General features: G+C 76.0%; 47 protein-coding genes and 1 pseudogene (2 of these 48 only partly in view). 26 read left to right on the plus strand and 22 right to left on the minus strand.

Annotated features, from left to right (window positions below; genetic code table 11):
- The 3 genes from ACVMYR_RS24185 to ACVMYR_RS24195 all read left to right on the plus strand — a co-directional run.
- Nucleotides 1–1,253: the 3' portion of a prolyl oligopeptidase family serine peptidase gene (locus tag ACVMYR_RS24185; RefSeq protein WP_457122823.1), read on the plus strand. The gene continues 814 nt to the left of window position 1, outside the view; 1,253 of the gene's 2,067 nt are visible here — the last part of the coding sequence; its start codon lies off the left edge, out of view; the stop codon is at nt 1,251–1,253.
- 33 nt (nt 1,254–1,286) lie between these two features.
- Complete coding sequence (locus tag ACVMYR_RS24190) at nt 1,287–2,633, plus strand: MFS transporter (protein ID WP_457122824.1); 1,347 nt, start codon at nt 1,287–1,289, stop codon at nt 2,631–2,633.
- Nucleotides 2,634–2,727: 94 nt separating this feature from the next.
- Nucleotides 2,728–3,675, plus strand: coding sequence for an alpha/beta fold hydrolase (locus ACVMYR_RS24195; protein WP_457122825.1), 948 nt, complete (start codon nt 2,728–2,730; stop codon nt 3,673–3,675).
- Between the two features lie 499 nt (nt 3,676–4,174).
- Here the strand turns inward: ACVMYR_RS24195 and ACVMYR_RS24200 are convergent, their stop codons facing one another.
- Nucleotides 4,175–5,722, minus strand: a complete 1,548-nt coding sequence (locus tag ACVMYR_RS24200) for an MFS transporter (RefSeq protein WP_158229501.1) — start codon at nt 5,720–5,722, stop codon at nt 4,175–4,177.
- Between the two features lie 185 nt (nt 5,723–5,907).
- Between ACVMYR_RS24200 and ACVMYR_RS24205 the strand changes: the two genes are divergently transcribed.
- On the plus strand, nt 5,908–6,879 hold the full coding sequence (locus tag ACVMYR_RS24205) for a LysR family transcriptional regulator (protein ID WP_077939820.1): 972 nt from the start codon (nt 5,908–5,910) through the stop codon (nt 6,877–6,879).
- An 11-nt stretch (nt 6,880–6,890) separates the two neighbouring features.
- Here ACVMYR_RS24205 and ACVMYR_RS24210 read toward each other — a convergent pair whose 3' ends face one another.
- Entirely contained in the window at nt 6,891–8,447 is a 1,557-nt protein-coding gene (locus ACVMYR_RS24210; protein ID WP_396788554.1) for a condensation domain-containing protein, read from the minus strand.
- Between the two features lie 159 nt (nt 8,448–8,606).
- Between ACVMYR_RS24210 and ACVMYR_RS24215 the strand changes: the two genes are divergently transcribed.
- From ACVMYR_RS24215 to ACVMYR_RS24225, 3 genes are read left to right on the plus strand one after another with little or no spacing between them, the layout of a single operon-like run.
- Complete coding sequence (locus tag ACVMYR_RS24215) at nt 8,607–10,028, plus strand: phenylacetate--CoA ligase family protein (protein WP_396788553.1); 1,422 nt, start codon at nt 8,607–8,609, stop codon at nt 10,026–10,028.
- 33 nt (nt 10,029–10,061) lie between these two features.
- Nucleotides 10,062–11,513, plus strand: coding sequence for an anthranilate synthase component I family protein (locus ACVMYR_RS24220; protein WP_077939823.1), 1,452 nt, complete (start codon nt 10,062–10,064; stop codon nt 11,511–11,513).
- Nucleotides 11,510–12,100 (plus strand): anthranilate synthase component II, encoded by a 591-nt coding sequence (locus ACVMYR_RS24225; RefSeq protein ID WP_431894949.1) that lies wholly within the window; start codon nt 11,510–11,512, stop codon nt 12,098–12,100. Before ACVMYR_RS24220 ends, ACVMYR_RS24225 begins: the two co-directional genes overlap by 4 nt.
- A 129-nt stretch (nt 12,101–12,229) precedes the next feature.
- Here ACVMYR_RS24225 and ACVMYR_RS24230 read toward each other — a convergent pair whose 3' ends face one another.
- Nucleotides 12,230–13,348, minus strand: coding sequence for an AMP-binding protein (locus tag ACVMYR_RS24230; protein ID WP_457122826.1), 1,119 nt, complete (start codon nt 13,346–13,348; stop codon nt 12,230–12,232).
- A gap of 298 nt (nt 13,349–13,646) precedes the next feature.
- On the opposite strand from ACVMYR_RS24230, the gene ACVMYR_RS24235 reads away from it, so the two are divergent.
- Both ACVMYR_RS24235 and aroF read left to right on the plus strand, forming a co-directional pair.
- The gene (locus tag ACVMYR_RS24235) at nt 13,647–17,114 is read left to right on the plus strand and encodes a non-ribosomal peptide synthetase (protein ID WP_457122827.1); all 3,468 of its coding nucleotides are present in this window, start codon (nt 13,647–13,649) and stop codon (nt 17,112–17,114) included.
- A 94-nt stretch (nt 17,115–17,208) separates the two neighbouring features.
- Entirely contained in the window at nt 17,209–18,306 is a 1,098-nt protein-coding gene (gene aroF / locus ACVMYR_RS24240) for a 3-deoxy-7-phosphoheptulonate synthase (protein WP_457122828.1), read from the plus strand.
- Nucleotides 18,307–18,367: 61 nt separating this feature from the next.
- Here the strand turns inward: aroF and ACVMYR_RS24245 are convergent, their stop codons facing one another.
- The 3 genes from ACVMYR_RS24245 to ACVMYR_RS24255 are packed head-to-tail and all read right to left on the minus strand — an operon-like array spanning nt 18,368 to nt 21,089.
- Entirely contained in the window at nt 18,368–19,030 is a 663-nt protein-coding gene (locus ACVMYR_RS24245; RefSeq protein WP_396788547.1) for a response regulator, read from the minus strand.
- Entirely contained in the window at nt 19,027–20,112 is a 1,086-nt protein-coding gene (locus ACVMYR_RS24250; RefSeq protein ID WP_396788546.1) for a sensor histidine kinase, read from the minus strand. The genes ACVMYR_RS24245 and ACVMYR_RS24250 overlap by 4 nt, the downstream gene beginning before the upstream one ends.
- A 50-nt stretch (nt 20,113–20,162) precedes the next feature.
- A complete protein-coding gene (locus tag ACVMYR_RS24255; protein ID WP_457122829.1) occupies nt 20,163–21,089 on the minus strand; it encodes a UbiA family prenyltransferase in 927 nt (308 codons plus the stop codon).
- A 228-nt stretch (nt 21,090–21,317) separates the two neighbouring features.
- On the opposite strand from ACVMYR_RS24255, the gene ACVMYR_RS24260 reads away from it, so the two are divergent.
- A complete protein-coding gene (locus ACVMYR_RS24260) occupies nt 21,318–22,172 on the plus strand; it encodes an AfsR/SARP family transcriptional regulator (protein WP_077939830.1) in 855 nt (284 codons plus the stop codon).
- A gap of 101 nt (nt 22,173–22,273) precedes the next feature.
- A pseudogene (locus tag ACVMYR_RS24265) lies at nt 22,274–23,227 on the plus strand (hydroxyacid dehydrogenase); the annotation flags it as partial.
- 77 nt (nt 23,228–23,304) lie between these two features.
- Here ACVMYR_RS24265 and ACVMYR_RS24270 read toward each other — a convergent pair.
- Nucleotides 23,305–24,537, minus strand: a complete 1,233-nt coding sequence (locus ACVMYR_RS24270) for a PucR family transcriptional regulator (protein ID WP_457122830.1) — start codon at nt 24,535–24,537, stop codon at nt 23,305–23,307.
- An 84-nt stretch (nt 24,538–24,621) separates the two neighbouring features.
- Here ACVMYR_RS24270 and ACVMYR_RS24275 point away from each other — a divergent pair, with 84 nt between their 5' ends.
- Nucleotides 24,622–25,713 (plus strand): ferredoxin reductase, encoded by a 1,092-nt coding sequence (locus ACVMYR_RS24275; RefSeq protein WP_457122831.1) that lies wholly within the window; start codon nt 24,622–24,624, stop codon nt 25,711–25,713.
- Nucleotides 25,714–25,727: 14 nt separating this feature from the next.
- The gene (locus tag ACVMYR_RS24280; protein ID WP_077939832.1) at nt 25,728–26,900 is read left to right on the plus strand and encodes a fatty acid desaturase family protein; all 1,173 of its coding nucleotides are present in this window, start codon (nt 25,728–25,730) and stop codon (nt 26,898–26,900) included.
- Nucleotides 26,901–26,955: 55 nt separating this feature from the next.
- On the opposite strand, the gene ACVMYR_RS24285 is transcribed toward ACVMYR_RS24280, so the two are convergent.
- From ACVMYR_RS24285 to ACVMYR_RS24305, 5 genes are all read right to left on the minus strand, one after another.
- A complete protein-coding gene (locus tag ACVMYR_RS24285; RefSeq protein ID WP_431894961.1) occupies nt 26,956–27,804 on the minus strand; it encodes a hypothetical protein in 849 nt (282 codons plus the stop codon).
- A 113-nt stretch (nt 27,805–27,917) separates the two neighbouring features.
- Nucleotides 27,918–28,097: a hypothetical protein gene (locus ACVMYR_RS24290; protein ID WP_077939834.1), complete on the minus strand. Its 180-nt coding sequence runs from the start codon at nt 28,095–28,097 to the stop codon at nt 27,918–27,920.
- 148 nt (nt 28,098–28,245) lie between these two features.
- The gene (locus ACVMYR_RS24295) at nt 28,246–28,953 is read right to left on the minus strand and encodes a spermidine synthase (RefSeq protein ID WP_457122832.1); all 708 of its coding nucleotides are present in this window, start codon (nt 28,951–28,953) and stop codon (nt 28,246–28,248) included.
- 124 nt (nt 28,954–29,077) lie between these two features.
- A complete protein-coding gene (locus ACVMYR_RS24300; protein ID WP_396788541.1) occupies nt 29,078–29,446 on the minus strand; it encodes a DUF4180 domain-containing protein in 369 nt (122 codons plus the stop codon).
- The gene (locus ACVMYR_RS24305; protein ID WP_396788540.1) at nt 29,439–29,900 is read right to left on the minus strand and encodes a helix-turn-helix domain-containing protein; all 462 of its coding nucleotides are present in this window, start codon (nt 29,898–29,900) and stop codon (nt 29,439–29,441) included. Before ACVMYR_RS24305 ends, ACVMYR_RS24300 begins: the two co-directional genes overlap by 8 nt.
- Before the next feature lie 125 nt (nt 29,901–30,025).
- On the opposite strand from ACVMYR_RS24305, the gene ACVMYR_RS24310 reads away from it, so the two are divergent.
- Nucleotides 30,026–30,583 (plus strand): histidine phosphatase family protein, encoded by a 558-nt coding sequence (locus ACVMYR_RS24310; RefSeq protein WP_457122833.1) that lies wholly within the window; start codon nt 30,026–30,028, stop codon nt 30,581–30,583.
- Between the two features lie 36 nt (nt 30,584–30,619).
- Here ACVMYR_RS24310 and ACVMYR_RS24315 read toward each other — a convergent pair whose 3' ends face one another.
- A complete protein-coding gene (locus ACVMYR_RS24315; protein ID WP_043968569.1) occupies nt 30,620–30,889 on the minus strand; it encodes a metal-sensitive transcriptional regulator in 270 nt (89 codons plus the stop codon).
- A 165-nt stretch (nt 30,890–31,054) separates the two neighbouring features.
- Here ACVMYR_RS24315 and eccB point away from each other — a divergent pair, with 165 nt between their 5' ends.
- A complete protein-coding gene (eccB, locus tag ACVMYR_RS24320) occupies nt 31,055–32,443 on the plus strand; it encodes a type VII secretion protein EccB (RefSeq protein WP_457122834.1) in 1,389 nt (462 codons plus the stop codon).
- Between the two features lie 115 nt (nt 32,444–32,558).
- On the opposite strand, the gene ACVMYR_RS24325 is transcribed toward eccB, so the two are convergent.
- Nucleotides 32,559–33,161, minus strand: coding sequence for a class I SAM-dependent methyltransferase (locus ACVMYR_RS24325; RefSeq protein ID WP_457122835.1), 603 nt, complete (start codon nt 33,159–33,161; stop codon nt 32,559–32,561).
- A gap of 249 nt (nt 33,162–33,410) precedes the next feature.
- Between ACVMYR_RS24325 and ACVMYR_RS24330 the strand changes: the two genes are divergently transcribed.
- Together ACVMYR_RS24330 and ACVMYR_RS24335 are read left to right on the plus strand one after the other, a co-directional pair.
- Nucleotides 33,411–34,241 (plus strand): sugar phosphate isomerase/epimerase family protein, encoded by an 831-nt coding sequence (locus ACVMYR_RS24330; protein ID WP_396788536.1) that lies wholly within the window; start codon nt 33,411–33,413, stop codon nt 34,239–34,241.
- On the plus strand, nt 34,238–35,587 hold the full coding sequence (locus ACVMYR_RS24335; RefSeq protein ID WP_457122836.1) for an MGH1-like glycoside hydrolase domain-containing protein: 1,350 nt from the start codon (nt 34,238–34,240) through the stop codon (nt 35,585–35,587). Before ACVMYR_RS24330 ends, ACVMYR_RS24335 begins: the two co-directional genes overlap by 4 nt.
- A 41-nt stretch (nt 35,588–35,628) precedes the next feature.
- Here the strand turns inward: ACVMYR_RS24335 and ACVMYR_RS24340 are convergent, their stop codons facing one another.
- From ACVMYR_RS24340 to ACVMYR_RS24355, 4 genes are all read right to left on the minus strand, one after another.
- Nucleotides 35,629–36,333, minus strand: a complete 705-nt coding sequence (locus ACVMYR_RS24340) for a CBS domain-containing protein (RefSeq protein ID WP_077939843.1) — start codon at nt 36,331–36,333, stop codon at nt 35,629–35,631.
- A gap of 128 nt (nt 36,334–36,461) precedes the next feature.
- The gene (locus ACVMYR_RS24345) at nt 36,462–36,869 is read right to left on the minus strand and encodes an arsenate reductase ArsC (RefSeq protein ID WP_457122837.1); all 408 of its coding nucleotides are present in this window, start codon (nt 36,867–36,869) and stop codon (nt 36,462–36,464) included.
- A 35-nt stretch (nt 36,870–36,904) separates the two neighbouring features.
- On the minus strand, nt 36,905–37,972 hold the full coding sequence (gene arsB, locus ACVMYR_RS24350) for an ACR3 family arsenite efflux transporter (protein WP_457122838.1): 1,068 nt from the start codon (nt 37,970–37,972) through the stop codon (nt 36,905–36,907).
- Entirely contained in the window at nt 37,969–38,370 is a 402-nt protein-coding gene (locus ACVMYR_RS24355) for an ArsR/SmtB family transcription factor (protein WP_457122839.1), read from the minus strand. The genes arsB and ACVMYR_RS24355 overlap by 4 nt, the downstream gene beginning before the upstream one ends.
- Before the next feature lie 88 nt (nt 38,371–38,458).
- Between ACVMYR_RS24355 and ACVMYR_RS24360 the strand changes: the two genes are divergently transcribed.
- Both ACVMYR_RS24360 and ACVMYR_RS24365 read left to right on the plus strand, forming a co-directional pair.
- Entirely contained in the window at nt 38,459–38,932 is a 474-nt protein-coding gene (locus ACVMYR_RS24360; RefSeq protein WP_043968587.1) for a GNAT family N-acetyltransferase, read from the plus strand.
- A gap of 40 nt (nt 38,933–38,972) precedes the next feature.
- The gene (locus ACVMYR_RS24365; RefSeq protein WP_457122840.1) at nt 38,973–40,367 is read left to right on the plus strand and encodes an FAD-dependent oxidoreductase; all 1,395 of its coding nucleotides are present in this window, start codon (nt 38,973–38,975) and stop codon (nt 40,365–40,367) included.
- Nucleotides 40,368–40,440: 73 nt separating this feature from the next.
- Here ACVMYR_RS24365 and ACVMYR_RS24370 read toward each other — a convergent pair whose 3' ends face one another.
- A complete protein-coding gene (locus ACVMYR_RS24370) occupies nt 40,441–41,310 on the minus strand; it encodes a hypothetical protein (RefSeq protein ID WP_457122841.1) in 870 nt (289 codons plus the stop codon).
- 50 nt (nt 41,311–41,360) lie between these two features.
- Nucleotides 41,361–41,837 carry a macro domain-containing protein gene (locus ACVMYR_RS24375; protein ID WP_431894977.1) on the minus strand — a complete coding sequence of 159 codons (477 nt, stop codon included), beginning with the start codon at nt 41,835–41,837 and terminating at the stop codon, nt 41,361–41,363.
- Between the two features lie 77 nt (nt 41,838–41,914).
- Here ACVMYR_RS24375 and ACVMYR_RS24380 point away from each other — a divergent pair, with 77 nt between their 5' ends.
- The gene (locus ACVMYR_RS24380; RefSeq protein ID WP_457122842.1) at nt 41,915–42,331 is read left to right on the plus strand and encodes a GNAT family N-acetyltransferase; all 417 of its coding nucleotides are present in this window, start codon (nt 41,915–41,917) and stop codon (nt 42,329–42,331) included.
- A gap of 77 nt (nt 42,332–42,408) precedes the next feature.
- On the opposite strand, the gene ACVMYR_RS24385 is transcribed toward ACVMYR_RS24380, so the two are convergent.
- Both ACVMYR_RS24385 and ACVMYR_RS24390 read right to left on the minus strand, forming a co-directional pair.
- The gene (locus ACVMYR_RS24385; protein ID WP_074473215.1) at nt 42,409–42,663 is read right to left on the minus strand and encodes a flavin reductase; all 255 of its coding nucleotides are present in this window, start codon (nt 42,661–42,663) and stop codon (nt 42,409–42,411) included.
- Nucleotides 42,663–42,947 carry a hypothetical protein gene (locus tag ACVMYR_RS24390; protein ID WP_228987005.1) on the minus strand — a complete coding sequence of 95 codons (285 nt, stop codon included), beginning with the start codon at nt 42,945–42,947 and terminating at the stop codon, nt 42,663–42,665. Before ACVMYR_RS24390 ends, ACVMYR_RS24385 begins: the two co-directional genes overlap by 1 nt.
- 325 nt (nt 42,948–43,272) lie before the next feature.
- On the opposite strand from ACVMYR_RS24390, the gene ACVMYR_RS24395 reads away from it, so the two are divergent.
- From ACVMYR_RS24395 to ACVMYR_RS24420, 6 genes are all read left to right on the plus strand, one after another.
- Nucleotides 43,273–44,040 carry a DUF5753 domain-containing protein gene (locus ACVMYR_RS24395; protein ID WP_091281519.1) on the plus strand — a complete coding sequence of 256 codons (768 nt, stop codon included), beginning with the start codon at nt 43,273–43,275 and terminating at the stop codon, nt 44,038–44,040.
- Nucleotides 44,037–44,231: a DUF397 domain-containing protein gene (locus tag ACVMYR_RS24400; RefSeq protein WP_457122843.1), complete on the plus strand. Its 195-nt coding sequence runs from the start codon at nt 44,037–44,039 to the stop codon at nt 44,229–44,231. Before ACVMYR_RS24395 ends, ACVMYR_RS24400 begins: the two co-directional genes overlap by 4 nt.
- 852 nt (nt 44,232–45,083) lie before the next feature.
- Nucleotides 45,084–48,908 carry an AMP-binding protein gene (locus tag ACVMYR_RS24405; protein WP_457122844.1) on the plus strand — a complete coding sequence of 1,275 codons (3,825 nt, stop codon included), beginning with the start codon at nt 45,084–45,086 and terminating at the stop codon, nt 48,906–48,908.
- Nucleotides 48,905–52,057: a thioesterase domain-containing protein gene (locus ACVMYR_RS24410; RefSeq protein WP_457122845.1), complete on the plus strand. Its 3,153-nt coding sequence runs from the start codon at nt 48,905–48,907 to the stop codon at nt 52,055–52,057. Before ACVMYR_RS24405 ends, ACVMYR_RS24410 begins: the two co-directional genes overlap by 4 nt.
- Nucleotides 52,039–54,360, plus strand: coding sequence for a lantibiotic dehydratase (locus tag ACVMYR_RS24415; protein ID WP_457122846.1), 2,322 nt, complete (start codon nt 52,039–52,041; stop codon nt 54,358–54,360). The genes ACVMYR_RS24410 and ACVMYR_RS24415 overlap by 19 nt, the downstream gene beginning before the upstream one ends.
- Nucleotides 54,357–57,083, plus strand: partial view of an amino acid adenylation domain-containing protein gene (locus ACVMYR_RS24420; protein ID WP_457122847.1) — the 5' portion only. It continues 828 nt past the right edge of the window; 2,727 of the gene's 3,555 nt are visible here — the first part of the coding sequence; the start codon lies at nt 54,357–54,359; its stop codon lies off the right edge, out of view. The genes ACVMYR_RS24415 and ACVMYR_RS24420 overlap by 4 nt, the downstream gene beginning before the upstream one ends.

Here is a 57,083-nt window from a genome sequence, read left to right on the forward strand (position 1 = left end):
CGGGCACCCTGCTGGCGCTCACCGACCCCGACGGCTGGTGGAACCCGTACGCCATCGGGCTGGACGGCGACCGCCGGCCGCTGTGGCGCGGCGACCGCGAGGCCGGCGGCGCGCTGTGGCGGCCCGGGCAGACGTGGGCCGCGCCGCTGGCCGACGGCCGGATCGCCCTGGCCGTCACCGGCTGGTACGCAGCCGGGGCCCGGCGACCCGACCCGGCCGCCCCGCGACCGGACGGAGACGGGGCGGCCCGGCACGGCACCCGGCTCGCGGTGCTCGACCCGGCCCGGGGCGTCCTCGACGAGCTGGACCTGCCGTACACGGTGTGGGGGCCCGTCAGCGCCGCCGGCACGACGGTGGCCGCGATGGCCGCCTCACCCGACCGGCAGCCCGCCCTGGTCCGCGTCGACACCGCGACCGGGCGGGCCGACGCGGTGACCGGCGACCGCTACCGCACCCCCGGCCCGGGCTGGCTGCCCGCCGGGGAGCACCGCCGGTTCCCGGTGCCCGGCGGTGAGGTGCACGCCGTCGTCTACCCGCCCCGCAACCCCGCCGTCGCCGCCGACCCGGGACACCGGCCGCCGATGCTCGTCGTCGCCCACGGCGGCCCCACCGGGCGGGTCACCGACGCCCTCGACCCCGAGACGCTCCTGTTCACCAGCCGCGGGTACGCGGTCGCGCTGGTCGACTACGGCGGCTCCACCGGCTTCGGGCGGGCCTGGCGGGACCGGCTGCGCGGCGGCTGGGGCGTCGTCGACGTGGCCGACTGCGCGGCCGTCGCCCGAGCGCTCGCCGCGGAGGGGACGGTCGACGGCGACCGGGTCGCCCTGCGCGGCGGCTCGGCCGGCGGCTGGACCACCTGCGCGGCGCTGACCAGCGTCGACACGTTCCGCTGCGGGGCCGCGTACTTCCCCGTGCTGGACCCGCTGGCGTGGGCCGAGGGGGAGACCCACGACCTGGAGTCGCACTACCTGCACGGCCTGATCGGGCCGCTGCCGGCCGCCCGGGCCACCTACGCCGACCGCGCGCCCGTCCACCGCGCCGCCCGCCTCGCCGGGCCGCTGCTGCTGCTCCAGGGAGAGGAGGACACCGTCTGCCCGCTCGCGCCGGCCGAACGGTTCGTCGCCGCGCTGACCGACGCCGGGGCGCCCCACACCTACCTGCGGTTCCCCGGGGAGGGGCACGTGTTCCGGCAGGTCGGCTCGATCACCCGCGCCCTCGACGCCGAGCTGGCCCTGTACGCCTCGGCCCTGTGACCCCGCTGAGCCGACCCATCCGGAGGTACGACCATGACCACTCACGCGGTACCGACCGCCACCACGCCCCGACGGCGGGCGCGCACCGTCGCCACCACCGTCGCCGGGAACTTCATCGAGTACTTCGACTGGCTGATCTTCGGCCTGTACGCGCCGCTGATCGCCCAGCACTTCTTCCCCTCCGCCGACCCGCTCACCGCCCTGCTCGCGGTCTTCGTCGCGTACGCGACGGGCATGCTGTTCCGCCCGCTCGGCGGCATCCTGATGGGCGCGCTGGCCGACCGGCGGGGCCGCCGTCTCGCCCTGCTGCTGTCGATCACGCTGATGGGCGGCGGCAGCCTGGTCATCGGCCTGCTGCCCACGTACGCCGCCATCGGGGTGGCCGCCCCCGTGCTGCTGTTCCTCGCGCGGGCCGCGCAGGGGCTGTCGGCCGGCGGCGAGTGGCCGGCTGCCGTGTCGTACCTGATGGAGTTGGCCCCGCGCAGCCGGCGCTGCCTGTTCGGCAGCATCTTCGCGGTCAGCTCCGCCGCTGGCGGCCTCGCGGCGTCGGCGCTCGGCCTGGCGCTCAGCGCGACCGTCGGGTCGCAGGCCATGGCCGACTGGGCGTGGCGGGTGCCGTTCCTGGCCGGGGCGGCCCTGTCGGCGGTGCTGCTGGTGCTGCGCCGCCAGCTCGGGGAGAGCGAGGCGTTCGTCCGGGCCCGGCGCAGCGGCCCGCCGCCCGGCCTGCGCCGGCTCTGGCGCGACCACAGGGGCGCCGTCGTGGTCGCCGCGCTGTTCGTGGTCGGGGTGACCGTGCAGACGACCACCTGGACCACCGTCGCCCCGGCGCTGGCCCAGAGCCAGGCCGGGATGCCCGCCGACGCCGTCTACGCGGCGGTCACCGCCGCCATCGCCCTGTCCATCGTGGTGCTGATCCCGCTGGGCCTGCTCGCCGACCGGGTGGGCGTGCTGCCGATGCTCGGCGTCAGCGTCCTCGGCTTCGCGGTGGCCGGCCCGCTCGCCCTGAACGCCGCGTCCGGCAGCACCGGGCGGCTGGTGCTCTGCCTGTGCACGGGGCTGTTCTTCATGTCCTGCCTGACCGCGGTCCTGCCGAAGATCATGGCTTCGATGTTCCCCACCCACCTGCGGGCCAGCGGCATCGGGCTGCCGCACGCCGTGGCCAGCTCGCTGGCCGGCGGGCTCACCCCGGCCCTGGCGACCTGGCTGGCCGGGGCCGGCCGGCTCGACTGGTACCTGGGCCTGCTCACCGTGACCGCGCTGCTGGCCGGGGCGGCTGGCGTGCGGGCGGTCCGGCGGGCCCGACCGGACGACGACCTGCCGCAGACCCCGGCGACCCCGGTGTCGCAGGACCGCGTCCTGGTCGGCTCGGCCCGCACCTGAGCGCGGCGCGCGCCGTACGGCGGGAGGTCACCCGATCGGGTGACCTCCCGCCGTACCGGCTCCCCGGCCGCCGCCCGCTGTCAGACTCGGCCGCATGTCCAGCACCGGGGAGATCATCACGCTCAGGGACGGTCGCCGGGCGGTGGTGCACCGCCATGGTGCGGACACCGGCCGGCGGGTGGTGGTGTTCTGCCATCCCGCCCCGGGCTCCGGCGCGTTCGACCCCGACCCGGCGGCCACCCGGCTCGCCGGGGTCACCCTCCTCGCCCTCGACCGGCCCGGCTACGGCGGCTCCGACCCGGCCACCGACTGGGCCGACGTGCCGACGGCCGCCGACGACCTCGCCGAGCTGATCGACCAGCGGCGCCTCGGGCGGGTGGCGGTCGCGGGCTGGTCGGCCGGCGGCCGGGTCGCCCTCGCCCTCGCGGCCCGCCGGCCCGACCTGGTGCGCCGGGTGGCCGTGCTGGCCACCCCCGCCCCGGACGAGGAGGTGCCCTGGCTCGACCCGGGCCAGCGCGACCTGACCGCGGGGCTGCGCGACCGGCCGCCCGCCGACGTCCGCGCCCAGCTGGACGCCGCGCTGGCCGTCCTGGTGCCGCCGGACCCCCGGGACCCGGCGGCGTTGCGGCTGCTCGGCGCGGACCCGGCCGACCGGGCCGCGCCGGCCGACCCCGGTGTCGGGACGCGGATCGGCGACATGCTCGCCGAGGCGTTCGCCCAGGGCGTGCGGGGGATGGCGGACGACGTCGCCGGCTACTCGCTTCGCCCGTGGGGCTTCACCCCCGACCAGGTCGGGGCGGCCACCCTGCTGCTGTACGGCGCCGACGACGCCCTCGCCGGCCCCGAGCACGGCCGGTGGTGGCGCGACGCCCTGCCCGACGCCCGGCTGGAGGTCGTGCCGAACGCCGGCCACCTGCTGGTGGTGCCGTCCTGGCCCCGGGTCCTCGACCACCTGGTCGGCCCGCCGATGCGGGCGACCTCCGCCCGGGAGGCGGTCGCGTTCATCCGCCGCGCGTCGAGCCCGCCGCGCCCCGTGCGCTAGGCGCGGGCCGGGACCGCCCCTGCGCCTGCCCTGGCCCTGGCCCTGGCCCCGCCTGGCCCTGCCCACCGCCCCACCCCGACCCCGCCGCTCACCTGACGTGACGGCCCGTGGGGGCCGGCTGCCCGGGCCGGCCAACGTGACTCTGCGTCGTGCCCGGCCGGCCCCGCCGGAGCTGCCGCGTCCCCTTTGCTCTGCACCCGTATCCGCAACACCCCGCCCGAGCTGCCCGGATGCCCGGCGGCGAGGGGCGGGGGAGCAGGCGGTACGTCACGCGGCGTGGGGTGTTGCGTCCCTGGGTGCAGAGCAAAGGGGGCGGTGGGGGTGGTTGCCGGCGGCCGGGAGGGATTGCGTCGCGTCACCGGCCCGCCGGCGCGGAGCGGGCGTGGGCCGACCGTGCCCGTGCCCCGCGCCCGGTTGCCCTCGGCGGGCCCCCGGAGGGCCGGACACGGCGATGGTCGGGACGGATCGCTCCGCCCCGGCCACCGCGTCGGGCGGCGGGTCAGCCCCGCGCGCCCTGCCCCACCGGACGCCGCCTGTGGTCGGCGTCGGCGAGGTCGTCGAGGTCCTGCTCCGCGCCGTCGTCCACGGCCGCGGCCGCGTCGACCTGCTGCGGGGCGGTCGGCCGCACGCCGCGCAGGATCACCAGCGCGGCGACCGCGCCCACCGCGAGGGCCCCGGCGGCGATGCCGAACGCGTGGTCGTACCCGCGCACGACGGCCAGGTTCTCGGCCACCCCGGCGGCCTGCTGCCCCCGCTGGTGGCTCAACGCCAGGGAGACGAAGACGGTCAGCCCCAGGGCGCTGCCCATCTGCAGCACCGTGGTGACGATCCCGGAGCCCAGGCCGGCGTCGGCCTCGGACACCTCGTGCAGGGCGGCGTTCTGCATGGCCGGGTTCGTCATGCCGAAGCCCAGCGCGGTCACCACCATGGCCGGCAGCAGGTCGGTCAGGTAGGAGCCGTCGACCGAGATCCGGGTGAACAGGGCCACCCCGATCGCTGAGACGGCCAGGCCGGCGGCCAGCGTCGACCGGGGACCCACCTTCATGATCAGCTTGGTGGAGAGGAACAGGCCGGGCATGAACGCCACGCAGAACGGCAGCCAGGCCAGGCCGCTGGCGAGCGGCGAGTAGCCCAGGACGTTCTGGGTGTAGAGGACGATCAGGAAGAACACCGCGGCCGAGCTGCTGGCCACGAACACGGTCGCCACGTTCGCGGTGGCGCGTACCCGGTTGGCGAAGAAGCCCAGCGGCACCAGCGGCTGCGCCACCTTCGTCTCCACCACCACGAACAGGGCCAGGGCGGCGATGCCGACCAGCAGCGGAACGAGCACCGGCGCGGAGTCCCAGCCGTTGCGGGCGGCGTTCAGCACGGCGTTGAGGATCGCGATCAGACCGCCGGTGACCAGCACCGCGCCCAGCCAGTCCGGGCGCCGCCGGCCCTGGGCCGGTGCCCGGCTCTCGTCGGCCAGCTTCGGCAGGAGCAGCATCGGGATCACGGCCAGCGGAATGTTCACCAGGAACACCCACCGCCAGCTCGCCAGGTCGGTCAGCACGCCCGAGAGCAGCACACCGGCGGCGGAGCCCAGCCCTGCCAGGCCGCCCCAGATGCCGAACGCCTTCGCCCGCTCCTTCGGGTCGGTGAAGAGCAGGGCCACCATGGACATCGCGGCCGGCGCGGAGAGCGCCTCGGCGACGCCCTGCAACGACCGGCCGGCCAGCAGCACCTCGCTGTTCTGGGCCAGGCCGGCGGTCGCGGAGGCCACCGCGAACAGGCCGGCGCCGAGGCAGAACACCTTCCGCCGGCCGACCAGGTCGGCGATCCGGCCGCCGAGCAGCAGCAGACCACCGGCGGTGATCAGGTACGCGTTCACCACCCAGGTCAGCGTCGCCTCGGAAAAGCCGAGATCACGCTGGATGGACGGCAGCGCGACATTGACGATGGTGGCGTCCAGGAAAATGATGAACTGGACGAGCGCGAGCAGCGCCAATGCTTTCCAGCGGCGCGGATCGGCCTTCGGGAGATCCTGTTGCGACAGCGTGGCAGCCATTCTGCCGCCTCCTTCCACTTCTTGTTCAGGCGTTCCGCCGGCCCGGTTCCGGTGTCGACGGCGAGGGTTTTCGCATTTACCCACCGGCATGCGCCGGTATGTTCATTCCATAACTTCCGGCGAGCGCGGTCCAACAACCGCCCGGTGCGTTTGACAACGATTGGTTGTCACCACAGGATGGCGTCATGGATCTCGACCTCGCGCTGGTAAGAGCCTTCGTGGTCACCGCCGAGGAGTTGCATTTCGGCCGGGCCGGCGAGCGCCTCGGCCTGTCCCAGCAGGCGCTGTCGAAGCGGATCCAGCGGCTGGAGGAGCTGCTCGACCGGCCCCTGTTCGAACGCTCCACCCGCACCAGCGCGCTCACCGAGGCGGGCAGGCGCTTCCTGGGCCCGGCCCGCGACCTGCTCGCCGCCGGCGACGCGGCGGTGGCCGCGGTGCACCGCCCGGCCACCCCGCTGCGCGTCGACGTCCTGCACGACCGGCTCGGCCCCGCCCGGCTCGTCGCGGCGGTGCTGGCCGGCAACCCCCGGCTGCGCCTGGAGATCAGCGCCCGGCGCGGGCTCTCCCTGGCGTTGCCGGCGTTGCGCCGGGCCGAGATCGACGCCGTCTTCGGCCGGGTCGCCGGTGCCGCGACCGCGACCGCCGTGGCGCACCGGCTGATCCGGCTGGAGCCCCTGGTGGCCGTCGTGGACGCCGGGCACCCGCTGGCCGGGCGGTCGACGGTGCGCCCCGCCGACCTGGTCGACCACGGCGTCTGGGTGCCCAGCCCGGGCAGCGCCGTGGAGTGGGGCACCTACCTGCAGCTCTTCGCCGACCGGTTCGGCATCCCGCTCACCTTCGAGCAGGTCGACAACGTCGGGGCGGACGAGCTGCTGCGCCGGGGCCGGGCCCTGGGGCGGGTCTTCCTCTCCGCCGCCGACGTGGCCAACCCGCAGGCCGATGACCTGGTCACCCTGCCGTTGGTCGAGCCGCGACCGGTGTACCCGTGGTCGCTGCTGTGGCGGCGCAACGACCGGCGGCCCGTCCTGCACGACTTCGTCGACCTGCTGCACGACTACGGCGCGCTGGAGGGGTGGCGGGCCCACGACCTGGCCGACTGCTGGCTGCCCGACGAGGACCGGGAGGTCCTCGCGGCCGGGCCGCCGGCCGGCGACTGACCGGGGCCGGGTCACCGGCTCCACGCCCGGGTCCGCCGGGCCGCGGTCCGGGCCGGGCGCAGCGGGGCCGCGTCGTCGCCGGCGGCGCGGGCCACCGCGGCGAGCCGCCGCCGGCGCGCGCCGGGCACCTCGAGCGCCGACCGGCGGGTCGTCGGGTCGGCGGCGAGCTGCCCGACCACCAGCCGTACGTCGTCGAGCAGGGCGGCGGCCGTGGCCTCGTCGAACAGGTCGGCGTTGTACTCCAGTCGGCCGGTCAGCGCCTGCGGCGTGTGTTCGGCGGTCAGCTCCAGGTCGAGGCGGACCGTCCCGTTCGGACAGCCGGCCACCTCCAGCCGGGTCTGCCCGCCCAGGTCGGCGCGGTCGCTGCCCGGCGGCAGGTTGCCCAGGTTGAACAGCACGTCGAACAGCGGGTTGCGGCGGGCGTCCCGGTCGCCGCGCACCGCGTCGGCGAGCCTGCTGAACGGCACGTCCTGCCCCGACACCGCGTCGAGCATCGCGTCGTTGGCGCGGGTCAGCACCTCGGCCCCGGTTGGGTCGCCGGACAGGTCGACGCGCAGCGGCAGGGTGTTGGAGAACGGGCCGACCACCGCGTCCAGCTCCGGGCGGCCCCGTCCGGCCAGCGGCGCGCCGACCACCGCCGCGTCCGACCCGGCGTACGCGGCCACGACCAGCGCGTACGCGCCCAGCAGCACGGCGAACGGGGTGACCCGCAGCCGGTCGGCGACGGCGGCGACCCCGGCGGCGGCGTCGGCACCGAAGTCGAAGCGGAGCATTCCGCCGCGGAACGTCTGCGCGGCGCCCCGGGGCCGGTCGGTGGGCAGCTCCGCCGGGGCGGGCCCGGCCAGCCGCCGCTGCCAGCGGTCCAGCAGCCGGTCCAGGGTTGGCCCGGTCATCCGTTCCCGCTGCCAGTGCGCGACGTCGCGGAACTGCAGTCGCACCTCGGGCAGGTCCGGTTCCCGCCCCGCGCACCGGGCCCGGTACGCCCCGGCCAGCTCGGTCAGCAGGATGCCGAACGACCAGCCGTCGACCAGGGTGTGGTGGGCGATCCACGCCAGCGCGTGCCGGGTGGGGGAGATGCGCAGCAGCTCCAGCCGCAGCGGCGGCCGGGCGGCCAGGTCGAACGCGGTGCGGGACAGCTCGGCGACGCGCTCCTGCGCGGCCCCCTGCGGGTCGGGCGCGCCGGTCAGGTCGCGCACCGGCACCTGCGGGTCGGCGTCGGTGACCTCCTGGACGAGCCGGCCGTCGGCGAGCACCAGCCGGCTGCGCAGCACGTCGTGCCGGCGGACCACGTCGCGGACCGCCGCCAGCAGCGCGTCGGCGTCGAGCGGCCCGGTCAGGTGGAACGCGAACGACACGTTGTACGCCGGGACGCCCTGCGCGAGCTGGCTGACGAACCAGAGCTGCTCCTGCACGAACGACGCCGGCCCCCGCCCCGCCGGGCAGGCCCCGGGGGTCAGCCGGGGTTCCCCGGTGCCCGCCGCGCCGCCCGCGGCGCCCCGGACCTTCGCCAGCACCCTGGCCCGGTCCTCCTCCGACATGGCGGCCAGTCGGCCCATCAGCGTCCCCATGACTCCTCCTCGCCCGACGGTGCGGCCATCGGTGCGCACCGTACGAGCGGCCGGTTACGCGCCGGTCCCGCCCGCGCGTAACCGGCGGCCAACCGGGGGCGCCTAGCGTCGCCGGCGACCTTGGCGACGTACCAGCGCACACACCGGGAGCGGACAGTCATGACCAACGCGACCACCGGAGAAGACTTCTGGCGCGACTACCCGCTCGTCAGCGAGCGGTACCAGGCCGGCCTGCTCGACGCGGCCGACTGGGCCACCTGGCGGGCCAACCGGCTGCGGGCGGTGCTGCGGCACGTGACGGCCCGGTCGCCGTTCTACGCCCGGCACCTCGCCGGGGTCGACCTCGACGCGGTCACCCCGGACACCCTGGGCCGGCTGCCGTTCACCACGAAGGACGACCTGCGCCGTGAGATGCACGACGTGCTCGCCGGCACCCCCGCCGACGCGCTGATCTACTACGAGACCACCGGCACCACCGGGGCGTCCACGCCCTGCCCCCGCGACGCGAAGGACGTCATGTCCAGCAACGTGCACGTCGAGTGGGCGTGGCGGCGGCTGTTCGACCACTACTTCGACGGCCGCCGCCCGGTGGTCGGGCTGATGGGCCCCTCGGAGCTGTACGCCTTCGGCGACACCTTCGGCGACGTCGCCCAGCGCCTCGGCGCCTGCCACGTCAAGATCTGGCCGGAGTCGCCCCGGGTGGGCTTCCGCAAGGCGCTGCGGCTGATCCGGGAGCTGAACGTGGAGGTCCTCGTGGCCGCACCGGCGCTCTGCCTGAACCTGGCCAAGGCGGCCCTGCAGAACGGGCTCGACCCGGCGCGGGACCTGCCGGTGAAGCTGTTCACCGTGCTGGGGGAGATCTGCACCCCGGCGTTCGGGGCGAACGTGCGCTCGATCTGGGGCGCGGACGTGCGCCCCGCCCTGTACGGGTCGCAGGAGGCCATGGCGATCGGCACCGGCTGCCACCTGGACCGGCTGCACATCTCCGGGCCGAACTACCTGGTCGAGGTGCTGGACCCCGACTCGGAGGCCAGCCTCGGCGCGTACGGCACCGGCGAGCTGTGCCTGACCATGCTCGTCGACGGCATCAAGCCGCTGATCCGCTACCGGACCGGCGACCTGGTGACCGTCGCCCCGAACTCCTGCGGCTGCGGCGGCCCCGGCGACGTGGTCGAGGTGCTGGGCCGGGTCGCCGACCGGGTCGCGATCGGCGCCGGGCGGTACCGTCCCGCGCAGATCGAGTCGGCCGTGCTCGGCGGCCTGTCCCGCTGCCTCGGCTACCAGGTGGTCATCGACACCGCGCCCAACGGCACCGACGCCCTCACCGTCTACGTGGAACTGCTGCGCGACGGTGCCGCCGACGCCGACGGCTCCGCCGCGCGGGCCGCGCTCGCCACCCGGCTCACCGAGCACTTCGGGGTGCCGACGCGGGTGGAGGTCACCACCGAACTCGACCCGATCACCAACACCGGGGCGTTCGTGAGCTGGAAGGCCGCCCGGATCAAGGACAACCGGGCCGGGGCCGACCAGGACGTCGCCGCCGCCCGGGCCGCCGCCGGCGCGCACTCGCTGCGCAGCTGACCCGCCCCGACACGGTCCAGGCAAGGAGCAGAGATGACACTCGCACCAGCCCGACCGGACACCGTCGTGCCGGTCGCCACCGAGCGCCACCGGGTCCGCGTCGCCGACCCGTTCGCCGCGTACCTCGCGCTGCGCCGCAGGTTCGGCGCCGACCAGGTCTACCTGCTGGAGTCGCCGGCGGGCCCGGCGGGCGACACCCGCCACGCGTACGTCGGTTTCGGGGAGCTGCTGTCGGTCGCGGTGACCGGCCGCGCGGTGACCGTCACCGGCCGGCCCGCCCTGGCCGCCGCCGCCCGGGCGCGGGCCGCCGGGGTCGACGGCCTGGAGGAGGTGCTGCGCGTCGTGCAGGAGCTGTTCGACGCCCCCGCCGGGCCGGGTGACTTCTCCTTCGGCTTCCTGGCGTTCCTCGGCTACGACGCGGCCCGGCACTTCGAGCGGCTGCCGTACCTGATCGAGGGCGGCCCCCGGCTGCCGCACGCCTGCCTGGTGCTGCACCGGGGCCTGGTCCGCTTCGACCTGACGGCCGGGACGGCGGAGCTGCTGCTGCACCGCTCCCCGGCCTGGCCCGACGACCCGGCCGGCGAGCTGGTCGCGTTGCTGGACGCCGCCGACGGGCCGCCGGGCGACGGGGCGGCGGACGGGGCGATGCCGCCGTTCGCGGTCACCGACGACGTCGCCGAGGACGACTACCGTCGGGCCGTCGACCGCTGCCTCGGGCACATCGCGGCCGGCGACATCTACCAGGTGCAGATCGGCCACGAGCTGACCATCCGCAGCGACGCCGACCCGGTCCGGGTGTACGAGCGGCTGCGCCGGCGCAACCCGTCGCCGTACATGTACCTGGCCCCGCTGGCCGGGCAGACCGTCATCGGGGCGAGCCCCGAGCTGTTCGTGCGGGTCGAGGACGGCACGGCCACGATGCGGCCGATCGCCGGCACCGCCGCGCGCACCGGCGACCCGGCGCGGGACCGTGAGGCGGGCCGGCGGCTCGCCGCCGACCCGAAGGAGATCGCCGAGCACATCATGCTGGTGGACCTGTGCCGCAACGACATCGGCCGGATCTGCCGACCGGACACCCTGGACGTGCCGGAGACCCTGGTCGTCGAGCGCTACTCGCACGTGCTGCACCTGGTCTCCACCGTCACCGGCGCGGTGTCGCCGGAGCTGGACAGCTACGACGTGCTCGCCGCGCTGTTCCCGTCGGGCACCATGACCGGCGCGCCGAAGATCCGCGCCATGGAGATCATCGAGTCGACGGAGGCCAGCCGCCGGGGCCTCTACGCCGGGGCGATCGGCCTGATCGGCGTCGGCGGGTACGTCAACCTCGCCCTGTGCATCCGCACCGTGCTGCACGACGGGCAGAGCTACCACACGCGGGCGTCCGCGGGCGTGGTCGCCGACTCCCGGCCCGAGCGGGAGTGGCGCGAGACCCTGGCCAAGCTGAGCGCCGGCTACTGGGCGGTCACCGGAGAGGAGCTGCTGTGAAGGTCCTGCTCGTCGACGCGTACGACAGTTTCGTGCACATCATCCGCCAGTACCTGCTCAGCGCCGGCATGGAGGCCGAGGTGGTGCGCTCCGACGCGATCGGCGTCGCCGACGTGCCGGGCACGGGGGCCGACGCGCTGCTGCTCGGCCCCGGCCCCGGGCACCCGGCCGAGAGCGGCCACGTCGAGCTGGTCGAGGCGTACGCGGGGCGGCTGCCGATCTTCGGGGTCTGCCTCGGCCACCAGGCGATCGGGCTGGCCTTCGGCGCGCGGGTGCTGCGCGCCCGGCACCTGATGCACGGCAAGACCAGCGAGATCCGCCACGACGGCCGGGGCGTCTTCGCCGGCCTGCCCCGCCCGTTGACCGCCACCCGCTACCACTCGCTCATCGTGGACGGGGCGAGCCTCGCCGGCACCGACCTGGTGCCGACGGCGCACGCCGCCGACGACGGGTACGTGATGGGGCTGCGGCACCGCCGGCTGCCGGTGGAGTCGGTGCAGTTCCACCCGGAGAGCGTCCGTACCCAGCACGGCCTGGCGATGCTGACGAACTTCCTCGCCGCCTCGCGGCTGCCCGCCCCGGCGTGACCCCGGTCGTGCCCGTGCCCCGCCATGTCGCCGACGTGGCGGGGCACCGCCTCGTCCGGCGGGGCGCCGGCCCACCGCACGGGCGGCCCGGGGGCACCTGCCCGGCCACCGACCGGGCCGCCGGCCTCGTCAGGCCGCCGGGCCGAGCAGCCGGAGCCGGCCGTCCGGGGCGCGCACGGCCCGCCAGGCGGTCGCCACCAGCACCGAGTGCCCGCCCGGGTCGGACGGGTCGGGCACCAGCCACCCGGCCGAGCGCAGCGGGCTGTCGGCGACCACCCGCGCCAGCCAGGGCGCACCGACGTACAGCCGGCCCACGGCGGCGGGAACGAGGCCGTCGTCGAGCACCTGCCAGTCGCCGCCGGGCAGCGCCCCGGCGGGCGGGGCCGCCGCGCCCTCCGGGCCGAGGGCGAGCGGGTCGCCGCGCAGCAGCGGGCCCCACACGGCGGCCTCGACCGCGCCGGGCGGCACGGCAGCGGCGTCCGCCGGGTCCCCGTCGATCGCGCCTGACCGGGCGGCCAGCACGAGGTGGCGGTGGGCCAGCAGCAGGCCCCCGAGCGGGGTCACCCCGCTCAGCACGTACGCCGGGTCGTCCGCCCGCACCGGGCGGACCAGCGCCCGGCCCGAGCCGTGGCGACGTCGCCAGGGCAGCACGCGGACGCCGTGGCGACGGGCCGATCCGGCCCACTCGGGCTCGGCGAGCACCAGCCCCAGGCCGACCCGCGCCGCCCCGCGCCCGTCCCCGGACGGCAGCGGCAGGTACGCGGCCCCGCTCTTGAGCGCGGCGAGCCGCCCGACGACGGCGTCCGCCCCGCCGCGCAGCAGCAGTCCGACCGTGTCGCCGGGGCGCACCCCGTGCTCGGCGAGCAGCCGGGCGAGGTCGCCGGAGCGGCGGTCGAGGTCCCGGAAGGTCGTCGGGTGTCCCTCGTGGACGACGGCGGGGGCGTCCGGGTTGGCGGCCGCGACCGTGGCCAGCAGGGCGGGCAGGGTCTGCACCGTGGGGTCGGCGACGGCGACCCGCCCCGACGCCCCGGCCGCCAGCCGCACCGGGAGGTGCGCCGGTGGGTGGGCGGGCGGGCCGGTGGCGGGGACGCCCCGGGTCCGGCTGAGCTCACCGATCTGGGCCAGGCAGCGCAGCCGGCTGCCGATGAAGTGGGTGTCGGCCCAGCCGGCCGGCGTGGGGTGGGCGTGTGGCCACAACGCGTACCGCCCGGCCCGGTTGACGACGACGCGGAGGAACTGTGCTGCCATGGCCGGCCTCCCGTTCCGTCGGTGGACCGGTCCGCCATATCCGGCACGGACCGGCTCCGGTGGATTGAGTGGGAAATGATACGTCGCGTCGGTTGCCTCCCGGTTACCCGCGCCCGCCGGCCGTCGCGCCATCCGGCGTCGGGCCCGCCGTCGGGACGCCCGTAACCGGGGTCTAACCCGGCCTGCCTAACGTCCGCCGGAGACCGACAACCAGCGATGGGGGCGGGGCCGTGCCGATCCGGGCGCGACGCCCGCCGACCCGAGACCGAGATCCGTCGACCACCTGAAGGAGGCGGCCGTGCCCGACACCGCTGCTTGGGAGCGACATCTGCAGGACGTCCCGCGGGCGGTCAACCTGCCCGCCGACCGGACCGCCGCCGCGCGCGACGCGGCGCCCGTCGTCCGGGAGGTGCCGGGCGGGCCGTACCCGGCCGCCGACCTCCTCGCCGGCGTCGGCGCGCTGCTGCACCGCTACGGCGGCGAGCCGCGCCTGCTCGTCGGCCGGTCCGTGGCCGCGACCGGGCGGCTGCTCGCCGTCCGGCTCACCGTCGAGGGCGGACAGACCGTCGCCGGGCTGCGCGCCGCCGCCGCCGAGGCCGTCCGGGCGGCCGTCGACCTCGGCGGGGTCACGCCGGCCGAGCTGGCGCGGCTACGCGGCGTGGACCCGGCCGGCGGGCAGCGGCCCTGCCACGCGGTGGTGGTCGACGGGCCGCCGGAGGCCGCCGACCCGGCCGCCGCCGAGCTGACCGTCACCAGCGCCGACGGGCGCACGTGCCTCGTCGCGGACCCGCGCTTCGCCCCCGGCACCGTCGCGCGCATCGCCGCGCACCTCGGCCGGCTGCTCACCGCCCTCGCCGGTGACCCGGACGCCCGCGTCGCCGAGTTGCCCCTGCTCGGCCCCGACGAGCGGTCGGCCATCCTCTACGAGTGGAACGACACCGCCCGGCAGTTCCCGCCGGAGCAGTTCCCCGAGCTGGTCGCCCGCGTCGCCCGCGAGGCACCCGACCGTCCCGCCGTCGTGGCCGGCGACCGCACCCTCGGCTACGGCGACCTCGACGCCGACGCGAACCGGCTCGCGCAGCACCTGGCGGGCCTCGGCGTCGGCCGGGGCGACCGGGTCGGCGTCTGCCTGGAACGCTCCCCGGAGAGCATCCTCGCCCAGCTCGCCGCGTTCCGGCTGGCCGCCACGGCGGTGCTGCTGGACCCCGAGTACCCGCAGGAGCGGCTGGAGTTCATGGTCGACGACTCGCGGGCCGCGGCCGTGCTGACCCGCGCCGGCCTGCGCGCCCGCCTCGGCGCGGTGGCCTGCCCCGTCGTGGAGGTCGAGGGCGACGAGTGGCGGGCCGCCCCCGCCGTCGACCCCGGCTGCCCGGTCGCCGACGAGGAGGTCTGCCACATCGCCTACACCTCCGGGTCCACGGGCAAGCCGAAGGCGGTGCTGCTGCGCCACGGCCCGCTGCGCAACACCGTGCACGTCCTGCGCGAGCAGTGCGGCCTCGCGCCGGGGCAGCGCGGCACCTGGCTCTGCTCGCCCGGCTTCGGCCTGGTGCAGGTGGACTGCTTCCCGATCCTGGCCGTCGGCGGCACCGTGCACATCCCGGAGCCGGCCGTCGCCGCGTCCCCGGAGCAGCTGCGCGACTGGCTGGTCGAGCAGCGCATCGAGCAGTCGCTGGTGCTCACCGCGATGGCCGAGCGGCTGTGGCGGCTCGACTGGCCCGCCGGCACCGCGCTGCGCTGGATGCGCATCGCCGGCGAGCGGGTGCGCTCCTGGCCCGACCCGCAGCTGCCGTTCCGGGTGCTCAACGTCTACGGCTCCGCCGAGGCCACCGTCGTCGGCACCTGCGACCTGTCCACCCTGGCCGCCGAGGCGCCCGACGGCCGCCCCGACCGGATGCCGCCGGTGGGCCGCCCGGTGGCCAACGTCCGGGCGTACGTGCTGGACGCGAACCGCCAGCCGGTGCCCCCCGGGGTGCTCGGCGAGCTGTACGTCTCCGGCGAGAGCCTGTCGCGCGGCTACCTCAACCGGCCGGAGGTCAACGGCGCCAAGTTCCTGCCCAACGAGCTGCCCGGCGACCCGTACCCCGTGCTGTACCGCAGCGGCGACGTCGCCCGGTACTGGCCCGACGGCACCGTGGAGATCGTCGGCCGCACCGACAACGAGGTGAAGATCCGCGGCTACCGGGTGCACCTCGGCGAGATCGAGAGCGTCCTGGCCGAACAGCCGGGGGTGCGCCAGTGCGCGGTGCTGGCCCGCGAGGACACCCCGGGGGAGCGGCGGCTCGTCGCGTACGTCGAGCCGGACCGCGTCCGGCCGCCGGAGCTGACGGCGGTCCGGGCCGCCCTGCGGCGGCGGCTGCCGAGCTACATGGTGCCGGCGGCGTACGTCGTCGACGACCTGCCCACCACGGCCAACGGCAAGATCGACCGGGCGGTGCTGCCGCCCCCGCCGCGCACCCGCCCCGAGTTGGACACGCCGTACCGGGCGCCGGAGAACCCGGCGCAGGAGCGGGTGGCCCGGATCTGGGCCGAGGTGCTCGACCTCGACGACATCGGCGTCGACGACGACTTCTTCGAGCTGGGCGGCGACTCGCTGCGGGCGATGCGGCTGCTGGCCCGGCTGCGCGACGAGGCGCGGCTGCGGCTGAAGATGTCCGAGCTGTTCCGCGCGCCCACCGTGGCCGCCCTCGCCGAGCGGGCCGGCACTCCCCGGCGGGCCCCCGGGGTCGTGACGCACGACGCGGCGGGCCGCCACGCGCCGTTCGGCCTCGGCGCGGCCCAGGCCGGCCTGGCCGGCGCCCCCGGCGTGCGGTACGTCGAGTGGCAGCGCGACTGGCTCGACGTGGACCGGTTCGTCGCCGCGTGGCAGCGGCTGGTCACGCAGCAGGACGCCCTGCGGCTGGTTTTCGCCGCCGACGGCACCCAGCGGGTCGCCGAGCGCGCGCCCGCCCCGCCGCCGGTGCGCGACCTGACCGACGCCGTCGACGCCGCCGACCGGCTCGACCAGGTCCGCGCCGAGCTGCTGGCCACGCCGTTCGACCTGGCCGAGGGGCCACCGTACCGGCTGCGGTTGACGCTGCTGCCCGACGACGTCGTCGCCGTGCACCTGGCCGTGCACCCGGCGGTCGCCGACGATCGCAGCCTCGACGAGGTGCTGCCCCGGCTGCTCGCCGCCGGCTACGAGGAGCCGGACGGGCCCGCGCCCGCGCTGACCGTCCGGGACCTGCTGCGCGCCGAACCCGCGCCGCCGGCGGAGTCCGCCGCGCCGGCGGGGCCCGTCGCCGCCGATCCGGTCCGGTTGCAGCGCGCCGTCGGCGACGGCTGGTCCGCGCTGGCCGCCGCCGCCCGGCGGGCCGGCACCGGCCCCGAGGAGCTGCTCGGCGCGCTCGCCGTCGACGCGTACGCCGAGGCGACCGGGGCCCCGGCGGCCCTGGCTCCGGCCCCGGCCGGCGCGCCGGCGGCGGCCCGGGACGTCGTGGGCCCGCTGACCGGCGGCCCGACCGACGGGGGGCCCGCCGTCGCCGTGCGCGTGCTGCGCGCCGACGACGGCGAGGACTGGCTGCCGGTACGCCGGGCGAACCTGCTGCCCGGCGTCGCGGCCGACCTGACCGCGCGGGTGACCGGCCCCCGGCTGGAGCTGGACTGGACCTGCCCGGGCGGCCAAGCGGCCCGGGCGACGCTCGACCGCGTCGACGCCGCCCTGCGCGCCCGGCTCGCCGACCCAGCCGTCGACCCGACCGCCCCCGCCACCGTCGCGGTGGGCGGCTGACCTCCACCGGTGGCGGCGGCGTCGGTCGCCGCCACCGGCTCAGGGCCCGCGCCGGCCGGCGCGGACCCCCGTCGAAGATTCAGCGAGGTGAACCATGACCGTGATCATCGTGCTCCGGGAGACGGCCACCGAAAGCGAACTGTCCCAGGTGCTCAACCTGGCCGACCGGGTCGGCTCCGACGTGCGCCGGCACAGCCCCCACCTGCTCTCCCTCACCGGCGACCTGGCGACGGTGGACCAGGCGGTCGCGCACCTGCCCCAGGTCCGGCACGTCGCCGGAGTGCCGGGGCAGTACCCGTGCGCGTCCGCCCAGGCCCGCATCGGGCTGCCCAGCAGCGTGCGGCTCGGCGACGCCACGGTCGGCCCGGGCGGGTTCACCGTCATCGCCGGCCCCTGCTCCGTGGAGAGCCGCGACCAGCTGCTGGAGGTGGCGCACGCCGTACGCGACTGCGGCGCGCACGCCCTGCGCGGCGGCGCGTTCAAGCCGCGCAGCTCCCCGTACGCCTTCCAGGGGCTGGGCCGGCGCGGCCTGGCCCTGCTGGCGGAGGCCCGCCGCGCCACCGGCCTGCCGGTCGTCTCCGAGGTCCTCGACGTCCGCGACCTCGACGCGATGCTGCCGGCGGTGGACATGCTCCAGGTGGGGGCCCGCAACATGCAGAACTACGCGCTGCTGCGGGAGCTGGGCCGGCTGCGGGTGCCGGTGCTGCTCAAGCGCGGCCTGGCCGCCACGATCGACGAGACGCTGATGGCCGCCGAGTACATCCTCGACGGCGGCAACCCCGACGTCGTCCTCTGCGAGCGCGGCATCCGCACCTTCGAGACGGGCTACCGCTTCACCCTCGACATCGCCGCCGTGCCGGTGTTCAAGGAGCGCAGCCACCTGCCGGTGATCATCGACCCGAGCCACGCCGCCGGGGAGACCAGCCGGGTGCTGCCGCTGGCCTTGGCCGCGGCGGCCTGCGGCGCGGACGGGATCATCGTGGAGACCCACTGCGACCCCGCCACGGCGCTCTGCGACGGCAAGCAGGCCCTGCCCACGCACCGCCTGCCGGAGCTCGTCGACGGGGTGCTCCAGGTGGCGCGCGCCGCCGGGCGGCTCACCGCCGACCGGCGGGCCGGCGAGGAGCGCGAACTGGTGCTGGCGGGGGCGCCGGCCGGGCCGGTGGCGGCGGCCCGGGTCGTCCGGCGCTGACCGCCGGGCCTGAGCTGACCGGCCGGCCCCGGCCCGGTGCCACCCGGGGCGGCCCGGTCGGTCAGCTGGTCTCCTCGGCGGAGAGCAGCCGCGCGGCCACGGCCTTGCGGATGGCGTCCACCCGGGACACCGCGTCGAGCTTGGCGTAGATGTTGGTCAGGTGCCGCTTCACGGTGCCCTCGGTGATCCCGAGCCGGTGGGCGATCTGCCCGTTGCTGTACGCCTGCGCGACCAGCCGCAGCACGTCCAGCTCCCGCTGCGACAGCAGCGGCGGCGTGCCCTCCTGGTGGCTCTCCAGCTGGCCGATCGTCTCCCGGGACACCGACAGCAGCACGTTGTCCCGCCCCCGGCCGACGGAGTGCACGGCGGCGATCAGCTCCTCGCCGGCGATGTTCTTCACCAGGTAGGCGTACGCGCCCCGGGCCAGCAGGTCCTGCACGATGGCCGCGCTTTCGTGCATGGTGAGCACGATGACCCGGGTGTGCGGGAACTCCCGGCGCACCCGGTCGATGACCACCGGCGTGCCGGGGCCGGGCATCTCGACGTCGAGCAGCAGCACGTCCGGGTGCAGGTGGGCCACGAGCGCGAGGGCCTCGTCGGAGGTGGCCGCCTCGCCCACCACGGCGCAGCCCGGGTCGGTCTCCAGCAGTTCGCGCAGGCCGTCGCGGAACAGCATGTGGTCGTCGGCGACGACCACCCGGGTCTGCCCGGTGCCGTGGGTCATCGGGACTCCCCGGACAACGGCACGCAGATGGCGACCGTGGTGCCCCCGGTGGGGCCGGGGCAGATGGACACCGCCCCGCCGACCAGCTCGACGCGTTCCCGCATGGACAGCAGGCCGCCGCCGGAGAGGTCCTGGGGGCTCGGCGTGAAGCCGCGGCCGTGGTCGCGGACGGTCGCGGTGAGCGCCGTGCCGCACACCTCGACCGAGACGTCCAGCCGGTCGCTGCCGGAGTGCAGCAGGGCGTTGCGGACCGCCTCGCGCAGCACGAGGTAGATCTCCTCGGCGATGGCCTGCGGGACGGTGCGGGTGTCGCCGGTGACGGTGCAGGTGATCGCGACGCTCGACGGGACGCTCGCCTTCAGGTAGCCGCGCAGCGCGTCCTCCAGCCCGGCCGGCCCCACCGAGTGCCGCAGTTCCTCGGACAGGGCCCGGGTCAGCGACAGCGCGTCCCGCATGGCGCGCCCGGCCTGGTCGAGCTTGCCCTCGGCCCGGTCCGACCGGCGTTTCTGGTAGATGCGGTGCAGGTCGAGGTGTTGCAGCCCCACGCCGATGGCGTGCGCCACCCGGTCGTGCAGCTCCCGGCCGATCCGGCGGCGCTCGGCCAGGTGCGAGGTGAACACCCGCTCCAGCAGGAAACCCACGTAGGACAGGGCGCCCGTCTCGATCCGGGCCATGATCGTGCGGTGCAGCGTGGCGGCGATGGTGGCGGTGACCGCGCCGTCGTCGGCGTCCCCGCGGGCGTACTCGCGGATCAGCGGGGGCAGGGCGGCCTCGAAGAGCAGGGTCGCGGCGCGCAGCGACTGGACGGGGTGGATGCCGCGCTGGGCGCGGTCGCGGCCGACACTGAGCGTGAACGGGGTCGCCACCGGCGCCATCTCGGCGGTGCCGCTGGCCCCGTACCGGTCGACGTCGTCGATGACCGCGTTGGCCTGGCACAGCGCCTGCCGGCGCGCCTCAGGGTCGGCGAAGATCGCGTTGCCGGTGGCCCGTAGTCGCTGCTCGTAGGCGTCGAGGATCTCGGCCCGGACCGCGGGTGGCAGGCCGCGTCCGGTCGTGCCCGCATCTGTCCTCGTGTCCCCCACCGCACCTCTCAGCCCAGCGCCGGCTCATGGTCCGAGTTGACCCCCGCACACTAGTGTCCCTGAGTGCCGACACAGGTCGCAACCGGACCGAGTAGCGCCAGGTGGGCCAGGTACTGGGTGGCCATGAAGACCCGGTACGGGCGGCGCCGACGCGCCGGCGTGCCGTCCCCGGCCGTCCCGCAGGTCAACCCGGTCAGCACCAGCGCCCCGGCCACGGTGAGCCAGGATGCGACCCGGACGGCCGGCCACGCGTCGTGGGCCGCGAGCAGGAAGGCGAGCGCGACGGTGAGCGCGACGGCCGCCACGGAACGGCGGGCCCACGGCACGCCCCGCGTGACGGGCAGGGTGCGTCGCCCGGCGAGCCGGTCGCCGGGCACGTCGGAGAGGTCCTTGGCGAGGGCCCCGACGGCCATCCACAGGGCCATCGCGACGCAGAAGACCCACAGGTGCGGCACCGGCCGGGCCCCGGCGCTGTCCGCCCCGGCCAGGTAGGTGAGCAGGCCGGCGATCACCACCGCGCCGGCGGTGCCGGCGACCCGGCGCTTCAACGGCGCCCGGCCCATCGAGTACCACCAGCCGAGCGCGAGCTGCCCCGCGCCGAGCAGCACCAGCGTCGAGCCGACGGTCGCGGCCACCAGCAGGCCGGCCGCCGCCAGCCCGTGCGCGGTCCGCAGGGCGACGCCTCGGTCGAGCCGGCCCCGGGCGATCGGGCGGCGGGAGCCGTTGGCCCGGTCCTCGGTGACGTCGGCGACGCCGTTGAGCAGGTAGACGCTCCAGGTCAGCAGCAGCCAGGCCAGCGCGCCCCGGCCGAGGGCGCCGTCGAGGTCCGCCCCGGACAGCGCGCCGGCCGCCGCGCCCGCGGCGAACCGGAGCAGGAAGATCACCTGCACCACCGGCCGGGCCTCCACGAAGGACAGGCCGAGGGTCCGCCACCACCGGTCCGACGGTCGGGTCGCCGTCAGCGTGCTCATGGTCATCGTCACCAGCTCCCCTCGGTCGTCGTCGGACCGATCGTCCGGTGTGGACGACGGCGCGGTCGTCTGTCGCAGGTCACAGCGTCCGGGTGCGGTAGGTCGTAGCCCGACTGTCACCTTGGTCGTAGGGGGAGTACCCAGTTGCGAACGGTTCCCTTGTGGACTCGGGAGGTCGTTTTAGCGTCGGAGGTGTCGATGAAGGTTTCCGTCACCGCCTGAGAAGGGACACCCATGCTGCCGAACCCTCCCGCCGCCGTCACCGTTCGTTTCCTCGGTGACTTCGCGGTCACCGTCGACGGTGTGCCCGTCGAGCGCTGGCGCGCCGGCAAGGCGCGCAACCTCTTCCAGTTCCTCGTGCTCAACCGGGGTCACGTGGTGCCCCGGGAGCGGCTCTACGAGGTGCTCTGGCCCGACAGCGACACGGACCGGTCGACCTCGCTGAAGGTGGCCGCCCACGCGCTGCGGCAGATCCTCGGCAGCTGCCCCGGCGGCACCGGGGTCGAGATCGTCTACCAGGACGTCGGATACCTGCTGCGGTGCGCCGAGATCTGCGTCGACGCCGAGGAGTTCGAGGCGGCCGTCGACGCCGCGCGGGAGGCCGAGCGGACCGGCGACACCGGAGGGGCCCTGGCCGCCCACCACCGGGCGATCAGCCTCTACCAGGGCGACTTCCTCAACGGCGAGACCGCCGACTGGGTCGACGAACAGCGCCAGTGGACCCGGGCCATGGTGCTGCGGTCGCTGCACCACCTGCGCGCCGACGCCATGCTCCGCGACGATCCCCGCGCGGTCGTCACCTGGTGCCGGCGCATCCTGTCGGTCGACCCGTACCAGGAGGAGGCGTACCAGAACCTGCTGGTGGTGCACGGCATGCTCGGCGAGCTGGGTCAGGTCCGCAGCTGGTACGACCTGTGCGTGCAGCGGCTGCGCGATGGCCTCGACGTCGGCCCGACCGGGCGTACCCGGCAGATCCGCGACCTCGCCCTCACCGGGCGGCTGCGCGGGCGGCGGGCCTCGGCCCCCCGTCCGGCGTCGCCCCGCCGCCCCGCCGCGCGGGGCCTGCAGCCGCTGTCGCTGACCGCGTAACCACCGGCTAACGCCCACGGTCCATCGTCGGCGCACCGGCGCGTCGCGTGCCGGGGGAGATCCGGACGTCCCCGAGGAGAGCGAAGATGAGCGAGCAGACCATGACGACCGGGGCCGGTGCCCGGCAGCGGGTGCTGGTCACCGAGGAGCTGGCCGGGGAGGCGCTGCGCCTGCTGGCCGACGAGTTCGACGTACGTCGGGTCGACGGCGCCGACCGGGCGGCGCTGCTGGCGGCCCTGCCCGACGCCGACGCCGTCGTCATCCGCAGCGCCACCCGCGTCGACGCCGAGGCCCTCGACGCGGCGGTACGCCTGCGGGTGGTGGCCCGCGCCGGCGTCGGCGTGGACAACGTCGACGTGCCGGCGGCGACCGCCCGGGGCGTGCTGGTGGTCAACGCGCCCACCTCGAACGTCGTGTCCGCCGCCGAGCAGGCCGTCGCCCTGCTGCTCGCCGTGGCCCGGCACACCGCCACCGCCAGCGCCGCGCTCAAGCAGGGGCGCTGGCAGCGGTCCCGGTTCACGGGCGTGGAGATCGCCGGGAAGACCGTGGGCGTGATCGGCCTGGGCCGCGTCGGTGTGCTCTTCGCCCAGCGGATGGCCGCGTTCGGCACCCGGGTCGTCGCCTACGACCCGTACGCCACCTGCGAGCGGGCCGCCCGGGTCGGCGTCGCCCTCGTCGGCCTCGACCAGCTCCTGGCCACCAGCGACTTCATCTCCCTGCACCTGCCGCGCACCCCGCAGACCGTCGGGCTGATCGGCCGGGCGGAGCTGGCGCGGGTCAAGCCGGGGGTACGGATCGTCAACTGCGCCCGGGGCGGCCTGGTCGACGAGGAGGCGCTGGCCGAGGCGATCGCCGCCGGCCGGGTGGCCGGGGCCGGCGTCGACGTGTTCGCCACCGAGCCCTGCGTGGCCTCGCCGCTGTTCGCCCTCGACGAGGTGGTGGTCACCCCGCACCTGGGCGCGTCCACCGCCGAAGCCCAGGTCAAGGCGGGCGTCGCCGCCGCCGAGAGCGTCCGGGCGGCCCTGCGCGGCGACGACGTCCCCGACGCGGTCAACCGGCCGGGCCCGCGCCGCGCCGCCGTGCCGGCCTGAGCGGGCGGCCCGACCCGTCCCGCGCCCACCGACACCGGCGGTCAGCCCGGCTCCGACGGTGGCGGCAGCACCGCCAGGGCGAGCGTCAGGTCCAGCACGGTCTGCGGGTCGAGCAGCCGGTCGCCGTACAGCTCCCGCACCTGCGCCATCCGGTAGCGCACCGTCTGCGGGTGCACGAACAGGGCCGCCGCCACGTCGTCGCGGCGGCCCTGGTGCAGCAGCCAGGCCCGCAGCGTCTCAGCGAGCCGGTGGGCGGTGGCCGGCGGCAGCGCGGCGAAGGGCTCCAGCACCTGCGCCCGCAGGTCGGCCAGGGCCTCCGGGTCCACGCTGAGCAGCAGCCGCGCCAGGTGCCGCTCGGTGTCCAGGGGCGCGTCGGCGTCGTCGCGGGGCAGCCCGAGCAGCAGCGCGCGGGCGGCCCGCTCGTACGACCCGGCCACCCGGTGCCACGGCCGGGCCGGCCCCAGCACCGCCCGGTGACCGCGCAGCACCCGGGCCAGCTGCCGCCGCCGGCCGCCGTGGACGTCGGGCACCAGCAGCACGGCCAGCTCCTCGGCCGGCTCCGGCCCCGGCACGTCCTCCCCGCTCTCCAGCGTGTGCGGGCTCAGCGCGGTCAGCACCGTGCGCAGGCCGCTGCGGGGCAGCAGCACGACGGTCAGCGTCTGCGGCGGGGGCCAGTCCGCGCGGGCGGCGCTGCGGCGCAGCACGTCCTCGGCCTCGCCGGCCAGCAGCTGCTGGGTGAGCCGCTCCAGGTAGCGCTGCCGCGCCCGGCCCACGCTGGCCAGCTCGTCGGCGTGTCCCGCCACGCTGGCGGCGGACAGTTCGTCGATGTAGGCGAACATCAGCTCGGCGAACTCGGCGACGGTCGTCGCCGCGAGCCCGGCGCGCACGGTGGTGGTGGAGACCTCCCGCCAGGCCACCCGCGCCCCCACCCGGTACGCCGCCAGCAGCGCGTCCATGCTGCGGCCGGAGCGGGCCTCGCCGCTGCCCAGGGCGTACGCCGCCTCCAGCGCGGGGGCCAGCGGGGTGCTCGGGTCGGCCGCCGCCTGGGGGCGCCCGACGAGCTGGAGGAAGGTGCCCAACGCGATGCGTACCGCGTTTTCGATCTTGGCCCGCATCTGCCCGGTGAGGGTGCCCGAGTAGGCGGGAACCTCGGCCGTGATCGCGGTGACCGTGCGCTCGGCGACCGCCGGCAGCACCGCGAGCAGGCGGGCGGCCGTCGGCGCGTCCAACGCGAGGTGGGCCGCGCGGCGACCGGTCCCCGACTCTTCCGACATCTTGTTCTCCCGGAACAAAACCGTGCGGGCCTTTCATCTTTCTTGGCCAAGATGTTATGCGATCGTGTCCGCCACCCTGGTCCTATGACCACCACCGTCCCGCGCCCGTCCGGCCGCCGCACCGTCCGGGACAGGCTGTTCCGGCTCGCCGAGACGGTCACCACGCCGCTGCTGCCCGACGACTACCTCGACCTGGTCGCCCCGCTGCGCTCCGGCGCCGCCCTGCGCGGGCGGATCCTCGACGTCCGGCCCGAGACCCGGGACGCGGCGACGGTGACCATCCGGCCCGGCCGGGGCTGGCAGGGGCACACCCCCGGGCAGTACGTCCGCCTCGGCGTGGACGTCGACGGGGTCCGCCAGTGGCGGGCCTACTCGCTGACCTCCGCCCCCGGCCGCCGCGACGGGCTGATCTCGGTCACCGTGAAGGCGATCCCGGACGGCCGGGTCAGCAACCACCTGGTCCGCCGGGTCCGGCCCGGCACCCTGGTCCAGCTCGACCAGGCCCAGGGCGACTTCGTCGCGCCCGCGACCGCGCCGCGGAAGGTCCTCTTCCTCACCGCCGGCAGCGGCATCACCCCCGTCATGGGGATGCTGCGCGCCGGCGTGCCCGCCGCGGCGGACGTCGTGCTGGTGCACTCCGCGCCCACCCCCGACGACGTGATCTTCGCCGCCGAGCTGCGCGGCCTCGCCGACCGGGGCGCGATCCGTCTCGTCGAGCGGCACACCGACACCGACGGCGTGCTCGGCGTGGCCGAGCTGGCCGACCTGGTGCCCGACCACCTCGACCGGCAGACCTGGGCGTGCGGCCCGGTCGGCCTGCTCGACGCGGTCGAGGCCCACTGGGCCGCCCACGGGGCGGCCGACCGGCTGCACACCGAGCGGTTCCGGCCCACGGTGATCTCCCCGGGCACGGGTGGCGACGTCACCTTCACCCGCGCCGGGGTCACTGTCGCCGCCGACGGCGGCACCCCCCTGCTGGACGCGGGGGAGGAGGCGGGGGTGCTCATGCCGTCCGGGTGCCGGATGGGCATCTGCTTCGGCTGTGTGGTGCCGCTGCGCCAGGGCGCGGTCCGGGACCTGCGCAACGGGGAGATCACCACCGCCGTCCCCGGCGACGGCGTGCTCATCCAGACCTGCGTGTCGGCGGCGGCCGGTACCTGCGACATCGACCTCTGACAGGAGAACCGGACGTGACCGCCATCCAGAAGAAGGCCCACAACCCGATCGCCCACCTCACCGCCACCGACATCGAGGAGCTGGGCCGGGAGCTCGACGCCATCCGCGACCGGGTGCTCGCCAGCCGCGGCGAGGCCGACGCCGCCTACATCCGCAAGGTCATCTCGACCCAGCGCCGGCTGGAGCTGGGCAGCCGGGCGGTGCTGCTGTTCTCGCTGTTCCCGCCGGCCTGGGTGGTCGGCACCCTCGGCCTCGCCGTGGCCAAGATCCTGGAGAACATGGAGATCGGCCACAACGTCCTGCACGGCCAGTACGACTTCATGCGCGACCCGAAGATCCACTCGACGACCTGGGAGTGGGACCACGTCTCCCCGGCCGAGCAGTGGAAGCACTCGCACAACCAGCTGCACCACACGTACACCAACGTGCTCGGCAAGGACAACGACCTCGGGTACGGCATCATGCGCGTCGACGAGGACCAGCCGTGGCACCCGGTCCACCTCGGCCAGCCGCTGTGGAACCTGATCAACGCCTGCTTCTTCGAGTACGGCATCGCCGCGTACGACCTGGAGCTGGGCCGCAACCTGCGCAAGGGTCGGCACAAGGCCCCCGAGTTCCGGGCCCGGGCCCGCGCGGTCGGTCGCAAGATCCGCCGCCAGTTCCTCAAGGACTACGTCATCCACCCGCTGCTGTCGGGGCCGTCGTTCCTCAGCACCCTCGCGGCCACCTTCACCGCCAACCTGATCCGCAACCTGTGGAGCCACTCGGTGATCATGTGCGGGCACTTCCCGGAGGGGGTGGAGACCTTCGAGAAGACCTCCATCGAGGGGGAGACCCGGGGCGAGTGGTACCTGCGGCAGATGCTCGGCTCGGCCAACATCAGCGGCAGCCGGCTGCTGCACATCATGACCGGCAACCTGTCCTTCCAGATCGAGCACCACCTCTTCCCCGACCTGCCGAGCTGCCGCTATCAGGAGGTGGCCCCCGAGGTGCGGGCGCTGTTCGCCAGGTACGGGCTGACGTACACCACCGGGGCGCTGCCGAAGCAGGTCGCCTCCGCCTGGTGGAAGGTCATCCGGCTCTCCCTGCCCAACCGCGCCGCCGAGACCCCCGCCCCGCCGCCCGCCGGGGCGCTCCCGCACGGCCCGCAGGAGAGGAAGGACGCCCTGGCGACCGCCTCGGTGTGACGGCCCGGTGGCCGCGGGCGCGGCTGGTGCCGCGCCCCGCGGCCGGCGGCGGTGCCTAGCCGACGGGTTCCCGCAGCCGGCGGTAGTGCTTCCACAGCTCGACGTACGGGATCTGCCGGCCGGTCGCGCGGGCGCGGGCCCACTCGCCGGCCCAGTGCATCAGCAGGCTCGGCGTGCGCGACCCGACCACCCGGCCGTCCCGCACGGACAGCGACGGGTCGCCGGCCCAGCGTTCGAGGGGGATGCGCCACGACCCGGTGGCCGCCGCGACGGCCAGCAGGCTGCCGTACCCGCCCCCCGCCGTCACGATGAGATAGTTCAGCAGCGGCTGCTCGTAGCAGGACAGCTCCATGTGCTCGGCGAGCGCCAGGGCGGCGGGGAGCCGCGCCTCGACCGACGCCGGCGTCAGGGCCGGCTTGCGGGAGACCACGAACCCGGTGTTGGCGGAGTATGAGACCTGCCGCCGGCTCAGGGCCCCGGCGGCGTACACCGAGTCCTTCCACACCCACCTGCGGATGTCGGGCAGGTCCGAGTGGGAGGTGAGGAAGTCGAAGCGGTCCAGGAGCCGGAAGGTGAAGCCGATGTCGCTGAGGACCACCGTGTCGGTGTCGATGTAGACGAACTCGTCGAAGGGGCCGTCCCAGATCGCCAGCTTGCGGTACTGCCCGACGGTATGGCCGTGGAACCTGCGACTGATGTCGTCACACCAGTCCAGCCTTGCCTGGTCGCGCCAGACCGAGAAGTCGTACTCGCCAGCGAGCGCGGCGATGTCCCCGACGTCGTCACCGAACGGCACGAGGCACAGCGGGATCGACGGGTTGTGGGCGCGGAAGCTGTTCAGGAACGCGATCGCGAGATCCAGGATGGCGTCGTTGGCGACGAAGTACGCGCCCCGGTTGGACACGAAGCTGCTCCTTCACGGGGCGCGACGGTTGCGCATCGTGAGGATGATAGATCACCCTGTCACTGCCGGGCAAGTGATCACGGTGGATGTCCGGCGGTCGCCGCAGGCAGGGCTCAGCGCCGCGCCGAGTGTCGGTGCTGTACCGCCTGCCGGCCCTTGACGAACGCGAACACGATGACCGCGACCAGCGCGATCACCCCGATGATCACCAGCCAGCGGACCGCCTCGAGCAGCAGCCCCAGCAGGATGAGCGCGCCGGCGACGACGCCGACGACCCAGAGCATGGCGCGCATGTCCACCTCCCGTTGACCGGACGGTCCCGCCGACCGGGGCGTCCGCCGGACACGCCTTTCCCGGTTCGGCCGCCGCCATGCCCGCCGCCGCCATGCCCGTGGGCCGGGCCGAGTTCGTCGGCCCGGCGTCGCTGGCCGGTGTCGGCGGCTAGCGGCGGGCGACGTAGACGGTGTTGGCCGACTCCCGGCCCTGCAACGGGTTGGGGAAGCGGACGACGTGGGCCAGGGAGGTCGGGAACACCCCGGTGAGCACCCGCTGGAAGTCCGGGTCGGGCGGGTCGTTGGACCAGAGCGCGAACACCCCGTCCGGGTGCAGCAGGCCGGCGAGGCGGCGCAGGCCCTCGTCGGTGTAGAACGGGGTGTGGCTCGGGTGCAGCACGTGCCGGGGCGAGTGGTCCACGTCGAGCAGGATCGCGTCGAACCGGCGGCCGGGGGAGTCCGGGTCGAAGCCCGCCCCGTCGGCCACGGCCGCGAAGAAGTCCGCCTGGACGAACCGGGTGCGCGGGTCGTCGGCGAGGCCCGCCGCGAACGGCAGCAGGCCCTGCCGGTGCCAGCCGATGACGTCCTCGATCGCCTCCACCACCAGCAGCGAGGCCACCCGGGGGTCCTCCAGGGCGGTGCGGGCCGTGTAGCCGAGGCCGAGTCCGCCGACCACGACGTCGAGCGCCGTGCCGTGCAGCGGGGCCAGCCCGAGCCGGGCCAGCTCGATCTCCGCGACGGGGAAGAGGCTGGACATCAGGAACTCGTCGTCGAGCTTGACCTCGTAGACCTCGCGGTCCAGTGCGGGGTCGTGCCGACGGCGGAGGCTGATCTCGCCGATCGGGGTCTCCCGCCAGGCCAGTTCCTCGAATCGCACGCCCACGCGGGTCCTCACTTCGGCCGGGTCCGAGCGGATCTTACCGCCCGCGCGGGCCCGGCCGCCGCAACAACCGCCATCCGGTACGGGCGCGCCGCGCCCGCGTCCGGCCGCCGGGGACCGGTCAGGACCCGGCGCGCAGCCGGGCGTCGAGCGCGTCGAGGTCGGGCAGGAACCACACGTGGTCGGCCCGGTTGGACTCGTGCACCAGGGCGCGCAGCGCCGGGCTGGCCGCCAGGTGCCCGGAGATGTCGCCGAGGACGGCCAGGCGCAGCCGGTAGTTGACGAACTTCTGCATCATGTCGCCGGCGAACCGGGTGCCGAGCGAGAAGAACCCCTCGGCCAGCCGGTCCACGGGCACGGCCACCACCTGCGCGCCGAGGAAGGCCGCGCCGATCAGGTCCAGCGCGTCCTGCTCGGTGGCCACCACGGGGCCGTCGGCGTCGCACACCAGCACCGGCACCCCGGCCAGCTCCCGCATCTCGTCAGGCATCGTCCGCCTCCCCGTCCTCGCGGCCGAGCAGGCCGCCGTCGGCGTCGAGCACCGCGTCGACCATGCGCAGCAGGTCGGCCGTGGCGGCGGTGCCGCCCAGGATCACGATCTTCATCCGGTTCCGTTCCTCGTCGTGGACGGTCTGCACCCGCAGCGGGTGCGCCAGGTCGTACCCGTTGTTCGCCCCGGCCAGGACGAACGTGCCGAGCCGGTCGGCCGTGGCCCGGTCGACGCCGTCGACCTGCACGATGCTCGACACCTCCACCGAGGTGCTCCGCGCCGGTGGCGTCGGAGGACGGCCGGTGAGCGCGTCGAGGTCGGCGCGGGCGATCCGGTACTGCTTGCCGATCCGGGTGGCCCGGAGCCGGCCGGCACGGATGTAACCGCGCACGGTGCGCACGTGCAGGCCGAGGAGGTCGGCCACCTGCTCGACCGAGTACATTTCTTCCCTCATTGCTCCCTACCGTACGCTGAAAAGGTGTTGATAGGGAATGTTGGGCCGCGGCCGGGCGCGGTTTCGCTCACAGGGCTGTCACGCGACGGCAACCTCTGCCGCCGTCGGGCCCCTAGCCTTGATCCATGTCGACGCGGATCGTCTTCGAGACCCATTCGTGGAGTGAGGACAACGACCGGGGAGTGGCGACCGGCTGGCTGCCGGGGCGGCTGTCCGCGCGCGGCCGGGCGCTGGCCGCCGAGCTCGGTGACCGCAGGCGCCACGACGGCATCGCGGCCGTCTTCACCTCGGACCTGCGCCGGGCGGTGGAGACCGCCGAGGTGGCCTTCGGCGGCACCGGCATCCCGATCCTGCACGACTGGCGGCTGCGCGAGTGCGACTACGGCGACCGCAACGGCACCTCCGCGGTGGAGCTGCACCAGGGCCGGGCCCGCCACCTCGACTCGCCCTATCCGGGTGGCGAGAGCTGGCGGCAGGCCGTGCTGCGGGCCGGGCGCTTCCTCGACGACGTCCCGCTGCGCTGGCACGGGCGTCGGATCCTGGTGATCGGGCACGTCGCCACCCGGTGGGCGCTGGACCACCTGCTCGACGGCGTCCCGCTGGAGGAGCTGATCACCGTCGACTTCGCCTGGCGCGAGGGCTGGGAGTATGACACCGACGCCCGCCACCCCGCCCGCGCCTGAGCCCGCGCCCGCGGGTGACCCGCCGGGCGCGGGGGCTCAGGAGAGTGCCAGGAAGAGCTTCTCCAGCTCCTCCTCGGTCATCTCCGGGTCCTCGCCCCGGTCGCGGGCGGCGTTGCAGTGCCGCATCCCGGACGCGATCAGCTTGTAGCCGGCCCGGTCGAGGGCCTTGGAGACCGCGGCGAGCTGGGTCAGCGTGGCGCGGCAGTCCTCTCCCGACTCGATCATGTCGATCACGGCGTTGAGCTGACCCCGGGCCCGCTTCAGGCGGGTCAGGGCGTCGGCGGTCATCTCCGGTCGCAGCTTCACCTCGCGTCACCTCCGGGGAGAAGGGTACCCCGGGGGGTACGCCGTGGCCACCGCTTCGCGTCACACCCTACGACCCCGCGCCTGCCCGCCCTCGTGGCGGAGGGTCTCCGGGGGATCGACGCAGCGTCTATCCTGTGCCCCGATCGACCGGTCGGAGGAAACCGCATGCCGTCGCGGCAGGACCAGCTTCACTCGTACCAGTTCACCGTGCAGCGGGCGGTCGCCGCCCTGGTGATGCGGGAGACCGACCCCGCACGGTCGCCGTTTCGGCGGCTGGCCGGGGCCGGGCTGGCCAGTGTCCTGGTCGCCGCGATCGCCCTCGGCGGCTTCGCCCTCTACGGGCTGTTCGCCGGCGGCGGCACCAAGTGGCGCGACACCGGCGCGGTGATCGTGGAGAAGGAGTCCGGCGCCCGGTTCGTCTACCGCGAGCAGAAGCTGCACCCGGTGCTCAACTACGCCTCCGCCCTGCTGATCATCGGCGCCGAGCGGGCGAAGACCGTGCTGGTCTCCCGCCGCTCGATCGAGGGCGTGCCGCGCGGGCTGCCGCTGGGCATCCCCGACGCCCCCGACTCGCTGCCCGACCGGGCCCGGCTGTCCACCGCCGGGTGGACGGTCTGCTCGGCCGCCGGGGCCGAGCGCGCCGCCGCCGGGGCGGAACCCGCCGCCCCCCGGTCGGTCGTGCTGATCGGCACGGCGGCCACCGGCGGCCGGGCCCTGGGCGACGACGCGATCCTGCTGCAACACCCGGACGGCGGGCTGCACCTGGTCTGGCACGCCCGCCGCTACCTGCTGCGCGACACCGGGCGGGTGCTCGCCGCGCTCGCCGCCACCCGGCAGCGGGCGGTGCCGGCCGCGCCCGCCCTGATCAACAGCATCCCGGCCGGGGCCGACCTCGCCCCGCTCGACCTGCCCGGCCTCGGCCAACCGTCGCCCCGGGTGACCGGCGCGACGGTCGGCGACGTCTTCCTCGTCCGCAACTCCGGCGGCGGCCGCCAGTACGCCGTCGCCCTCACCGGCGGCCTGGCCGGCGTCACCGAGTTGCAGGCCACCCTGCTGCTGGCCCGCACCGGCCAGGGGGAACCGGAGGCGATGACCCTCGGCCGGTTCGCCGCCCTGCCCAAGCTGCCGGACCTGGTGCCGACCGGGCCGGCCGCCCCACCGCCGACTCCGCCCCGGCTCGCCGCGGCGGACCCGGGGGCGCTCTGCGTCCACGTCGGCGACGACGCGGCAGTGGGCGACGTGCGGCTGGGCGCGACCCTGCCCGACCTGTCGGACACCCCGCAGGCGACGGGCGGGACGGCGGTCGCCGACCACGTCGTGGTCGAACCCGGGCACGGCGCCGTGGTGGAATCGGTCGCCGCACCGGGTGCCACCGGCGGTGCGCTGAGCGTGGTCACCGACCTCGGCCGCCGGTACGTGCTGGCCGACCCCACCGTGCTCGGCATGCTCGGCTACCGCGACGTGCGCCCCGTCCGGCTGCCCGCCGGCCTGGTGGGTCTCGTGCCGGCCGGCAGCCCGCTCGACCCGGCGGCGGCCCGCTCGGCCGGCGAGTAAGGAAGGGCCCCCTGTTAACGCCTACGGTAGAGAAGGGTTCCCCTCTCACCCCGCTCCGGCGGGCGGACGCGGACCCGACGGCGAGCGCGGCCGGCGGCGGGCGTGGGGAGGTCGGTCAGGCGGGACGGCGCAGCACGGTGACCGCGAAGTCGGCGTCGTCGCGCCACGGCCGCAGGTCCCAGGTGGCGAAGCGGTGCTCCAGGCGGAGGCCGGCGGCGACCGCGTCGGCGTCGAAGTCGGCCAGCCGGTAGCCCCGGTCGGTGCCGAAGCCGACGACCACCACCCCGTCGCGGCGCACGTGCGCGGCGACCCGCCCGAGCACCCGCTGCTCGGTGCCGGGCGCGACGAACGCCATCACGTTGCCGGCAAGCACGGCGGCGTCGAACGGCTCGGGCTCCCCGGCCGCCGCGAGGTCCAGCTCGGCCAGGTCGCCGACCAGCCAGCGGGGGCCGGGGTGGTCGACGCAGGCCGCCTCGACCAGCACCGGGTCGGCGTCGACGCCCACCACCGTGTGGCCCCGGTCGTGCAGCGCCGCGCCCACCCGGCCGGTGCCGCAGCCGGCGTCGAGGACACGGGCGCGCGGCGGCACCATCGCGTCCAGCAGCCGGGCCTCGCCGGCCAGGTCCGCGCCCTCGGCCGCCAGCCGGCGGAACCGGTCGACATACCACTGCGAGTGTTCGGGGCCGGTGTCGGTCACCCATCGGGTCGGGTTCGCCATCGCCCCACGCTAGCCGAGCCGACCCGCCGGGCCCGCGGTCAGCCCCACCCCGCCCCGCCGGAAGGGTGCCGATTGATCAATAACAAGACATATGCCGATTTTTGGCTCTACACTGAAGCCCAGTGCTACCGATGTGACTCATGGTCAACCGGGTTGTCCCACTCGCCGGCCCCGACGGATCAGCTCAGGTGCCCGGGTGCCGCTCGACCACGGCGACGCCGACGCCCGCCACGTCGTGCCGAGGTGCCCATGACCGTTCCGCCGACCATCCCGCTGGCCTGCCAGGAGCAGCTGCTCCCCGGCGACGACCTGATCCGCAAGCACGCCCTCGCCGCCGCGCTCGGCTTCACCGGCATCGAGCTGCGCGGCCGCGGCGAGCCGGCCCTCGCCCGCCGGCTGCCGGAGCTGCGCCGCGCCCGCGCCGCCGGGGTGGTCATGCCGACCGTCCGCGTCGAGCCGGGCCCCCTCATCGGCGACGTCGACCCCGAGCGCTCCGCCGACGCGGTACGCGACCTGCGCTCCCAGCTCTCCGTCGTCGCCGAGCTGGGCGGCGTCGGGGTGACGACCCCCGTCGCCAGGGCGACGCCCGCCCGCCGGCTGCCGCCGTTCCAGCGGCCCCGCCCGCCGGCCGGCGACCGCCAGGCCCTCCTGGACGCCCTCGGCACCCTGGGCGAACACGCCCGCGCCGAGGGTGTCACCCTGTTCCTCGCACCGCTCAACCGGTACGAGGACCACATGGTCAACCGGCTCGACGAGGCGGTGGCGCTCTGCGCGGCCGTCGGCCTGCCCTCGGTGCGGGTCGCCGCCGACACGTTCCACATGAACATCGAGGAGGACGACGTGCACGCCGCCCTGCGGGCCGCCGCCCCCTACCTCGGGCACGTGCAGGTCAGCGACACCAACCGGCACCAGCCCGGCGCCGGCCACCTCGACTGGCCGCAGCTCGTGCGCACCCTGCGCGACCTCGGCTACCCGGGCTGGCTGGCGCTGGGGTGCCGGCTGCGCGGCGAGCCGGTGCAGGCGCTGCACCAGGCGGTCACCGTGCTGCGGCACGCCGAGCCCCGGCGGATGGCCGCGTGAGCACCGGCACCGCCGCCGACGGCGGCGCACCGGCCCGCGCCCGGGAGACGGGGGCGCTGTGGCGGCTGGCGGTGGCCACCCTCGACGGCAACTGGGAGCACGACCACACCGTCCCGTCGCGCACGCTCTACCCGCACCAGTGGAGCTGGGACTCGGCGTTCGTCGCCGTCGGTCTGGCCCACGTGCGCCCCGACCGGGCCTGGCGGGAGCTGCGCACCCTGTTCGCGGCCCAGTGGGCCGACGGGCGGGTGCCGCACATCGTGTTCAACCCCGCCCTGCGCGCCGGGTCCTACTTCCCGGGGCCCGCGTTCTGGAACTCGGCGCAGGTGCCCGGCGCGCCCGCCGTGGCCACCTCCGGCATCGTCCAGCCGCCCCTGCACGCCCTCGCCGCGTGGCTGGTGCACCGCCGGGCACCGTCGGAGCGCAGCCGGGCCGAGCTGGCCTGGCTCTACCCCCGGCTGGTCGCCTGGCAGCGCTACCTCACCGGCCGGCGCGACGTCGGCGGGGCGGGGCTCGCCTGCATCGTGCACCCGTGGGAGTCCGGGCTGGACAACAGCCCCGCCTGGGACCCGCCGCTGGCCGCGGTGCCCGCCGACGCGGCGGTCATGCGGGCGTACCGGCGGCACGACACCGTGCACGCCGACGCCGCGCACCGCCCCACGGACCTGGACTACGCGCGCTACGTCGCGCTGGTCGACGCCTACCGGGCCGGCGGATACCGCGACGACGGGCTGGACGGGCGGCACCCGTTCCTGGTGGAGTGCCCGCTGCTGAACACGGCGCTGGGGCTCGCCGAACACGCGCTCGCCGCGATCGCCCGCGAGACCGGGGCCGACCCGGGCCCGCACCGCGAGCGCGCGGTCCGCATCACCGCCGCCCTGGTGGACCGGCTGTACGACCCGGTCGGCGGCACCTTCCACCCCCGGGACCTGCGCACCGGCCGGCTCGTCCCGGCCCGCACCGCGCTGGGCCTCATGCCCCTGGCGCTGCCCGGCCTGCCCGCCCGGCCGGTCGCGGCGCTGCTCGCCGAGGCCTGCTCGCCCCGGTTCGGGCTGGCGGCCCGGATGGACCGGCCGCTGCCCAGCCACGACCGCACCGCGCCCGACTTCGAGCCGCTGCGCTACTGGCGGGGCCCGAGCTGGCAGAACCTCAACTGGCTGCTGTGGCGGGGGCTGCGCGCCCACCACCGGTTCGACCTGGCCGCCGGGCTGCGCGACTCGATGATCGACCTCGTCGCGACCGCCGGCTGTCACGAGTACTTCCACCCCGACACCGGTGCCGGGCTCGGCTCGCCCGCGTTCGGCTGGACCGCCGCGCTGCTGCTCGACGTCCTCGCCGAAACCTGAGCGGCCGGCGGCCCACGGGCGGGCCGGCCGGCCGCCGGGGCTCAGGACACGCCCGCCGGGGTGCCGCCGCCCACCCGCAGCCCGGACAGCGGGATGTCGTCGACGGCGTACCCGAGCGCGTCGACCACCTCGACGACCCCGCTGACCTGTGCGGACAGCCGCAGCGCGAGGCGCACCGTGGAGCGGCGGTCGAGCTGGCCGGTGAGGGTGACCACGCCCTCGTGCACGGTGACGTCGACGACGTCGTCGCGGACGCCCAGCGTCCGGCGCAGCACCTCGTCCACCACGTCGGCGCGGATGTCGCCGTCGGGGCGCAGGTGCACCCGGAGCAGGTCGCCACGGGTCACGATGCCCACCAGCCGGCCCAGGTCGTCGACCACCGGCAGCCGCTTGACGTGCCGCTGGGTCATGAGCCGCGCCGCCTCGACGCAGGACGCGTCCGGCCCGACGGTGACCGCCGGGGCGCTCATCAGGTCGGCGGCGAGCGTCGCCCCGGCCTTGACCTGCGCCTCGCGGTGCCGGCGGCCGACGAACACCCGCCGCTCGTGCGGCTGCCCGAGCAGCTCCACCTTGTGCAGGAGGTCCGCCTCGGAGACCACCCCGAGGACCCGCCGCGCGCCGTCCACCACCGGCGCCGCGGTGACGCGCCAGCCGGTGAGCACGTCGACGATCTCCCGGTACGCCGTGCCCTCCCGTACCGCCGCGACGTCCGTCGTCATCACGTCCCGCACCTGCCACGCCCGCATGGCGACCTCCCTTGTTCCACCCCGACCGTAGGAGCGGGCGGGTGGTGCTGGGCAGGGCCGGCCGGCCCCGCGAACGCGGGGACCTCCTGCCCGTACCCCACGGGCCGGAGGTCCCGGCGGGCGGCCGGTCAGCGGGCGGGGGACAGCTCGCGCAGCAGCGCCTCCACCCGGGACCGGATCTCGTCGCGGATGGGCCGGACGGCCTCGACCCCCTGCCCGGCCGGGTCGTCGAGCTTCCAGTCCTCGTAGCGCTTGCCGGGGAAGACGGGGCAGGCGTCGCCGCAGCCCATGGTGACGATCACGTCGGAGGACTCGGCGGTGGCGTACTCCAGCAACTTGGGCCGCTGGTCGGTGATGTCGATGCCCACCTCGGCCATGGCCTCGACGGCGGCCGGGTTGACCGCCTCGGCGGGGGCGGAGCCGGCGGAGCGGACCTCGACGGCGTCGCCCGCCAGGTGACGCAGCCAGCCGGCGGCCATCTGGGAGCGGCCCGCGTTGTGCACGCAGACGAACAGGACGCTGGGCTTGTCGGCCACAGTGGTTTCCTCCGGGGTGACGGGGTGTGACGGGGTCAGTGGGTGAAGCGCCGGCGCAGCCACAGCGAGACGTAGACCAGGCCGACGAGGACGGGCACCTCGATCAGCGGGCCGACGACCCCGGCGAGGGCCTGGCCGGAGGCGACGCCGAAGGTGCCGATGGCCACGGCGATGGCCAGCTCGAAGTTGTTGCCGGCGGCGGTGAAGGCGAGGGTGGTGGTGCGCGCGTAGCCGAGGCCGATCGCCCGGCCGAGCAGGTACGCCCCGGCCCACATGAGCGCGAAGTAGATCAGCAGCGGCACCGCGATGCGGGCCACGTCGAGCGGCCGGCCGGTGATCGCGTCGCCCTGCAACGCGAAGAGCACCACGATGGTGAACAGCAGCCCGTACAGGGCGGCGGGGCCGACCCGGGGCAGCAGGCGCGACTCGTACCACTCGCGGCCCCGGGCGCGTTCGCCGAGGCGGCGGGTGAGCCAGCCGGCGAGCAGCGGCACGCCGAGGAAGATGAGCACGTTGCGGGCGATGTCCCAGCCCGAGACCGCCAGCTCGGCGCCGGACAGGCCGAGCCAGCCGGGGAGCACGGCCAGGTAGAACCAGCCGAGCAGCCCGAAGGCGAGCACCTGGAACACCGAGTTCAGGGCGACCAGCACGGCGGCGGCCTCCCGGTCGCCGCAGGCGAGGTCGTTCCAGATGATCACCATGGCGATGCAGCGGGCCAGGCCGACGATGATCAGCCCGGTGCGGTAGGCGGGCTGGTCGGCCAGGAAGACCCAGGCGAGGGCGAACATCAGCGCGGGGCCGACGATCCAGTTGAGCGCCAGCGAGGAGACGAGGAGCCGGCGGTCGCCGGTGACCGTGTCGAGGCGGTCGTAGCGGACCTTGGCCAGCACCGGATACATCATGACCAGCAGGCCGAGGGCGATCGGCAGCGAGATGCCGCCGAGCTGCACCGCGTCGAGCGCCCGGTCCAGGCCCGGCACGGCCCGGCCGAGCAGCAGGCCGGCGGCCATGGCCAGGCCGATCCAGACGGGCAGGAACCGGTCGAGGCGGGACAGCCGGGCGACCACCGCGGTCTCGACGGCGTCGGTGTGGGGGGTGCTCACGCGCACTCCCGGGAGGTGCCGGTGGCCGGGGCGGCCCCGGCGGTGCCGGCGACCGGCTCGACGGTGAGCAGCGCGGCGAGCTGGCCCAGCACCGCCGGGCGGGCGCGGTACCAGACCCAGGTGCCGCGCCGCTCGGCGTCGACCAGGCCCGCCTCGCGCAGCACCCGCAGGTGGTGCGAGATCGTCGGCCCGGTCAGGTCGAAGGCGGGGGTGAGGTCGCACACGCAGATCTCGCCGCAGTCGGCGGAGGCGATCATCGACAGCAGTTGCAGCCGCACCGGGTCGCCCAGCGCCTTGAACGCCGGGGCGAGCGCCGCCGCCGTCCCGGTCGGCACCCGGCGCTGCGTGAGGGGCGCGCAGCAGAGCGCGGCGGTCAGGTCCGGCGCTTGTTTCGACATCGCTCTAGGTTGACAGACGTCTAATCAGCGTGCAAGCCTCTGGTTCGACGGATGTCGAGACAGGGAGGCTGCATTGCTGATCCGCGCCATGGTCGCCGCCGACGCCGCACCGGTCCTCGCCATCTACCAGGCCGGCCTCGACGGCGGCGACGCCAGCTTCGAGACCGTCGCCCCCACCTGGGAAGCGTTCGACGCGTCCCGGCTGGCCGCCCACCGCCTCGTCGCCGTCGACGACGCCGACACCGTGCTCGGCTGGGTCGCGGTGTCGCCCACCTCGACCCGCCCCGTCTACGCGGGCGTCGTCGAGCACTCCGTCTACGTCGACCCGGCGGCCCGGGGCAGAGGTGTCGCCCGGCTCCTGCTCGACGCGTTGATCACCGGCACCGAGGCCGCCGGGATCTGGACCATCCAGTCCGGGATCTTCCCGGAGAACGCCGCCAGCCTCGCCCTGCACGCGCGGGCCGGCTTCCGGACCGTCGGCGTACGGGAGCGGGTCGGCCGGCACCACGGCCGCTGGCGCGACGTGGTGCTGCTGGAACGCCGCAGCACCGTCGTCGGCTGACCGCCACATCCCGCTGATCCGACCCACCTGGAGGAAACCCGTGACCGTCCTCGACGACCTGCCCGTCGTGGTGATCGGCGCCGGCCCCGTCGGCCTCGCCGCCGCCGCGCACCTGCACGAGCGCGGCCTGCCCTGCACCGTCCTGGAGGCGGGGGACAGCGTCGGCGCGGCCGTGCGCCGGTGGGGGCACGTGCGCGCCTTCTCGCCCTGGCGCTACGACATCGACGACGCCGCCCGCCGGCTGCTCGCCGACAGCGGCTGGACCGCGCCCGATCCCGACGCGCTGCCCACCGGCGACGAGCTGGTCGACGCGTACCTGCGGCCCCTCGCGGAGCTGCCGCAGATCGCGCCGCAGGTGCGGCTGAGCGCCCGGGTGGTCGCGATCAGCCGGCTCGGCCTGGACCGGCTGCGCACCGCCGGCCGCGAGCAGACCCCGTTCCTCGTCCGGCTCGCCGACGGCGAGGAGCTGCTGGCCCGCGCCGTGATCGACGCCTCCGGCACCGGGGACACCCCGAACGTGCTCGGGGCCTCCGGCCTGCCCGCCCGGGGCGAGGCGGCAGCCGGGGCGTACCTGGACCATGCGTTGCCGGACGTGCTCGGCGCGGACCGCGACCGGTTCGCCGGCCGGCACACCCTCGTCGTCGGCGCCGGCCACTCCGCCGCCAACACGCTGCTCTCCCTCGCCGAGCTGGCGGCCGACGCGCCCGGCACGGAGGTGACCTGGGCGATCCGCGCGGCCTCGCCGACCCGCGCCTACGGCGGCGGCGACGCCGACGCGCTGCCCGCCCGGGGCGCCCTCGGTTCCCGGCTGCGCGCCCACGTCGAGGCGGGCCGGATCCGGCTGCTCACCGGCTTCTCCGTGCACGCCCTCGACCCGGCCGGCGACCGGGTCACCGTCACCGTGCGCCGCCCCGACGGCGGGCAGGAGTCGGTGACCGTCGACCGGATCGTCGCCGCCACCGGCTTCCGCCCCGACCACGGCATCGCCGCCGAGCTGCGCCTCGACCTCGACCCGGTGCTCGGCGCGACCCGGGCCCTGGCCCCGCTGATCGACCCCAACGAGCACTCCTGCGGCACCGTCCCGCCGCACGGCGTCGACGAGCTGAGCCACCCCGAGCCCGGCTACTACGCGGTCGGCATGAAGAGCTACGGGCGCGCGCCGACGTTCCTCATGGCCACCGGCTACGAGCAGGTCCGCTCGGTCGTCGCCGCCCTCGCCGGGGACTGGGCGGCGGCCCGCGACGTGCGGCTGGAACTGCCCGAGACCGGGGTGTGCAGCAGCGACCCGGCCGACTCCGTCGACGGGGAGAACTGCTGCGGCCCCGCCCCGCAGCCGCCCGCCCGGGGACTGGCCACCGGCCTGGCCGGCGGGCTGCTCACGGTGCTGCCACCGGCCACCGTGGACTCCGGCGCGGGCGGGTGCTGCGCCGGCTGACCCGGCGCCGCCGGGGCGCGGCGACGGCCCGTGCCCCGGCGGCGGTCGGCGTGCCCCGGCAGCGGCCCCCGGCTCAGGGGACCGGCGCGACGGGGCGCACCGGCGTCTCCCCGAGCAGGCCGCCGTCGTGCACGGTCCCCGCCAGCTCCCGCTCCCGGTAGGCGGTGGCGAGGACGATCCAGCTCAGGAAGCTGCCGTAGCCGCCGCAGAGCGACGCGCCGCCGTCGCCGCCGCACAGGACCGCCGGATCGGTGGTCAGTTCGGCGCGGTACGGGTCGTCGCCGATGACCAGGCCGAACAGGTTCGGCTCCTGGATGAGCGGCACCGTGCCGTAGGGCAGGCCCTCGGGATAGCCGTCGCCCCACCGGAACAGGGTGGTGGCCCCGGCCCCGCAGGCGTACTCCCACTCGTCGGGGGTCGGCGGTCGCAGGCCGAGGCGGTCGAGCCCGGCAACCAGCCACGCGTGGCCGTCGTCCTCGTCGTCGCCCTCGGGACCGTCGTCGCCCTCGGTGCCGTCGTCGCCCTCGGGGTCGTCATCGTCGTCGGTGGGCAGCAGCGTGTCGGCCTCCACGGAGCGGACCGCGACGAGGCGGGCCGGCAGGGACACGCGACGCGGCGGCGAGGTCACCTCGGCCAGGAAACGGTCGAGCGGCTCGGTGAGGGCCCACTCCGTGCTGGCCTCGGCGAAGTCGGCGCGCATCCGGGCGTCGGGAACGAAGCGGTCGGGGTCGTGGCCGAGCTGTGCGGTGCCGCCCGGCACGAGGGCGAAGCTGACGCCGTCACGGTCGAAGAAGGCGACCCGGCCGCCCCGGCCGGCGTACGCGTGCGGCCCGATGCCGGTCAGGCGTGTTCCGGTGCTCCGCGCGATGGCGGCGGCGGTGCGGGCTGCGGCATCGTCGGACAGACCCGACCAGGCGGACAACGTGAGATCGGCATGCGACACGGGGGCATTATGTCTGCGGGCCCTGACATGTCCGGACCGGCGGCCACCGGTCAGTCGTGGTCGTAGACGGTGGTGGCGATGTCGCGGTCGCACAGGGCCGCGACGACGAGCGGCTCGATGCGCTCCCACCGGCCGCCGGCCAGGCCACAGCCGATGCGCGGCAGGTGGACGCCGGCGGACAGCCGCGTGGCGTGCGCGGCGACGGCGTCGAGGCAGCGCTCGACGGCGTCGTACCGGATCGGGGGCCCGTTGCTGCCGGTGCGGATGCCGCGCTGGGCGACCATGTTGGCCACCCAGGTGTCGGGCCGGACCTGGACCAACTGGGTCGCGCCGAGGCCGAAGTCGTTGCCGGAGCGCTCGCGGTGCCACCGCCGGTAGGCGCGCTCGGGCTCCGGCCACCGGCGGGACACGGCCAGGACGAAACCCTTGCCCCACCCGCCGATGTCGTTGCACACGTGGGCGATGATCTTCGGCCCCCTGGCCTGCGGGCTGGTCGCGTCGCCCCTGATGATCTGCAGTGGTGCCACCCGGTGATGCTCCCACCGGCGCTGGCTGCCGTCGACTTCGTTATCCACAGACAACGACCGGGGAGAGGACACAGGCCGTGCTGCGCATCCGGCAGTTCCGGTGGAGCGACTACGACGCCGTCGCGGCGGTGTGGACCGCGGCCGGCCGCGACGTCGTGCCCCGGGCCGAGCTGGCCGCCAAGCTCACCCGGGACCCCGAGCTGTTCCTCGTCGGCGAGGCGCACGGCGACGTGGTGGCCGTGGTGCTGGGCACCTACGACGGGCGGCGCGGCTGGATCCTCCGGCTCGCCGTCCACCCCGCTCACCGGCGTCGGGGCATCGCCAGCCGGCTGGTGGCCGAACTGGAGCGGCGCTTCGCGGCGCTGGGCTGCCCGAGGGTGAACCTGCTGGTCATGCCGGACAACGCGGCAGGGCTGCGGTTCTGGCAGGCGCTCGGCTACCTGCCGATGCCCGACGTGCTGTGCACCAAGCCGATGCCGCCCGCCCCGCGCTGACCGCCCGCCCGGCTCACCCGGCGCGGGGCCCGTCCCGGGCCGGTGCCGGGGGAGTGGACCGGCCCGGGACGGGGGGATCAGGAGGGTGGTCGCGGCGCGCGTACCCAGGACAGGAAGCGGTTGGTGAGGTCGCCGGGCGGGCTCGCCGGGTTCAGCGCCGTCAGGTGCGCCGTCGCCTCCTGCATGAGCAGCGCCAGGTAGAACAGCAGGGCGGTGCGGTCGCCCCGGTACTCGACGAGCAGCGACAGCCGCGCCGGACCGCACGGCCACGGTGCCCCGCAGCGACGACACCGCCAGACGGGGCGCATCGGCAGGTGCGGGCCGCCCGACATCAGCGGTACCGCAGCGCGGTCGCCCGCGCCTCCTCGTCGGTCATCGGCAGGAACCACAGGAACCGCCGCACGATCTGCGGCGGCGTCGGGCCCTCCGGCCGGCCCCGCAGGTCGCGGATCGCCGGGCGCAGGAAGAGCGTGAAACTCGCCAGCAGTACGCCGCGCAGGTGATCGTCCAGCGGCAGGCCGCGCCACGCGGCGCAGGGGAACGGCTCGCCGTCGGCCTCGCACCGCCAGGTGGGCCCGGCCGCGCAGTGCCGCTCCAGCGCGGGCGCGGGCCTCACCAGCGGCCTCCGTCTCTCCGCCGGTGCCCGATCGGGGTACGCGGACGCATCGGTGTCGCCGTGCGCGAGGCGGGTCGCCCGGTCACGTGCTCGTCGGTGGGACATGGCTCTCCCTCGGTGCGTGTCGGCAGTGGAGCAGTGGAGAGGGGGCCGCCCGCCCGACTGGTGCGGAAGGACCGGGACGGCCCCCTCGGCGAACACGGGTCGAGACGTCTGTCGACCGACCCGCGCCGCCCCGACACCAGCTTGCTGAGGGTTGTGAGACGAATACACCCTGTAGCAGGATGGAGTTGAGGTGCGCGGGACAATCCAGAAAGGAAGCCGGATGAACCACGCGGTTATCGAGGCGATGGCGACTGCCGGTCTGACTGCCGAAGCCCTTGCAGCTCAGGTTGAGGTGGACCCGAAGACGGCAGGGCGGTGGGCAAATCCTGGACATATCCCGCAGTCCCGCCACCGGGCAAAGGTTGCCGCCCTGCTCGGCCGAGAAGTCTCGGAGTTGTGGCCTGAGGTCGGCAGGCGGCGCGAGCCGGCGTGGTTCCGGCGGTGGGCCGACGTCGAGCGCGAGGCGCTCTCGCTGCGATGGTTCGAGCTGGCCTGGGTCCCGGGCCTACTTCAGACCGAGGCATACGCGCGAGCCACCCTCGCGGGCGAGGCGTTGTCCAGTGGCGAGGTCGACCGACTCGTTGCCGCTCGTCTGGCCCGGCAGGCGGTCCTGCGCCGCGACCCACCCATGCTGCTGGTCGCGGTCATCGATGAGATGGTGCTCAGGCGCACGGCTGGTGGGGACCGGTCCATGATGCGCGAGCAGTGCGAGCACCTGGCGGACTGCGCGACCCTGCCGTTCGTGCAGGTCCATGTCGTTCCTGCGGACGTGGGCATGTATGCCGGGCTCGGCGGGCCGTTCATTCTCGCCGAACTGGACGGCGGCGCGCGCCTCCTGCACGTGGATGGTCAGGCCCACGCGCAGATCCTCGAACAGGCGGCTGACCTTGTTACGCTGGATCGGCGGTGGGCTCGTATCTGTGGTGATGCCCTGCCGCGGGCGCAATCCCTAGAACTCATCAGGAAAGCGGCGGCATCATGGACATGAGCCAGGCTCGGTGGCGCAAGAGCACGAGGAGCGGCAACAACGGCGGTGCGTGTGTCGAGGTCGCCGGCAACCTGCCTGGTGTCGTTCTCGTCCGGGACACGAAGGACCGCGACGGCGGGACGCTGACCTTCGCGCCGGACGCCTGGACCGGGTTCGTGAGCCTCGCCAAGCGGATCGGCCCCGTCGGCTGACCAAGCCGCCCCGGCCCGTGCGCGAGTCCACCACGACGTGACCTGAGGGCCGACCAGAACGTGCTCACCACCGTTAAGGCGACGCCGCTGGCGATGGGCGTTGGCAGATCTTGGTAGGTTTCGGCCCCTCTGGGGGCCGTTTCGTACCAAGATCTGTCGATCTCGTTCAGGTGCCTCGTGTTTGTGGCGGGGTGGGGCGGACGAGTGATCGCGTGAGCCCCGGCCCGGTCGGGCTCGCCGCATGTGGCTCGCCCGGGTGGCGCGGGTCGTCTGGTGGCGTGGGGCGAGCGTTTGGTGGCCGGTTGCGGTGGAATCGCGTCGGCGTGTCGTGTCGCGGAGGCGGCCAGGGTCCCGGGCGAAGGTCTCCTTGGTGCCCCGACGGGCGGGGGTCGGCGGGCTGGCTGACGAGCGAACGTGCGCGATCTGGCTGACGCGCAGGGCGTGGGAAGCGGGTGCGGGGCGGCCGACGCGGGGCGCGGCGGGGTCCGTCGGGGCCCCGTTTCGGCGTACGATGGTCGGGGTCCGGCCCGCCCGGTGCCGCCCTTCCTGAGCTGCCGTTAAGGATCGCCCACATAGGAAAAACGCCGGTCACCAGGCGCTTTGGCCGCAAGATTACTTGCCGGTATACCTCTAGGCCGAAACTCATGTGCGCGCTAGGGGGATGATCGGGTGAATCTTGCCGGCCGTCCCGGGTCGCGTCCGTCGGCTGTTCGGTCCGACTCTGATCGATGATCTTGCCGCCCAGGCATCGAGTCCTATGCTGCATCCATTGTGAAGTCCTGGGGGGGATCGTGATCACGATGCTTGGATGCTGCGCGCCCGTCGGCGTGGCGACGACCCGCGCCCACTGACATGGAAATATACAACGTCGTCCATCGTTTCGCTGACCGTTCGGCCATCTTCGCCGACCGGCCGGCCCTGCTCGGCGACGGCCAGCCGGTCAGCTACGCGGCCCTCGCCGCCTCGGCGGGCGGTCACGCCGCGCTGCTCGCCGCCGCCGGGGTCGGCCCCGGCGACCGGGTCGCCCTGCTGATCCCGCACGGCGCGCCCACCGTCGCCGCGATCCTCGGCACGCTCGCCGCCGGGGCCGCGTACGTGCCGCTGGACCCGGGCTTCCCCGCCGACCGGCTGCGCCACATGCTCGCCGCCGCGCGGGTGCGCGCCGTCCTGGCCGCCGCCGAGCACCGGGACCTCGCCGACCGGGTCGCCGCAGGCCACCGGGGACCGGCTGACCTGCTCGGCGCCGAGCGCCAGTCCGGACCCGACCACCGGGGACCGGCCGACCTGCCCGGCGCCGAGCGCCAGTCCGGACCCGACCACCGGGGACCGGCCGACCTGCCCGGCGCCGAGCGCCAGTCCGGACCCGACCACCGGGAACCAGCCGACCTGCCCGGCACCGCCGTGTCGGCCAGCGTCGTGCTGACCACCGACGCGGTCACCCCCGCGCCGCTGCGCCCCGTGCCGGTCGACCCCGACGCCCTCGCGTACGTGCTGTTCACCTCCGGCTCGACCGGGCTGCCGAAGGCCGTCGGGCAGACCCACCGCAACCTCGCCCACGTCGTCGACAACCAGATCGCCACCCTCGGCGTCGGCCCCGACGACCGGCTCAGCCTGCTCGCCTCGTTCAGCTTCGACGCGGCCATCCCCGACCTGTACCCGGCGCTGCTCACCGGCGCCGCCGTCGTCCCCGTCGACCTGCGCCGGCACGGGCTGGCCCACGCCGTCGAACAGCTCGAGAAGCACCGGGTCACCGTCTACCACTCCACCCCGACCGTCTACCGGTTCCTGCTCGACGCCCTCGGCGACCGGCGGCTGGACAGCGTCCGGGCGGTGCTGCTCGGCGGCGAGCAGGCCACCCACGCCGACGTCGCCCGGGGCCGGGACCGGTTCGCCCCGGGCTGCGTGCTGGTCAACGGGTACGGCGCGACGGAGATGACGTTCGCCGCCCGGCACGCGCTGCCGCTGGCCGACGCCGACCCGGCGGCCACCGGCCCGCTGCCGATCGGCACCGCGCTGCCCGGCTACGAGCTGCACCTGGCCCCTGCCGGGACCGCCGAAACCACCACCGCTGAAACCACCGATGCAGCTCAGGACGACGCTACCGGGGAGATTGTCGTGCGGGGGCGGCACGTCGCGCCCGGCTACCTCGACCGCACCGACGACCGGTTCAGTCGCGACGCCGACGGCGTGTGGTCGTACCGGACCGGGGACCTCGGGGCGCGGCTGCCCGGCGGCGACCTCGTCTGCCTCGGCCGGCTCGACCGGCAGGTCAAGGTGCGGGGCTTCCGCGTCGAGCTGACCGAGATCGAGGCCGTGCTCGCCGCCGAGCCGGGCGTCGGCGCGGTCCGGGCGATCGCCCGCGGCGGCGAGCTGCTCGCGTACGCCCGACCGGCCGGCGAGGGCCTCGACCCGGCGGCCCTGCGCGCCGCCCTCGCCCGGCGGCTGCCGGACTACGCCCTGCCCCGGGCCGTCGTCGTGGTCGACGAGTTCCCGCTCACCGTCACCGGCAAGGTCGACGAGCGGGCGCTGCCCGACCCGGTCGCCGAAGCCACCACCGGCAGCGAGGCGGCCGACCAGGAGCCGGCCACCGCCACCGAGCGGGCCGTGCACGACATCTGGTGCGCGGTGCTGGGCCGCGAGACGGTCGCCCGCACCGCCGGCTTCTTCGACGTCGGCGGCCAGTCGCTGCTGCTCGGCGTCGTCCAGCAGCGGCTCGCCGCCCGGTTCGGGGTGCGGCTGCCCCTGCTGCGGCTGTTCGAGAACCCGACGATCGAGGCGCAGGCCCGCCTGGTCGACGCGCCGGCCGCGCCCGGCCACGCGCCCGTCGGGCCGGCGCCGGCCGCGCCCGCCACGGCCGCCCGCGAGTACACCGGCGACGAGATCGTCGTCGTCGGGCTCGCCGGCCGCTTCCCCGGCGCGGCCGACCCCGCCACCTTCTGGTGGAACCTCTGCGCCGGCGTCGACGCCATCCACGACCACACCGACGAGGAGCTGGCCGCGCTGGGCATCGGCCCCCGGCTGCTCGCCGACCCCCGGCACGTGCGGGCCGCCGGCCGGCTCGACGACGTGGCCGACTTCGACGCCGACTTCTTCGCCTTCGGCGCGCAGGAGGCCGCCCGCACCGACCCGCAGCACCGGCTGTTCCTGGAGACGGCGTGGGAGGCCCTGGAGGACGCCGGGCACGACCCGTCCCGGTTCCCCGGCCTGGTCGGCGTCTACGCCGCCACCTCCGCCAACCGGTACTTCCTGTTCCACCTCCTGGACAACCCGGCGGTGGTCGGCGACGTCGACCCCGACGACTGGGAGGCCCGGCTGGTCGGCCGGCAGTTCACCGACCACCTGCCCGGCCAGGTCGCCTACCGCCTCGGACTGACCGGGCCGGCGCTGGCCGTGCAGAGCGCCTGCTCCAGCTCGCTGGTCGCGGTCTGCGTCGCCGCCCAGAGCCTCGCCGACTACCAGTGCGACATCGCCCTGGCCGGCGGCGTCAACGTGACCTGGCCCCGCTACCGGCACGCCCCCGGCGGCATGGCGTCCCCGGACGGGCGGTGCCGCGCCTTCGACGAGTCCGCCAACGGTTCCGGCTTCGGCTCCGGCGTCGGCGTCGTCGCGCTGCGCCGGCTCGCCGACGCGCAGGCCGACGGGGACCGGATCTACGCGGTGCTGCCCGGCTGGGCGGTCACCAACGACGGCGCGGACCGCGCCGGCTTCGCCGTCCCCGGCCCGTCGGGGCAGGCCGCCGCCGTGGCCGGCGCGCTCGCCGCCGCCGAGGTCGCCCCCGGCGAGGTACGCCTCATCGAGGCGCACGGCAGCGGCACCCCGCTCGGCGACGCCCTGGAGGTCGCCGCCCTGCACGAGGTGTACGGGGGCGCCGCGCCCGCCGAGAGCTGCGCGCTCGGCTCGGTGAAGACCAACATCGGCCACCTCGACGCCGCCGCCGGCATCGCCGGTCTGATCAAGGCGGTGCTCGCCGTCCAGCACGGGGTCATCCCGCCGAACCTGCACTTCACCCGCCCGCACCCCGAGATCGACCTGGCCGGCGGCCCGTTCTACGTGCCGACGAAGGCCCGGGACTGGCCGCAGGTCGCCCGCCGGGTCGCCGGGGTCAGCTCGTTCGGGCTCGGCGGCACCAACGCCCACGTCGTCGTCGAGCAGCCGCCCCCGGTCGAGCCGCTCGACGCCGGGGACGCCGCCGCCCCGGAAGCCGCCGCGGGGGAGGATGCCGACGCCCCCGACGCGGTCGTGCACCTGCTGCCGGTGTCGGCGCGTACCCCCGTGGCGTTGCGGGCGGCGTTGCGCCGGCTGCGGCAGCACCTGGCCGGGGCGTCCCCGGCGCTGGCCGAGGTCGCCGCCACGCTCGCGCTGGGCCGTAGGGAGTTCGGCTGCCGGGCGGCAGTCGTCGCCACCGACCTCGCCGCCGCCCTCGCCGGCCTGGACGAGCTGCTCGACGCCGCCGGCCCGGAGGAGCTGCTCGCCGCCGCCGAGCTGCCCGCCGCCGACGCCCGCGTCGCCGGCCCGGACGGCGCGCTGCGGGAGCTGGCCCTCGACTGGGTCGCCGGCCGCGACGTCGACTGGGCGGCCCTGCACCCCGAGGGCGGCGTGCGGCGCACCGGGCTGCCCACGTACCCCTTCCAACGTCAGCGGCACTGGATCGACCCCCCTCAGAAAGGTGCGCGGTGAACTGGTTCGTCTCCGCCGGAAGCCGACCCCAGGCGCCGGTGCGGTTGTTCTGCCTGCCCTACGCCGGGGCCGGGGCCAGCGCGTTCCGCGAGTGGCAGCGGGCCTTCGGCGCGGACGTCGAGGTGCTGCCGGTGCAGCTGCCCGGGCGGGAGAACCGGATCAGCGAGGACCCGAACTTCACCGTCGCCGACGTCGCCGCCGCGATCGCCGGCCGGGCCGACCGCCCGTACGCGATCTACGGCCACTCGATGGGCGGGCGGGTCGGCTTCGAGGTGGTCCGCGAGCTGCGCCGCACCGGCGGGCCGCTGCCGCTGCGGCTCTACGTCGGCGGGGCCCGCGCCCCGCACGTCGACGACGCGAGCCTGTTCGACGGGCTGTCCACGGTGGACGACGAGGAGCTGCTGCGCCGCCTCGGCGACGGCGGCGGGCTGCCGCCGGAGGTGCTGGCCCACCCCGAGCTGGTGGAGCTGCTGCTGCCGCTGCTGCGCGCCGACTTCAGCCGGGTCGACAGCTACCGGTACGTCCCGGGCGAGCCGCTGCCGGTGCCGGTCGTCGCGTTCACCGGCCGGGCCGACCGGGCCGTCAGCCACGCGCAGAGCGCCGCCTGGGAGCGGCACACCGCTGCCGGGTTCACCCTGCACGAGATCGACGGCGGGCACTTCTTCCTGCAGGACCGCCTGCCCGAGCTGGTCGCCGCGATCCGCGCCGACCTCACCGACGCCCTGCGGGGCGCCGCCGCCGTCCGGGTCGCCGGCGCACACGGGACCGTGCCGGCCCCGGACGGCCCGGCGGAGCAGACGGCGATCGACCCGACGGGGGACGGGGCCGGCGAGGCCGGCGCGCACCGGGTGCCGCTGGGCGACACCGGCTGGTCGGTGTGGCGCGACGCCATCCTGCGTACCACCGGATTTCCCGCCGACGGGCTCACCGCGCTCTCCGCGCCGCAGGCCGCCGCCGCGGCCGACGACCTCCTCGCCACCGGCGAGGGCGCGGAACGGTTCGACAAGGAGTTCGCCGAGGCGCTCACCGCCGCCGCCGGCCGGCTCAACGAGCTGGCCGCCGACCCGCTGCTGCGCGAGGCCGTCACCTGGCAGAACCGCAACGCCCTGCTCGCCCTCGACGGGCTGGCCCGCGCCGGCGCCGACGCGCCCCGCAACGTTCGCCGCCGCGACCGCGAGCGGGCCCTGCTGAAGTACTGGCAGCGCTACTGCGGCAAGAACGAGACCGTCGGCTTCTTCGGCCCGAGCTGCTGGGTCACCCTCGACCCCGGGCAGGCCGACACCGCCCGGGTGCGCCCCGGGCCGGCCCTGACCCGGCGGCGCTGGGTGTGGTTCGAGTCGTGGGCGCTGTCCGCGTACGCCGACACCGTCGGGGCGGACCTGGCCGTGCGGCAGTGGTGGCCGCCGCTGCTCCAGCCGCACCTGAGCCTGCGCGACCGGTCGGTGCTGCGCCCCGGCCGCCCGCCGGTGACCCTCACCCCCGTGGAGGCGGCCCTGCTCGCCGCCGCCGACGGCCACCGCAGCGCCCGCGACCTGGTCGCCGACCCGGCGATCGGGCTGCGCCGCCCCGACGACGGGTACGCCCTGCTCGACCGCCTCGTCGAGCGGGAACTGATCACCTGGGACGCCAACCTGCCCGTCGCCCCCGACGCCGAGGCGGCCCTGGCCGCCCGCATCGACGCCATCGGCGACGAGCCGGCCCGGCTCGCGGCCCGCGCCGGCCTCGACCGGCTGCGCGCCGCCCGCGACGAGGTGGCCGACGCCGCCGGCGACCCCGACCGGCTGCGCGCCGCCCTCGACCGGCTCGACGCCACGTTCACCGAGCTGACCGGCCAGCCGGCCCGCCGCCGCGCCGGCCAGATGTACGCCGGGCGCACCCTCTGCTACGAGGACACCGCCCGCGACCTCGACGTGAGCTTCGGCGCGCCGCTGCTGGCCGACCTCGCCGCCCCGCTCGCCGTGCTGCTGCGGGCCGCCCGGTGGCTGGCCGGCGAGCTGGAGCAGGAGTACGGGGCGACGTTCCGCGAGCTGTACGAGGAGCTGCGCGCCGACGCCGGCGACGCCCCCGTGTCCCTGGCCGACCTGTGGTTCCTCGTGCAGGGCCTGTTCTGGGGCACCGGCGAGCGGCCCGTCGACGCCGTCGCCGCCGAGTTCGCCGCCCGCTGGGCGGGACTGTTCGGCCTCGCCGACCTGCCCGACGGCGCGACCGAGGTGCGGCTGGCCGTGGCCGACCTGGTCGACCGGGTCGCGCAGGTGTTCCCCGACCGCCCCAGCGACTGGACCAGCGGCCGGCTGCACAGCCCCGACCTGCAGCTCTGCGCCGCCGACGCCGACGCCCTCGCCCGGGGCGACTACACCGTCGTGCTCGGCGAACTGCACGCCGCGTGGCCGTCGTTCGACTGCCAGGTGTTCACCCCGTCGCACCCGGACGTGGCGCGGCTGCGCGCGGCGCTCGCCGCCGACCTCGGCGAGCACCGGATCCGGCTGCTGTTCCCCGCCGACTGGCCCCGGCGCACCAGCCGCACCGCCGAGGCGCTGACCGGCCCCACCGACCGGCAGCTCGCGTTTCTGCCCGCCCCCGGCGTCGACCCCGACCGGGTGCTGCCCACCGTCGACCTCACCGTCACCGACGAGGACGGCCGGCTCGTCGTCACCGCCCGCGACGGGGCGCGCTGGCCGCTGACCGAGGTGTTCGCCGGGCTGCTCAGCGCCCACGCCGTGGACGGGTTCAAGCTGGTCGCCGCCGCTCCGTACACGCCCCGGATCACCCTGGACCGGCTGGTGGTGGCCCGGCAGACGTGGCGTACCACGGCGGCCGAGAGCGGCCTGGCCGACGTCACCACCGAGCGGGACCGGTTCCTCGCCGTGCGCCGCTGGCGGCGCGACCTCGGCCTGCCCGAGCGGGTCTACGTCAAGCTCGGCACCGAGACCAAGCCCTGCTTCGTCGACCTGTCCAGCCCCGCGTACGCCGCCATGTTCGCCGCGATGGTGCGGGCCGCCCGCACCGACGGCGGCGACGCCGTGTCGCTGACCGTCAGCGAGATGCTGCCGACACCCGACGACGCGTGGGTGCCCGACGCCGCCGGCCGCCGCTACTTCAGCGAGCTGCGGCTGCACATCGTCGACGACCAGTGGCGGGCCGCGGAGTGAGCCACCTGCTGCCACTGGGCGACACCGGCTGGTCGGTGTGGCGGGACGTGCTGCTGCGTACCGCCGGGTTCCCCGCCGCCGGCCTCGACCTGCTCGCCGCGCCCGAGGCCGCCGCGGCGGCCGACGCCCTGCTGGCCGGCGAGGTCGCCACCGACGGGTACGACAAGGAGCTGGCCGCCGCCCTGGCCCGCTCCTCCGACGTGCTCGCCGGGATCTGCGCCGACCCGGCCGTGCGCGAGGCGGTCACCTGGCAGAACCCGGAGATGCTCGTCGCCCTCGACGGGCTGCTGCGCACCGACCCGGCCGTGCGCAACAAGCCCCGCCGCAAGCGGGAGATCGCGGTGCTGCGCTACTGGCAGCGCTACTGCGGCAAGGCCGAGACCATCGGCTTCTTCGGGCCGGTCTGCTGGGGCACCCTCGACCCGGACAGCCCGCACACCCGGCTCGCCCCGGGCACCGGGCTGGTCGGCCGCCGCGAGGTGCACCTGGAGGCGTGGGCGCTCGCCGCGTACGCCGACCGGCTCGCCGCCGACCCGGCGGTGCGCCGCTGGTGGGCCCCGGTGCTCCCGCCCCACCTGCGGCTCGACGGCCGCCGGTTGTGCCCGCCGCTGGCCCCGGCGGTGGAGCTGACCGCCGTGGAGGCCCGGCTGCTCGCCGGCTGCGACGGCCGCACCCCGGCCCGGGAGGTCGTGGCGCGGCTGTGCGAAGACGGCGACGCCGGCCTGCGCCGCGCCGACGACGGCTACCTGCTGCTCGACCGGCTCGTCGAGCGGGGCCTGCTGACCTGGGACGCCGGCCTGCCCAACAACCCGCAGGCGGTGCGGGTGCTCGCGGCGCGGATCGCTGCCGTCGGCGACCCTGAGCTGCGCGCCGACCTGACCGCCGGCCTCGACCGGCTCACCGCCGCCCGCGACGCCGTGGCCGCCGCCGGCGACCCGGATCGGCTCGCCGCCGCCCTCGCCGCCCTCAACGCCGCGTTCACCGCCGCCACCGGGGAGTCGGCGACCCGGCACGGCGGGCAGATGTACACGGGCCGCACCGTCGTCTACGAGGAGACGACGCGGGACCTGGAGGTCGCCGTCGGGTCGGCCGTCCTCGACGCCCTCGCCGCGCCCCTGGCGATCGTGCTGCGGGCCGCCCGCTGGCTCACCGCCGAGATCGGCGCGGCCTGCGAGCGGGTCCTCGGCGAGCTGCACGCCGAGCTGGCCGCCGACGGGCCGGTGCGGCTGGCCGACATGTGGTCCCTCGCGCAGGGGCTCATCCTCGCCCCGGACGGCCCCGTCGCCGTGGCCAGCGCCGGGTTCACCGCCCGCTGGGCGGAGCTGTTCGGGCTCGCCGACGTCGCCGCCGACCAGCCGGAGCTGCGGCTGCGCAGCGCCGACCTGGCCGGGCGGGCCGCGGCGCTGTTCCCCGCCACCGCGCCGGGCTGGCCCACCGCCCGCGTGCACAGCCCCGACGTGCAGGTCGCCGCGGCCGGCGTCGACGCGCTCAACCGGGGCGAGTTCCAGCTCGTCCTGGGCGAGCTGCACCCGGCGACCACGCCGTTCGACAGCGCCGTGTTCGCCCCGTTCCACCCCGACCCGGCCGCGCTGCGCGCCGCCGTGGACGCCGACCTGGGGCCGGCCCGGCTGCGGCTGCTGCCGCCGGCCGGGTTCCCCCGGCAGACCACCCGCACCACCTGGCACCTGCGGGGCCCGGCCGACCGGCAGGTCGGCATCGACACGGCCCGGGGCGCGGACGTCGCCGACCTCGTCGCCGCGAGCGCCGTACGGGTGGAGTCCGTCGCCGGCCGGCTCGTCGCGGTGCTGCCCGACGGGGCCCGCTGGCCGCTGGTCGAGGTGTTCGCCAACCTCCTCGGCGCGCTGCTGCTGGACAGCTTCAAGCTGCTCGCCCCCGCGCCGACGACGCCCCGGATCACCATCGACCGGCTGGTGGTGGCCCGGCGCACCTGGCGCACCACCGTCGCCGACAGCGGCCTGGCCGGGGCCACCGGGGAGTCCGCGCGCTTCCTCGCGGTGCGCCGTTGGCGGGCCCGCCTCGGCCTGCCCGAGCGGGTCTTCGTGAAGGTCGGCACCGAGGTCAAGCCCTGCTACGTCGACCTCACCGGCCCGCTGTACGCCCAGTCCCTGTGCGCCATGGCCGACGCCGCCGCCCGGACCGACCCGGCCGTCACGCTCACCGTCAGCGAGCTGCTGCCGGCCCCCGCCGACGCCTGGGTGACCGACGCCGCCGGGCGCGGCTACGTCAGCGAGCTGCGCCTGCAGATCACCGATCCAGCCACCTACCGGGGGGAACACGGGTGACCGACATCCTGTCCATCAGCGCGGCGCACGGCGAGCCGCTGCCGTGGCCCGACGCGACGCTGGCCGAGCTGGTCGCCGCGCAGGCCGCGCGGACCCCGGGCGCGGTGGCGGTGCGCCAGTGGGACGAGCGGCTCACCTACCGGGAGCTGGTCGGCCGGGCCGCCGGGGTGGCCGCCGCGCTGCGCGAGCGCGGCGTGGGCCGGCACAGCCGGGTCGGGGTGTGCGGGCACCGCCGCCCGGACCTGGTGGTCACCGTCCTCGGCGTGCTGCTCGCCGGCGCGTGCTACGTGCCGCTGGAGCCCGGCGGCCCCCGCCGCCGGCTGCGGGAGATCGCCGCCGACGCCGGGGTGCGCGTCGTCGTCGGCGACGCCGCCGAGGCCGAGTTCGGGGACGTTTCCGGCGTGACGGCGCTCGGGCTGCCCGGACCCGCGCCGCTGGCCCCCTGCCCGGCCCGGCCCGGCGACCCCGCGTACGTGCTGTTCACCTCCGGCTCCACCGGCCGGCCCAAGGGCGTGCTCACCACCCACCGCAACGTCGTCGAGTTCGTCACCGGCTGCGCGGCCCTGACCGGCGCCGACGCGTCGGTGCGCAGCCTCGGCATCGCCTCCCTCGGCTTCGACGCCGCCACCATGGACCTGTTCGTGCCGCTGCTGCTCGGCGGCACGGTGCAGCTCATCGGGGCCGACGACCGGTCCGACCCGGCGCGGCTGGCCCGGTTCGTCGCCGCCCACGAGGTCAACTGGGGCTTCATCACCCCGACCGTGCTGTCCATGCTGGACCCGGCAGAGCTGCCCGGCTGGCGCACCGTGCTCTGCGGCGGCGAGGCCGTGCCCGCCGAGCTGGCCGCCCGCTGGGCCCCCGGCCGGCGCTTCGTCAACGGCTACGGCCCCACCGAGACCACCGTGCTGGCCGTCACCGCCGAGCTGACCGCCACCGAGACCGACCCCGTGCCGATCGGCCGGCCGCTGCCCAACCACCGGGCGTACGTCGTCGACGCCGACCTGCGCCCCGTGCCGCCCGGCGAGACCGGCGAGCTGCTGATCGGCGGCCCCGGCCTGGCCGACGGCTACCTCAACCGGCCCGGCCTGACCGCCGACCGGTTCGTGCCCGACCCGTTCTCCGGCCTGCCCGGCGAGCGGCTGTACCGCACCGGCGACCTGGTCACCCAGGCCCCCGACGGGCGGATCGTCTATCTCGGCCGCGCCGACCGGCAGGTGAAGATCCGGGGGCAGCGCATCGAGCTGGGCGAGGTCGAGGCCGTCCTCGCCGGGCTGCCCGGCGTCGACCGGGTCGTGGCGGAGGCCGTCGACGCCCCCGCCGGGGCCGAGCTGGTCGCGTTCCTCACCCCCGCCGACGCCCCAGACGACGCGGCGGTGCGCGCGTACGCCGAGCCGAGGCTGACCGCCGCGATGCGCCCCGCCCGGGTGCTGCGCCTGGCGGAGCTGCCGGTCAGCCCGACCACGGGGAAGCTGGACCGGCCGGCGCTGCGGGCCCTGGCTGCCGCCGCCCCCCCCGCGCCCGGGGCCGCCGACGCCGACGGGCCGGCCGACGCCGACCCGGTGGCCCGGGCGGTGGCCCGGGTGTGGGCGCGGCTGCTCGGCGCGGCCCCCGGCCCCGACACCGACTTCCTCGCCGCCGGCGGCAACTCCATCGCCGCGATGCGGCTGGTCGCGGCGCTGCGCGCCGAGCTGGGCCGCGCCGTGGACGCCCGGGACGTGTTCGCCGGCCGCACCCTCGCCGGCCTGGTGCAGCGGATCACCGCCGCCGCGCCCGCCGCCGCCGACGGGCTGACCACCGGCAACCCGCCGACGCTGTCGCCGCCGCAGCGGCGGCTGTGGTTCGTCGACCAGCTCGCGCCCAGCAGCGCGCCCTACAACATCGCGGTGGCCCACCGGCTGCGCGGCGAGCTGGACGTGCCGGCCCTCGGTGCGGCCCTGCGGGCGGTGGCCGAACGGCACGACGTGCTGCGCTGGCGCATCCCGCAGACCGCCGGGGTGCCGTACGCGGTCTGCGCGGAACCCACCGACGTGGCGGTGCCCGTGGTGGACCTGACTGGCGGCGGCGACCCCGCCGCGGAGCTGGCCCGGATGCTCGCCGACGGGGCGGCCCACGCGTTCGACCTGGCCACCGGCCCGCCCTGGCAGGTGACCGTCTACCGGCTCGGCCCGGCCGAGCACGTGCTCGCCGTCACCTGGCACCACGCCGTGTTCGACGGCTGGTCCGAGGCGGTGTTCTACGCCGACCTCGCCGCCGCGTACGCCCGTGCGGTGGCCGGCGACGACCCGGCGCTGCCCGCCCCGGCGGCCCGGTACGCCGACTACGCCGTGTGGCGGGCCGAGCGGGACCGCCGCCGGGGCGCCGACGACCTCGCCTGGTGGTCCGCGCACCTGGCCGGCGCGCCGACGGTGCTGGAGCTGCCCCGCGACCGCCCCCGCCCCGCGGTGCAGACGTACGCCGGGGTGGAGGCCGCCGTCACGTTCTCCGCCGAGGCCGACCGGGCGGTGCGGACGCTGGCCGAGCGGCGCTCGACGACCGTGGCGGCGGTGCTGCTGGCCGGGTTCGGCGAGCTGCTGAGCCGGCTCACCGGCAGCGACGACCACGTCGTCGGCGCGATCGTCGCCGACCGGCGGCTGGCCGCGTTCGACGACGTCGTCGGGTTCTTCATCGACACCGTCCCGGTGCGGGTCCGCACCGCCGGGGCGAGCTTCGCCGAGCTGGTCGAC

It is taken from the genome of Micromonospora sp. PTRAS2 (assembly GCF_054052245.1).

What these genes read in the sequence shown, in the direction of transcription:
- ACVMYR_RS24190 (WP_457122824.1), top strand. Translation starts at nt 1,287, where the DNA reads ATGACCACTCACGCGGTACCGACCGCCACCACGCCCCGACGGCGGGCG.
- ACVMYR_RS24195 (WP_457122825.1), top strand. Translation starts at nt 2,728, where the DNA reads ATGTCCAGCACCGGGGAGATCATCACGCTCAGGGACGGTCGCCGGGCG.
- ACVMYR_RS24200 (WP_158229501.1), bottom strand. Translation starts at nt 5,722, where the DNA reads ATGGCTGCCACGCTGTCGCAACAGGATCTCCCGAAGGCCGATCCGCGC.
- ACVMYR_RS24205 (WP_077939820.1), top strand. Translation starts at nt 5,908, where the DNA reads ATGGATCTCGACCTCGCGCTGGTAAGAGCCTTCGTGGTCACCGCCGAG.
- ACVMYR_RS24210 (WP_396788554.1), bottom strand. Translation starts at nt 8,447, where the DNA reads ATGGGGACGCTGATGGGCCGACTGGCCGCCATGTCGGAGGAGGACCGG.
- ACVMYR_RS24215 (WP_396788553.1), top strand. Translation starts at nt 8,607, where the DNA reads ATGACCAACGCGACCACCGGAGAAGACTTCTGGCGCGACTACCCGCTC.
- ACVMYR_RS24220 (WP_077939823.1), top strand. Translation starts at nt 10,062, where the DNA reads ATGACACTCGCACCAGCCCGACCGGACACCGTCGTGCCGGTCGCCACC.
- ACVMYR_RS24230 (WP_457122826.1), bottom strand. Translation starts at nt 13,348, where the DNA reads ATGGCAGCACAGTTCCTCCGCGTCGTCGTCAACCGGGCCGGGCGGTAC.
- aroF (WP_457122828.1), top strand. Translation starts at nt 17,209, where the DNA reads ATGACCGTGATCATCGTGCTCCGGGAGACGGCCACCGAAAGCGAACTG.
- ACVMYR_RS24245 (WP_396788547.1), bottom strand. Translation starts at nt 19,030, where the DNA reads ATGACCCACGGCACCGGGCAGACCCGGGTGGTCGTCGCCGACGACCAC.
- ACVMYR_RS24255 (WP_457122829.1), bottom strand. Translation starts at nt 21,089, where the DNA reads ATGACCATGAGCACGCTGACGGCGACCCGACCGTCGGACCGGTGGTGG.
- ACVMYR_RS24260 (WP_077939830.1), top strand. Translation starts at nt 21,318, where the DNA reads ATGCTGCCGAACCCTCCCGCCGCCGTCACCGTTCGTTTCCTCGGTGAC.
- ACVMYR_RS24270 (WP_457122830.1), bottom strand. Translation starts at nt 24,537, where the DNA reads ATGTCGGAAGAGTCGGGGACCGGTCGCCGCGCGGCCCACCTCGCGTTG.
- ACVMYR_RS24275 (WP_457122831.1), top strand. Translation starts at nt 24,622, where the DNA reads ATGACCACCACCGTCCCGCGCCCGTCCGGCCGCCGCACCGTCCGGGAC.
- ACVMYR_RS24290 (WP_077939834.1), bottom strand. Translation starts at nt 28,097, where the DNA reads ATGCGCGCCATGCTCTGGGTCGTCGGCGTCGTCGCCGGCGCGCTCATC.
- ACVMYR_RS24300 (WP_396788541.1), bottom strand. Translation starts at nt 29,446, where the DNA reads ATGCCTGACGAGATGCGGGAGCTGGCCGGGGTGCCGGTGCTGGTGTGC.
- ACVMYR_RS24305 (WP_396788540.1), bottom strand. Translation starts at nt 29,900, where the DNA reads ATGAGGGAAGAAATGTACTCGGTCGAGCAGGTGGCCGACCTCCTCGGC.
- ACVMYR_RS24310 (WP_457122833.1), top strand. Translation starts at nt 30,026, where the DNA reads ATGTCGACGCGGATCGTCTTCGAGACCCATTCGTGGAGTGAGGACAAC.
- eccB (WP_457122834.1), top strand. Translation starts at nt 31,055, where the DNA reads ATGCCGTCGCGGCAGGACCAGCTTCACTCGTACCAGTTCACCGTGCAG.
- ACVMYR_RS24325 (WP_457122835.1), bottom strand. Translation starts at nt 33,161, where the DNA reads ATGGCGAACCCGACCCGATGGGTGACCGACACCGGCCCCGAACACTCG.
- ACVMYR_RS24330 (WP_396788536.1), top strand. Translation starts at nt 33,411, where the DNA reads ATGACCGTTCCGCCGACCATCCCGCTGGCCTGCCAGGAGCAGCTGCTC.
- ACVMYR_RS24340 (WP_077939843.1), bottom strand. Translation starts at nt 36,333, where the DNA reads ATGCGGGCGTGGCAGGTGCGGGACGTGATGACGACGGACGTCGCGGCG.
- ACVMYR_RS24355 (WP_457122839.1), bottom strand. Translation starts at nt 38,370, where the DNA reads ATGTCGAAACAAGCGCCGGACCTGACCGCCGCGCTCTGCTGCGCGCCC.
- ACVMYR_RS24360 (WP_043968587.1), top strand. Translation starts at nt 38,459, where the DNA reads ATGGTCGCCGCCGACGCCGCACCGGTCCTCGCCATCTACCAGGCCGGC.
- ACVMYR_RS24385 (WP_074473215.1), bottom strand. Translation starts at nt 42,663, where the DNA reads ATGTCGGGCGGCCCGCACCTGCCGATGCGCCCCGTCTGGCGGTGTCGT.
- ACVMYR_RS24395 (WP_091281519.1), top strand. Translation starts at nt 43,273, where the DNA reads ATGAACCACGCGGTTATCGAGGCGATGGCGACTGCCGGTCTGACTGCC.
- ACVMYR_RS24400 (WP_457122843.1), top strand. Translation starts at nt 44,037, where the DNA reads ATGAGCCAGGCTCGGTGGCGCAAGAGCACGAGGAGCGGCAACAACGGC.
- ACVMYR_RS24405 (WP_457122844.1), top strand. Translation starts at nt 45,084, where the DNA reads ATGGAAATATACAACGTCGTCCATCGTTTCGCTGACCGTTCGGCCATC.